This is a genomic window from Nocardioides sp. NPDC127514 (assembly GCF_040302125.1).
Taxonomy (GTDB): domain Bacteria; phylum Actinomycetota; class Actinomycetes; order Propionibacteriales; family Nocardioidaceae; genus Nocardioides.
The window spans coordinates 57309-111773 of sequence record NZ_JBEORF010000014.1 but is presented as its reverse complement, the minus strand read 5'-3'; the positions used below and the strand labels follow the sequence as shown (position 1 = coordinate 111773).

At 70.0% G+C, this 54465-nt stretch carries 59 protein-coding genes (1 of these 59 cut by a window edge); 23 read left to right on the top strand and 36 right to left on the bottom strand.

The genetic code is table 11. From position 1 onward, the window contains the following. Window positions 1-40 precede the first annotated feature (40 nt). Entirely contained in the window at window positions 41-1777 is a 1737-nt protein-coding gene (locus ABTX24_RS13115) for a serine/threonine-protein kinase (RefSeq protein WP_160028282.1), read from the top strand. Between the two features lie 6 nt (window positions 1778-1783). On the opposite strand, the gene pdxR is transcribed toward ABTX24_RS13115, so the two are convergent. Beyond that, window positions 1784-3160 carry a MocR-like pyridoxine biosynthesis transcription factor PdxR gene (pdxR, locus tag ABTX24_RS13110; protein WP_350840128.1) on the bottom strand — a complete coding sequence of 459 codons (1377 nt, stop codon included), beginning with the start codon at window positions 3158-3160 and terminating at the stop codon, window positions 1784-1786. A 67-nt stretch (window positions 3161-3227) separates the two neighbouring features. On the opposite strand from pdxR, the gene ABTX24_RS13105 reads away from it, so the two are divergent. After that, the gene (locus ABTX24_RS13105) at window positions 3228-4205 is read left to right on the top strand and encodes a DMT family transporter (protein WP_350840126.1); all 978 of its coding nucleotides are present in this window, start codon (window positions 3228-3230) and stop codon (window positions 4203-4205) included. Here ABTX24_RS13105 and leuA read toward each other — a convergent pair. Beyond that, window positions 4186-5946 (bottom strand): 2-isopropylmalate synthase, encoded by a 1761-nt coding sequence (leuA, locus tag ABTX24_RS13100; RefSeq protein WP_350840124.1) that lies wholly within the window; start codon window positions 5944-5946, stop codon window positions 4186-4188. The genes ABTX24_RS13105 and leuA overlap by 20 nt on opposite strands. 181 nt (window positions 5947-6127) lie before the next feature. Between leuA and ABTX24_RS13095 the strand changes: the two genes are divergently transcribed. Genes ABTX24_RS13095 through ABTX24_RS13080 form a run of 4 tightly spaced genes read left to right on the top strand, consistent with a single transcriptional unit; the run spans window position 6128 to window position 8755 of the window. Continuing rightward, window positions 6128-6526, top strand: coding sequence for a pyridoxamine 5'-phosphate oxidase family protein (locus tag ABTX24_RS13095; protein WP_160028274.1), 399 nt, complete (start codon window positions 6128-6130; stop codon window positions 6524-6526). Beyond that, the gene (locus tag ABTX24_RS13090; RefSeq protein WP_160028272.1) at window positions 6526-7014 is read left to right on the top strand and encodes a flavodoxin family protein; all 489 of its coding nucleotides are present in this window, start codon (window positions 6526-6528) and stop codon (window positions 7012-7014) included. Before ABTX24_RS13095 ends, ABTX24_RS13090 begins: the two co-directional genes overlap by 1 nt. A gap of 59 nt (window positions 7015-7073) precedes the next feature. Continuing rightward, the gene (locus ABTX24_RS13085; protein WP_160028270.1) at window positions 7074-7907 is read left to right on the top strand and encodes a septum formation family protein; all 834 of its coding nucleotides are present in this window, start codon (window positions 7074-7076) and stop codon (window positions 7905-7907) included. Window positions 7908-7909: 2 nt separating this feature from the next. Beyond that, entirely contained in the window at window positions 7910-8755 is an 846-nt protein-coding gene (locus tag ABTX24_RS13080; protein ID WP_160028268.1) for a septum formation family protein, read from the top strand. A gap of 108 nt (window positions 8756-8863) precedes the next feature. On the opposite strand, the gene era is transcribed toward ABTX24_RS13080, so the two are convergent. Genes era through ABTX24_RS13065 form a run of 3 tightly spaced genes read right to left on the bottom strand, consistent with a single transcriptional unit; the run spans window position 8864 to window position 11438 of the window. After that, window positions 8864-9811, bottom strand: a complete 948-nt coding sequence (gene era, locus ABTX24_RS13075; protein WP_350712884.1) for a GTPase Era — start codon at window positions 9809-9811, stop codon at window positions 8864-8866. After that, window positions 9808-10587, bottom strand: a complete 780-nt coding sequence (locus ABTX24_RS13070) for a siderophore-interacting protein (protein WP_350840122.1) — start codon at window positions 10585-10587, stop codon at window positions 9808-9810. Before ABTX24_RS13070 ends, era begins: the two co-directional genes overlap by 4 nt. Before the next feature lie 50 nt (window positions 10588-10637). Beyond that, window positions 10638-11438, bottom strand: coding sequence for a helix-turn-helix domain-containing protein (locus ABTX24_RS13065; RefSeq protein WP_350840120.1), 801 nt, complete (start codon window positions 11436-11438; stop codon window positions 10638-10640). Between the two features lie 86 nt (window positions 11439-11524). On the opposite strand from ABTX24_RS13065, the gene ABTX24_RS13060 reads away from it, so the two are divergent. Both ABTX24_RS13060 and ABTX24_RS13055 read left to right on the top strand, forming a co-directional pair. Then, the gene (locus ABTX24_RS13060) at window positions 11525-11932 is read left to right on the top strand and encodes an isomerase (RefSeq protein WP_160028260.1); all 408 of its coding nucleotides are present in this window, start codon (window positions 11525-11527) and stop codon (window positions 11930-11932) included. A 1-nt stretch (window position 11933) separates the two neighbouring features. Next, on the top strand, window positions 11934-12554 hold the full coding sequence (locus ABTX24_RS13055) for a hypothetical protein (protein ID WP_350840118.1): 621 nt from the start codon (window positions 11934-11936) through the stop codon (window positions 12552-12554). On the opposite strand, the gene ABTX24_RS13050 is transcribed toward ABTX24_RS13055, so the two are convergent. Continuing rightward, entirely contained in the window at window positions 12555-12893 is a 339-nt protein-coding gene (locus ABTX24_RS13050; RefSeq protein WP_201451268.1) for a VOC family protein, read from the bottom strand. Continuing rightward, complete coding sequence (locus ABTX24_RS13045) at window positions 12893-13429, bottom strand: pyridoxamine 5'-phosphate oxidase family protein (RefSeq protein ID WP_350840116.1); 537 nt, start codon at window positions 13427-13429, stop codon at window positions 12893-12895. The genes ABTX24_RS13050 and ABTX24_RS13045 overlap by 1 nt, the downstream gene beginning before the upstream one ends. A 182-nt stretch (window positions 13430-13611) precedes the next feature. Between ABTX24_RS13045 and ABTX24_RS13040 the strand changes: the two genes are divergently transcribed. Beyond that, the gene (locus tag ABTX24_RS13040; RefSeq protein WP_350840114.1) at window positions 13612-14586 is read left to right on the top strand and encodes a hypothetical protein; all 975 of its coding nucleotides are present in this window, start codon (window positions 13612-13614) and stop codon (window positions 14584-14586) included. Window positions 14587-14620: 34 nt separating this feature from the next. On the opposite strand, the gene ABTX24_RS13035 is transcribed toward ABTX24_RS13040, so the two are convergent. Together ABTX24_RS13035 and ABTX24_RS13030 are read right to left on the bottom strand one after the other, a co-directional pair. Further along, complete coding sequence (locus ABTX24_RS13035) at window positions 14621-15925, bottom strand: class I SAM-dependent methyltransferase (protein ID WP_350840112.1); 1305 nt, start codon at window positions 15923-15925, stop codon at window positions 14621-14623. After that, on the bottom strand, window positions 15922-17298 hold the full coding sequence (locus ABTX24_RS13030; RefSeq protein WP_350840110.1) for an FAD-binding oxidoreductase: 1377 nt from the start codon (window positions 17296-17298) through the stop codon (window positions 15922-15924). Before ABTX24_RS13030 ends, ABTX24_RS13035 begins: the two co-directional genes overlap by 4 nt. 149 nt (window positions 17299-17447) lie before the next feature. Between ABTX24_RS13030 and ABTX24_RS13025 the strand changes: the two genes are divergently transcribed. After that, a complete protein-coding gene (locus tag ABTX24_RS13025; RefSeq protein ID WP_350664563.1) occupies window positions 17448-17723 on the top strand; it encodes a hypothetical protein in 276 nt (91 codons plus the stop codon). Between the two features lie 15 nt (window positions 17724-17738). Here ABTX24_RS13025 and ABTX24_RS13020 read toward each other — a convergent pair whose 3' ends face one another. The 9 genes from ABTX24_RS13020 to hrcA form a co-directional block, all read right to left on the bottom strand. Further along, window positions 17739-18074 carry a cytidine deaminase-like protein gene (locus tag ABTX24_RS13020; RefSeq protein ID WP_160028248.1) on the bottom strand — a complete coding sequence of 112 codons (336 nt, stop codon included), beginning with the start codon at window positions 18072-18074 and terminating at the stop codon, window positions 17739-17741. Continuing rightward, the gene (locus ABTX24_RS13015; RefSeq protein ID WP_160028246.1) at window positions 18058-19401 is read right to left on the bottom strand and encodes a hemolysin family protein; all 1344 of its coding nucleotides are present in this window, start codon (window positions 19399-19401) and stop codon (window positions 18058-18060) included. The genes ABTX24_RS13020 and ABTX24_RS13015 overlap by 17 nt, the downstream gene beginning before the upstream one ends. Window positions 19402-19418: 17 nt before the next feature. Continuing rightward, on the bottom strand, window positions 19419-19883 hold the full coding sequence (ybeY, locus tag ABTX24_RS13010) for an rRNA maturation RNase YbeY (RefSeq protein WP_350840107.1): 465 nt from the start codon (window positions 19881-19883) through the stop codon (window positions 19419-19421). Beyond that, on the bottom strand, window positions 19880-20920 hold the full coding sequence (locus ABTX24_RS13005; RefSeq protein WP_160028237.1) for a PhoH family protein: 1041 nt from the start codon (window positions 20918-20920) through the stop codon (window positions 19880-19882). Before ABTX24_RS13005 ends, ybeY begins: the two co-directional genes overlap by 4 nt. Before the next feature lie 91 nt (window positions 20921-21011). After that, the gene (locus ABTX24_RS13000; protein ID WP_350840105.1) at window positions 21012-22064 is read right to left on the bottom strand and encodes a winged helix DNA-binding domain-containing protein; all 1053 of its coding nucleotides are present in this window, start codon (window positions 22062-22064) and stop codon (window positions 21012-21014) included. A 15-nt stretch (window positions 22065-22079) separates the two neighbouring features. Beyond that, a complete protein-coding gene (locus ABTX24_RS12995; protein ID WP_350840103.1) occupies window positions 22080-22541 on the bottom strand; it encodes a Gmad2 immunoglobulin-like domain-containing protein in 462 nt (153 codons plus the stop codon). Window positions 22542-22612: 71 nt separating this feature from the next. After that, a complete protein-coding gene (locus ABTX24_RS12990) occupies window positions 22613-23356 on the bottom strand; it encodes a 16S rRNA (uracil(1498)-N(3))-methyltransferase (protein WP_350840101.1) in 744 nt (247 codons plus the stop codon). Window positions 23357-23362: 6 nt separating this feature from the next. Then, entirely contained in the window at window positions 23363-24556 is a 1194-nt protein-coding gene (gene dnaJ, locus ABTX24_RS12985; RefSeq protein WP_350840099.1) for a molecular chaperone DnaJ, read from the bottom strand. 37 nt (window positions 24557-24593) lie between these two features. Beyond that, the gene (gene hrcA / locus ABTX24_RS12980; RefSeq protein ID WP_160028227.1) at window positions 24594-25628 is read right to left on the bottom strand and encodes a heat-inducible transcriptional repressor HrcA; all 1035 of its coding nucleotides are present in this window, start codon (window positions 25626-25628) and stop codon (window positions 24594-24596) included. A 197-nt stretch (window positions 25629-25825) separates the two neighbouring features. Between hrcA and ABTX24_RS12975 the strand changes: the two genes are divergently transcribed. Both ABTX24_RS12975 and ABTX24_RS12970 read left to right on the top strand, forming a co-directional pair. Next, window positions 25826-26098: a hypothetical protein gene (locus ABTX24_RS12975; protein WP_350840097.1), complete on the top strand. Its 273-nt coding sequence runs from the start codon at window positions 25826-25828 to the stop codon at window positions 26096-26098. Between the two features lie 19 nt (window positions 26099-26117). Then, on the top strand, window positions 26118-26966 hold the full coding sequence (locus ABTX24_RS12970) for a DUF3097 domain-containing protein (protein WP_160028223.1): 849 nt from the start codon (window positions 26118-26120) through the stop codon (window positions 26964-26966). Window positions 26967-26973: 7 nt separating this feature from the next. On the opposite strand, the gene ABTX24_RS12965 is transcribed toward ABTX24_RS12970, so the two are convergent. Together ABTX24_RS12965 and hemW are read right to left on the bottom strand one after the other, a co-directional pair. After that, entirely contained in the window at window positions 26974-27168 is a 195-nt protein-coding gene (locus ABTX24_RS12965) for a PspC domain-containing protein (protein ID WP_160028221.1), read from the bottom strand. A gap of 89 nt (window positions 27169-27257) precedes the next feature. Further along, the gene (gene hemW / locus ABTX24_RS12960; protein WP_350840095.1) at window positions 27258-28469 is read right to left on the bottom strand and encodes a radical SAM family heme chaperone HemW; all 1212 of its coding nucleotides are present in this window, start codon (window positions 28467-28469) and stop codon (window positions 27258-27260) included. A gap of 69 nt (window positions 28470-28538) precedes the next feature. Between hemW and ABTX24_RS12955 the strand changes: the two genes are divergently transcribed. Then, window positions 28539-29246 carry a GNAT family N-acetyltransferase gene (locus ABTX24_RS12955; protein ID WP_350840094.1) on the top strand — a complete coding sequence of 236 codons (708 nt, stop codon included), beginning with the start codon at window positions 28539-28541 and terminating at the stop codon, window positions 29244-29246. A gap of 112 nt (window positions 29247-29358) precedes the next feature. Here ABTX24_RS12955 and ABTX24_RS12950 read toward each other — a convergent pair whose 3' ends face one another. From ABTX24_RS12950 to ABTX24_RS12925, 6 genes are all read right to left on the bottom strand, one after another. Further along, on the bottom strand, window positions 29359-32778 hold the full coding sequence (locus tag ABTX24_RS12950; protein WP_350840092.1) for an error-prone DNA polymerase: 3420 nt from the start codon (window positions 32776-32778) through the stop codon (window positions 29359-29361). A gap of 12 nt (window positions 32779-32790) precedes the next feature. Continuing rightward, window positions 32791-34308, bottom strand: a complete 1518-nt coding sequence (locus ABTX24_RS12945) for a Y-family DNA polymerase (protein WP_350840091.1) — start codon at window positions 34306-34308, stop codon at window positions 32791-32793. Further along, a complete protein-coding gene (gene imuA', locus ABTX24_RS12940) occupies window positions 34305-34994 on the bottom strand; it encodes a DnaE2-dependent mutagenesis accessory factor ImuA' (protein WP_350840089.1) in 690 nt (229 codons plus the stop codon). The genes ABTX24_RS12945 and imuA' overlap by 4 nt, the downstream gene beginning before the upstream one ends. A 149-nt stretch (window positions 34995-35143) precedes the next feature. Beyond that, window positions 35144-36907: a serine hydrolase domain-containing protein gene (locus ABTX24_RS12935; protein ID WP_350840088.1), complete on the bottom strand. Its 1764-nt coding sequence runs from the start codon at window positions 36905-36907 to the stop codon at window positions 35144-35146. A gap of 76 nt (window positions 36908-36983) precedes the next feature. Continuing rightward, window positions 36984-38228 carry an MFS transporter gene (locus ABTX24_RS12930; RefSeq protein ID WP_350840086.1) on the bottom strand — a complete coding sequence of 415 codons (1245 nt, stop codon included), beginning with the start codon at window positions 38226-38228 and terminating at the stop codon, window positions 36984-36986. Beyond that, window positions 38225-38737 carry an ArsR/SmtB family transcription factor gene (locus ABTX24_RS12925; RefSeq protein WP_350840084.1) on the bottom strand — a complete coding sequence of 171 codons (513 nt, stop codon included), beginning with the start codon at window positions 38735-38737 and terminating at the stop codon, window positions 38225-38227. The genes ABTX24_RS12930 and ABTX24_RS12925 overlap by 4 nt, the downstream gene beginning before the upstream one ends. 111 nt (window positions 38738-38848) lie before the next feature. On the opposite strand from ABTX24_RS12925, the gene ABTX24_RS12920 reads away from it, so the two are divergent. Beyond that, window positions 38849-39340 carry a sigma-70 family RNA polymerase sigma factor gene (locus tag ABTX24_RS12920; protein WP_201451265.1) on the top strand — a complete coding sequence of 164 codons (492 nt, stop codon included), beginning with the start codon at window positions 38849-38851 and terminating at the stop codon, window positions 39338-39340. Then, window positions 39337-40413: a hypothetical protein gene (locus ABTX24_RS12915; RefSeq protein ID WP_350840082.1), complete on the top strand. Its 1077-nt coding sequence runs from the start codon at window positions 39337-39339 to the stop codon at window positions 40411-40413. The genes ABTX24_RS12920 and ABTX24_RS12915 overlap by 4 nt, the downstream gene beginning before the upstream one ends. On the opposite strand, the gene ABTX24_RS12910 is transcribed toward ABTX24_RS12915, so the two are convergent. Then, window positions 40410-41057 carry an MOSC domain-containing protein gene (locus ABTX24_RS12910; protein WP_160028202.1) on the bottom strand — a complete coding sequence of 216 codons (648 nt, stop codon included), beginning with the start codon at window positions 41055-41057 and terminating at the stop codon, window positions 40410-40412. The two genes, ABTX24_RS12915 and ABTX24_RS12910, sit on opposite strands and share 4 nt — an antisense overlap. A gap of 45 nt (window positions 41058-41102) precedes the next feature. After that, complete coding sequence (locus ABTX24_RS12905; protein WP_350840080.1) at window positions 41103-42026, bottom strand: aminoglycoside phosphotransferase family protein; 924 nt, start codon at window positions 42024-42026, stop codon at window positions 41103-41105. Window positions 42027-42080: 54 nt separating this feature from the next. Between ABTX24_RS12905 and ABTX24_RS12900 the strand changes: the two genes are divergently transcribed. Next, window positions 42081-42605, top strand: a complete 525-nt coding sequence (locus ABTX24_RS12900; RefSeq protein WP_350840078.1) for a cupin domain-containing protein — start codon at window positions 42081-42083, stop codon at window positions 42603-42605. On the opposite strand, the gene ABTX24_RS12895 is transcribed toward ABTX24_RS12900, so the two are convergent. From ABTX24_RS12895 to ABTX24_RS12885, 3 genes are read right to left on the bottom strand one after another with little or no spacing between them, the layout of a single operon-like run. Next, window positions 42590-43042 (bottom strand): NUDIX hydrolase, encoded by a 453-nt coding sequence (locus ABTX24_RS12895; RefSeq protein ID WP_201451264.1) that lies wholly within the window; start codon window positions 43040-43042, stop codon window positions 42590-42592. The two genes, ABTX24_RS12900 and ABTX24_RS12895, sit on opposite strands and share 16 nt — an antisense overlap. 31 nt (window positions 43043-43073) lie before the next feature. Further along, a complete protein-coding gene (locus ABTX24_RS12890; protein WP_350840076.1) occupies window positions 43074-43550 on the bottom strand; it encodes a pyridoxamine 5'-phosphate oxidase family protein in 477 nt (158 codons plus the stop codon). Between the two features lie 49 nt (window positions 43551-43599). Next, the gene (locus tag ABTX24_RS12885; protein ID WP_350840074.1) at window positions 43600-44544 is read right to left on the bottom strand and encodes a helix-turn-helix transcriptional regulator; all 945 of its coding nucleotides are present in this window, start codon (window positions 44542-44544) and stop codon (window positions 43600-43602) included. Window positions 44545-44644: 100 nt separating this feature from the next. Here ABTX24_RS12885 and ABTX24_RS12880 point away from each other — a divergent pair, with 100 nt between their 5' ends. Beyond that, window positions 44645-45058, top strand: coding sequence for a VOC family protein (locus ABTX24_RS12880; protein WP_350840073.1), 414 nt, complete (start codon window positions 44645-44647; stop codon window positions 45056-45058). Here ABTX24_RS12880 and ABTX24_RS12875 read toward each other — a convergent pair. The 4 genes from ABTX24_RS12875 to ABTX24_RS12860 all read right to left on the bottom strand — a co-directional run bounded on the left by ABTX24_RS12875 (window position 45031) and on the right by ABTX24_RS12860 (window position 48818). Beyond that, entirely contained in the window at window positions 45031-45387 is a 357-nt protein-coding gene (locus tag ABTX24_RS12875; protein WP_350840071.1) for a hypothetical protein, read from the bottom strand. The two genes, ABTX24_RS12880 and ABTX24_RS12875, sit on opposite strands and share 28 nt — an antisense overlap. A 169-nt stretch (window positions 45388-45556) precedes the next feature. Further along, the gene (gene lepA / locus ABTX24_RS12870; RefSeq protein WP_160028190.1) at window positions 45557-47425 is read right to left on the bottom strand and encodes a translation elongation factor 4; all 1869 of its coding nucleotides are present in this window, start codon (window positions 47423-47425) and stop codon (window positions 45557-45559) included. Window positions 47426-47486: 61 nt separating this feature from the next. After that, complete coding sequence (locus tag ABTX24_RS12865) at window positions 47487-48398, bottom strand: glycoside hydrolase family 25 domain-containing protein (protein ID WP_350840070.1); 912 nt, start codon at window positions 48396-48398, stop codon at window positions 47487-47489. Between the two features lie 51 nt (window positions 48399-48449). Next, entirely contained in the window at window positions 48450-48818 is a 369-nt protein-coding gene (locus tag ABTX24_RS12860; protein WP_350840068.1) for a YciI family protein, read from the bottom strand. 38 nt (window positions 48819-48856) lie between these two features. On the opposite strand from ABTX24_RS12860, the gene ABTX24_RS12855 reads away from it, so the two are divergent. Further along, complete coding sequence (locus ABTX24_RS12855) at window positions 48857-50101, top strand: RNA polymerase sigma factor (protein WP_350840066.1); 1245 nt, start codon at window positions 48857-48859, stop codon at window positions 50099-50101. Here ABTX24_RS12855 and ABTX24_RS12850 read toward each other — a convergent pair. Next, window positions 50074-50517: a hypothetical protein gene (locus ABTX24_RS12850; RefSeq protein ID WP_350840064.1), complete on the bottom strand. Its 444-nt coding sequence runs from the start codon at window positions 50515-50517 to the stop codon at window positions 50074-50076. The two genes, ABTX24_RS12855 and ABTX24_RS12850, sit on opposite strands and share 28 nt — an antisense overlap. 149 nt (window positions 50518-50666) lie before the next feature. Between ABTX24_RS12850 and ABTX24_RS12845 the strand changes: the two genes are divergently transcribed. From ABTX24_RS12845 to ABTX24_RS12825, 5 genes are all read left to right on the top strand, one after another. Continuing rightward, window positions 50667-52259: an alkaline phosphatase D family protein gene (locus ABTX24_RS12845; RefSeq protein ID WP_350840062.1), complete on the top strand. Its 1593-nt coding sequence runs from the start codon at window positions 50667-50669 to the stop codon at window positions 52257-52259. Window positions 52260-52337: 78 nt separating this feature from the next. Further along, complete coding sequence (locus ABTX24_RS12840) at window positions 52338-52640, top strand: hypothetical protein (protein WP_350840060.1); 303 nt, start codon at window positions 52338-52340, stop codon at window positions 52638-52640. Then, on the top strand, window positions 52640-53695 hold the full coding sequence (locus tag ABTX24_RS12835) for a hypothetical protein (protein WP_350840059.1): 1056 nt from the start codon (window positions 52640-52642) through the stop codon (window positions 53693-53695). The genes ABTX24_RS12840 and ABTX24_RS12835 overlap by 1 nt, the downstream gene beginning before the upstream one ends. Next, window positions 53692-54189: a DUF4919 domain-containing protein gene (locus ABTX24_RS12830; protein WP_350840057.1), complete on the top strand. Its 498-nt coding sequence runs from the start codon at window positions 53692-53694 to the stop codon at window positions 54187-54189. The genes ABTX24_RS12835 and ABTX24_RS12830 overlap by 4 nt, the downstream gene beginning before the upstream one ends. Further along, on the top strand, window positions 54189-54465 hold the beginning of the coding sequence (locus ABTX24_RS12825; protein WP_350840056.1) for a hypothetical protein. Its footprint extends 794 nt past the window's final position; only the first 277 of its 1071 coding nucleotides appear in the window; the start codon lies at window positions 54189-54191; the stop codon falls past the right edge of the window. The genes ABTX24_RS12830 and ABTX24_RS12825 overlap by 1 nt, the downstream gene beginning before the upstream one ends.

Below are 54465 nucleotides of genomic sequence, written 5' to 3'. Positions count from 1 at the left end.
ACCGCGGCCCGTCGGGTCGGATTCAGGGCATGATTCGGCCATGAGCGCGACCTTCCCGACACATCTCGGGCGGCTACAACAGGTCCGCCACATCGGTGCCGGCGCATTCGCCTCCGTGTGGCTCTACTACGACCCCGATCTCGACTCCCATGTCGCGGTCAAGGCGCTCTCCCCCGGCTGGGTGTCGAACCCCGAGATCCACAAGCGATTCCTCCAGGAAGCGCGGCTGCTCCGCTCGGTCGACTCGCCCCATGTCGTACGTGTCTACGACATCGGTCAGACGTCCACCGGCATCCCCTTCTTCGTGATGTCGTACGCCGACGGCGGCTCGGTCGCCGACCTGCTCAAGGGCTCGCCGGCCGGCCTGGACGTGCGCGAGGTCGCCGACATCGTCTCGCAGGCCGCCGACGGCCTGATGGCGCTGAAGGCACGCGGGGTGATCCACCGGGACATCAAGCCGGCCAACCTGCTGCTCACCTCCGAGACCTCCGGTGGCACCGCCGGGGCCCGCCGGGTGATGATCGCCGACCTCGGCGTGGCCCGCTCGCTCGACTCGCTCAACGAGGTCACCCGCGACATCGGCACCCCGTCCTACATGGCGCCCGAGCAGCTCGACCCGTCGCTGCCGATCGACCACCGCGCCGACGTACGGGCCCTCGGCGCCGTCGCCTGGGCCCTGCTCGCCGGCCGCTCCCCCGCCCCCGCGCTCGGCCTCACCTCCCGGGTGCCCGAAGCCGGCACCGTGCGTCCCCTTCCCGCCTCGATCAGCCAGGCCATCGGCCGGGCGCTGGAGCCCGGGGCCGAGGACCGCTGGCCCGATGCCCGCTCCTTCGGCGACGCCCTTCGCGCAGCGGTCCAGGGCGCTGGTGCCGCCGGCGCGCCACACACCCCCACCGCGCTTCAGCCTCCGCCGCCCACCTCGACCTCGCCGTGGCAGAAGTCGGCGGCCCCCGTGCCGCCCGTCGGCCCGCCCAGCGGACCACCACCCAGCGGGCCGCCCAGCAGGCCACCCACCGGATCGCCGTTCGACCAGCCGACCACCGTTCCGACGAGCGCCGGGTCCCAGCGGCGGCCGAAGCGGCGCACCGGGCTGCTCGTCGGTGGCGCGATCGCCGCGGTCGTGGTCATCGGCCTGATCGGCGGCCTCATCTATCTGGTGAGCAGCGCCGGAAGCGACATCCCCGAGGCCGGTGAGTGCCGCGACCTCGACTTCGACGCGGGCAACACGTTCGTCGACGAGACGGCCCCGGTCGACTGCGCGGAGCCGCACACGCTCTACACGTTCCACGTGGCCACCGACGTCGAGAACTACAACGACAACGAGGCCGCCGGCGCCGCCTGCTACAGCCGCATCGAGACCGGGCTCGGGCTGCGTCCCGAGATGATGGCCCGCACGGCCTACCTGGTGAACTGGTACTGGCCCAAGGAGTCGACCTGGAACGACGGCGACCGCTATGTCAGGTGCGACATCGTCGTGACGGTCCTGAAGGCCCCGCTGGTCGACCTGCCCGAGGACCCGATCCCGGCCCCGGCGGACCTGCGAGCGTGCATCGACAGCACCGTCGACAAGATCGTTCGCTGCGGGACGACCCATGACTACGTCGTGGTCGACACCTTCGAGATGACCGGTGACGCCTACCCCGACCAGGCCGAGACGAACGCCCAGGGTCTGGCCGGCTGTCCGACGGACGCGACCATGTTCAAGCCTCCGTTCGAGTCTGCCTGGAACTCCGGCAGCCGGATCGGCCTCTGCGCGAAGTACGACGTCGGCTCCTAGGAGACCCTAGGAGATCAGCGGCGCCAGGCGCCTGACCGCCTCCCGGAGGCGGTCAGGGGTCGTCGCCGCGTAGCCGATCACCAGGCCGGGCGGCCCCTCACCCTCTCGGTGCCGGCTCAACGGGTGGACGGCGATGCCCGCCTCGAGCGCCGCCTCGGCGACCGCCGCGTCGTCGACGCCGTCGGGGAGGGTCGCCAGCACGTGCAGCCCGGCCGCGACGCCTCCGACCCGAACCGCCGGGAGATGCTCGCCGAGCGCCTCGAGCAGTGCATCGCGGCGAGCCTTGTGTCGCTGCCGGACCAGCCTCAGGTGCCGTTCGAAGGCACCCGAGGTGAGCATCCGCGCCAAGGTGATCTGGGGTAGGGCCGGGCTGGCCAGGTCGAGCCAGTAGCGCGCCTCGACCAGCTCCTCCTGCATCCCGGACGGGGCGACCAGCCAGCCGATCCGCATCGCGGGCGCGAGCGTCTTGGAGACGCTGCCGAGGTGGACGATCTGGTCGGGTGCGAGCACCTTCACGGCCGCGACCGGCGGCCGGTCGTAGCGGTGCTCGGCGTCGTAGTCGTCCTCGATCACCAGCCGGTGTGGCACCGCCCGGACCCACTCGACCAGCTCCCGGCGCCGCTGCGGGGAGAGCACGACCCCGGTCGGGAACTGGTGCGCGGGCGTGACCACGACGGCGTCGACGCCGCTGGCATCGAGCGCCGCGACGTCCAGACCTTCGCCGTCCACCGGCACCGGGACCGTCGTCATCCCCCACCGCTGCAGGTGCACGCGGCCGCCGTACGATCCCGGCTCCTCGAAGCCGACCCTGGTCCGGCCGCGCTCCTCGAGCCAGCGTGCCAGGAGCACGAGTCCCTGGGCGACGCCGTTGATCACCAGGATCTCGTCGGGAGAGACCGTGAGGCCGCGGGTGCGGCCCAGCCAGACCGCGAGCGCCTCCCGCAGCGCCGGCACGCCGCGCGGGTCGCCGTAGCCGAGGTCGGCGCTGCCGATCTCGGTGAGCACCTCCCGTGACGCCTTCGCCCACGCGGCCCGCGGAAAGGCCGAGAGGTCGGGCACTCCCGGGGAGAGGTCCAGGTCGGGCGTCGGCAGGCGCGTGGCGGCACCGAGGCGGCGTACGGCTCCGGGGACCGCGCTCACCCGCGTGCCGCCGCCGCTGCGGGCGGAGAGCAGTCCCTCGTCGGTGAGCCGCTGGTACGCCTCGACCACCACCCCGCGCGAGACGCCGAGCTGGGTGGCGAGGGTGCGCGATGCCGGCACCCGGGCGCCGACCGCGAGCCGGCCGTCGGCCACCGCGTCGCGAAGCGCACCGGTGAGCCAGGTCGCCAGGCCGCCCGGCTGCACCCCGGCCGGGTCGAGCTGGAGGAAGTCCGCTCCCGTCACTTGGTCCACTCTGTCACACATGGTTTGGATCTGTCTGCCAGACCAAGTGCGAGCGAACCTGGTAGACATGACCACCGAAGCCCTCCCACACCCCGATACCGCCGACGGAACAGCGCTGCACCGCGGCACCCTGATCGGCATCGCCTTCGCCGCGGCCGGGATGGTCTGCGTCGGCAGCAGCGTCGCGGTCTCGGCGGCGATCACGGATGCTCCGCTCTTCACCCTCCAGTGCGTCCGCTACGCCCTCGCCGCCCTGCTCCTGCTCGTGGTCGCGCGCGTCACCGGCTGGCGGGTGCCGCGCCCGCGCGGGCGCGAGTGGCTCTGGCTGGCCGGGGTGGCGACCGTGGGGCTGGTGCTCTTCAACGTCGGCGTCGTCCGAGGCGTCGCCCATGCCGAACCGGCGGTGATCGGGGTGGCCGTGGCCGCGGTCCCGATGCTGCTCGCGGTCGTCCCGGCGATCGCGACCCGCACGCTCCCGGCGCGCCCGGTGATCATCGGCGCCACGGTCGTGACGACGGGAGCGATCCTGGTCCAGGGCTTCGGACGGACCGATGCGGCGGGCATCGGCTACGCGATCCTCGTCCTCGTCTGCGAGGCGGGCTTCACGCTGCTGGCGGTGCCGGTCCTCGCTCGCCTGGGTGCCTTCGGCGTCTCGTTCCACTCGGTGTGGATGGCGGCCGCCGGCATGGCCCTCATCGGCGTCGTGGCCGAGGGACCGGCCGCCGTCACCACGCTCGACGCCGTCGACCTGCTCGCCGCGCTCCATCTGGCCGTGGTCGTCACCACGCTCGCGTTCCTGCTCTGGTTCACCGCGGTCGGGCGGCTCGGCTCCGGGCGCGCCGGCCTGCTCACCGGCGTCGTGCCCGTGGCCGCGGCCGGCCTCGGCGTACCCCTCAACGGGATCGTCCCCGGACCGATGGTGTGGCTGGGCACCGCGGTCGTCGCCGTGGGTCTGGTGATCGGGCTGCCCGGGACGCCGAGTCGGCGCGTTCGAACGCGCCGACTCGGCAGGTCCCGGCAGAACCTCAGCCGCGCGGGATCGTGACCGCCTGGGCGCGGTTGGCCGCGCAGACGACGGCCCGCAGGGAGGCGGTGACGATGTTCTCGTGGATGCCGATGCCCCAGACGATCTCGCCGGCGATCTCGCACTCGACGTACGCGGCCGCGGCTGCGTCGCCACCGGCGGAGAGGGCGTGCTCGGCGTAGTCGAGGACGCGGATCTCGGCGCCGGCCTCCTTCAGCGCGTCGACGAACGCGGCCACGGGGCCGTTGCCGACGCCCTTGTAGGTGCGCTCCTCGCCGCGGACCCGCAGGTCGACGACCTGCTCGTCGCCGCCCTCGGCGTCGGTCACCGAGGACCAGCTCTCCAGGGCGTACGGCTCCTCGCGCTCGAGGTACTCGGCGGAGAAGATCGACCAGATCTCCTCGGGGCTGACCTCGCCACCCTCGGTGTCGGTGTGCTGCTGGACCACGCGGCTGAACTCGATCTGCGCGCGACGCGGCAGGTCCAAGGAGTGCTCGGTCTTGAGCAGGTAGGCAACGCCGCCCTTGCCGGACTGGCTGTTGACCCGGATGACGGCCTCGTAGGTGCGGCCGACGTCCTTGGGGTCGATGGGCAGGTAGGGCGCCTCCCACGGGATCTCGCTGGTCGGCTTGCCGGCCTCGGCGGCGATCCGGTCGAGGTCCTCCAGACCCTTCTTGATGGCGTCCTGGTGGGAGCCGGAGAAGGCGGTGTAGACCAGGTCGCCCGCGTAGGGGTGGCGCGGGTGGACGTTGATGTTGGTGACGTACTCGACCGTACGGCGGATCTCGTCGATGCCGCCGCCGACCCTGAAGTCGATCTGCGGGTCGATGCCCTGGGAGAAGAGGTTCATGCCCAGGGTGACCAGGTCGACGTTGCCGGTGCGCTCGCCGTGGCCGAACAGGCAGCCCTCGACGCGGTCGGCGCCGGCCATCAGGCCCAGCTCGGTGGCCGCGACCGCGGTGCCGCGGTCGTTGTGCGGGTGGAGGCTGATGGCGGAGTGCTCGCGGCGGGTCAGGCCCCGGCCGAAGTACTCGATCTGGTCGGCGTAGGTGTTCGGGGTGGACATCTCCACGGTGGCGGGCAGGTTGAGGATGATCTCCCGGCCGGCCTCCGGCTGCCACACGTCCGAGACCCGCTCGCAGACCTCGAGCGCGTAGTCGGTGTCGGTCTGGGTGAAGATCTCCGGGCTGTACTGGTAGCCGAAGTCCTCGGTGCCGATCAGCTCGGGGACGTGCTCCTCGGCGTACTTCATCACCATCTCGGTGCCGCGGACCGCGATCCCGATGCACTCGGCCGGGGTCACGTTGAACACGACCCGGCGGAACAGCTCGGCGGTGGCGTTGTAGAGGTGGATCGTGGCGCGCGGAGCGCCGGCGATCGACTCGGCGGTGCGCGAGATGAGGTCCTCACGCGCCTGCGTCAGGACCGAGATCTGTACGTCATCGGGGATCCGGTCGTCCTCGATCAGCTTGCGCACGAAGTCGAAGTCGGTCTGCGACGCCGACGGGAAGCCGACCTCGATCTCCTTGTAGCCCATCGCGACCAGGAGCTCGAACATCCGCAGCTTGCGGGCCGGCGTCATCGGGTCGATCAGGGCCTGGTTGCCGTCACGCAGATCGGTGGAGAGCCAGCGCGGAGCCTTGGTGATCTTCTTCGTCGGCCAGGTGCGGTCGGGTACGTCGACGGGCACGAACGCGCGATAGCGCTCGAACGGCATCCCCGACGGCTTCTGCTGGTTGCTGGAGTTGCTCAGGTTGGTCATGGAGTCCTCATCAGGTGGGAGCGAGTGCCGGCGCACGTCGGACCTCCGCAGCGAGGGAGTCCGGCTTTCTCAGACCCCGCTGCGGCAGCTAAGGAGGAGGCTGCGCATCATGACTCGGTAACAATAACAGAACAGAACTGGCAGACTGGCACCGAAGTGACAACCAAGGGGAGGAACAGGCGTGGCCCAACTGGAAGAGCTCACGGTCGAGGAGTCCTGGCGGCTCGCGACGGACACCCAGGTGTCCCGGATCGGCTGGACCGGCCCGCGCGGCCCGGTGGTGCTACCGGTCAACCACGTCGTGCACGAGGAAGCGCTCTGGATCCGCACCTCCGCGCACTCCTCGATGGCCGAGCAGATCGACGAAAGCGCCGTCGCGCTGCTGGTCGACGACCTCGACCCCGACACCCATGTGGGCTGGTCGGCGCTGTTCAAGGGACACGCGGAGATCCTCTACCGCGACGACCAGATCCCCGACCTCGTCAAGAACCTCCACCCCTGGCCGGCCGGGCCGCGTCCGTTGTGGGTACGGCTGCGTCCCAAGGAGGTCACCGGCCGCCGTCTGGGCGCTGACGGCTGATGCCTCGCCTGCTCGTCGTCCACCACTCCCCCACCCGGTCGCTGCGGCGTCTGACCGACGCGGTGGTCTCCGGCGCCAACGATCCCGAGATCGAGGGGGTCGAGGTCGTCGTACGACCCGCGCTGGAGGCGACGGCCGACGACGTCCTGGCCGCCGACGGCTATGTCCTCGGCACGAGCGCCAACTTCGGCTATATGTCGGGCGCCCTGAAGCACTTCTTCGACTCGATCTTCCTGGACGTGGGCGGCGCGCTCGACCCCTCTGGCGGCGCCGGTGAGTCGGCGGGTGCCACCGCCAAGCGGCCCTATGGCTTCTACGTCCACGGCCGCTACGACACCACCGGCGCGATCCGCTCGGTGCAGTCCATCGTCGGTGCGCTCGGGTGGGCCCAGTCCTACGACATCCTCGACGTCCTGGGCGACGTCGAGGACGCGCATGTCGAGGCGGCGTACGAGCTGGGAGCCACGCTCGCGGCCGTCCTCGACTGAGCTGTGCCCCGCTCTGGGCTTTCGGCCCTGCTCAGGATTCGCAAGTAGAGTCGATCCCCGTGATCGGCCATACCCCCAGACGTACGACATCTGTGTCGCTCCTGATCGTGGTGCTCGCCGTCCTCGCGCTCAGCGGGTGCGGTGGTGATCGGGCGGCTGCCAAGGGCGAGGACCCGAAGCAGGTGGACTCGACCGCGCTGCCCGAGGTCGGCAAGTGCCGCAACCTCACCCACGAGGACGTCGCCGAGGCCTACAACTTCGACAAGTACGTCGCCTGCGACGAGCCGCACAACGCCGAGACCTTCGGCGCCGGACCGCTCCCGGACGAGTTCAAGGACGCGGAGTACGGCGACGAGAAGGTCAACGAGTGGGCCTTCAGCCAGTGCCGCAAGCTGCTGGAGAAGTACGTCGGCACCAACCAGAGCGTGCTGATGCGCTCGATGCTCTCCCACGTCTACTTCGGCCCCTCGGAGAAGGCCTGGGACGAGGGCGCGCGCTGGATCCGCTGCGACGTGGTCGGTGGCGGCCAGCAGGGCGCCGAGTACGTCGACCTGCCGACCACCACCCGCAACCTCCTCAAGGTCAAGAACATCGAGGACATCGAGGACCGCTGGATGGTGTGCGCGCAGGGCAAGACGGTCGCCTCCGCGAAGGTGCCCTGCTCCGAGCCGCACCAGATGCGGGCGGTGACGACCATCAAGCTGGGCGAGGACAAGACCAAGTTCCTCGGTGTGGCGGAGTCGAAGAAGAAGGCCTCGCAGTACTGCAAGGGCTCGGTCCAGGCCTGGATGGGTTACCCGGAAAGCTTTGACTACGGGTACACATGGTTCGGAGAGAAGGAGTGGAACGCCGGCAACCGCTGGGCGGTCTGCTGGGCGGTGACCGAGGAGTGAGCATGCGAGACACGCTGAAGCGGAGCCCGAAGCGAGCGGCGCCGTTGTGGGGCGCTCTCGTCGTCGTGGGGGCCATGGCTCTCGCCGGATGCGGCGGGGGCGAGCCGAAGTCGGCTCCGTCACCCTCGTCGGCGCCTCCGTCCGCCTCCGCATCTGCGGCGCCCTCCCCGAAGGAGGGGGCCTGCTACAACCTCACCTACGACGAGGCGCTGGCCCCGACCGCCGGTGGCACCGCGGTCTCCTGCAAGGGCAAGCACACCACCCAGACGTACGCCGTGGGCCGACTGAGGAACGTCGTCGACGGCCACCTCGTCGCCGTCGACTCGGAGCAGGTCGCGGCCCAGGTCGCCGAGGCGTGCCCCAACAAGGTCACCAAGTACCTCGGTGGCGACGCCGACGACCTGCGCCTCTCGATGCTGCGCCCGGTCTGGTTCACGCCGACGATCAAGGAGTCCGAGGCCGGCGCCAACTGGTTCCGCTGCGACGTCATCGGCATCGCCGGTCCCCAGGCCCTGATGACCCTCAAGGGCAACATGAAGGGCGTCCTGGGCGACTCCAAGACCGCCGAGCCGTTCCGGATGTGCGGCACGGCCTCGCCGAAGTCCGAGTCCTTCAAGCGCGTCCCCTGCTCCCTCAAGCACACCTGGCGTGCCCTGTCGGTCATCGACCTCGGCTCCGGGAAGTACCCCGGCGAGTCGAAGGTCAACAGCGCCGGCGCCGAGGACTGCAAGGCCGCGGCCGCCGAGGTCGCCGACGACCCGCTCAAGTACGAGTGGTCCTGGGAGTTCCCCAGCGCCGAGCAGTGGCAGGGCGGGCAGACGTACGGGATTTGCTGGGCGCCGAGCTAGGGCTGTTGGAATACCCGGTTAACCGGGTATTCCTGCACTTCTCGGGCATTGCAACACCTGAGAAGTGCAGGAAACACCCGAGCGCTGTGACCGGTGAGACGTCTGGGACTAGAACCCGAGCTTGCGCAGCTGCCGCGGATCCCGCTGCCAGTCCTTGGCGATCTTGACGTGCAGGTCGAGGTAGACCGGCATGCCGAGCAGCTCCTTGATCTGCAGGCGTGCGCGCTGACCGACGTCCTTGAGCCGTGAGCCCTTGTGGCCGATCACGATGCCCTTCTGGGAGTCGCGCTCGACGTAGAGGAAGGCGTGGATGTCCATCAGCGGCTTGTCCTCCGGGCGGTCCTCACGCAGACGCATCTCCTCGACGACGACGGCGATGGAGTGCGGGAGCTCGTCGCGTACGCCTTCCAGGGCTGCCTCGCGGATGAGCTCGGCGACGATGATCTCCTCGGGAGAGTCGGTGAGCTCGCCGTCGGGATAGAGCGGCGGTCCCTCGGGAAGGAGCTTGATCAGCAGGTCACCGAGGAGGTCGACCTGGTCGCCGCCGACGCTGGAGACCGGGACGATCTCGGCCCACTCGATGCCGAGCTCGACCCCGAGGGTCTGGATCGACATCAGGTGCTCGCCGATCTGCTCGGGGGTGGCGAGGTCGGTCTTGGTGGCGACCGCGACCCGCTTGATGCCCTTCTTGAGCTTGTTGGCGTTCTCCGCGATCCGGCGGTCACCGGGGCCGATCTTCTCGTTGCACGGGAAGCAGATCGCGACCACGTCGACCTCGGTCCAGGTGGCCTCGACCAGGTCGTTGAGGCGCTCGCCGAGCAGCGTACGCGGCCGGTGGATGCCCGGGGTGTCGACCAGGATCAGCTGGCCGTCGGGTCGGTGGACGATGCCCTTGACCACGGTACGAGTCGTCTGCGGCTTGTCGGAGGTGATCGCCACCTTGGTGCCGACCAGCGCATTGGTCAGGGTGGACTTGCCCGCGTTGGGGCGTCCGACGAACGACACGAAGCCGCTCCGAAATTCGTGTGCTGGCGGCGCCGGGCTCGGCTCGGTCACTGTTGCTCCTGTTGCTCGTCGTATCGCTGCCAGATCTGCTCATCGGTGAGCCCCTGGGCCTTGCCCTCACGCCACACCGGTCCGGGATCGACCGAGCGCGGCTGCCGCTTCTGGCCGCCACCGCGCCAGTAGCCCATCACGTCGTAGGCGTGGGAGTCGAGCTTCCGCTCGCGCATCAGATGCTTGCGGATCGCCCGCATCTGGCTGGACTCACCGGCCATCCAGAAGTAGCCGTCGCCCTCGGGCCACTCGATCTTCTCCACGGCTGCCGCCAGGTCGGAGGAGGTCTCCGACGGCGGCGTGGACCAGGTGACGACGGCGGTCCCGGGAAGGTATCCGGGCAGGTCGTCCGGGGTCTCGGCCCAGATCCGCGTCGGCAGCGTGGTGGTCTCGGCGATCCGCGCCATGGCCGGCATCGCGGTCAGGTCGCCGACCAGCAGCAGCCACTGCGCGCCGTCGGGCGCGGCGTACGAGCCCTTGGGCTCGGTGATCGTGACCGTCTGCCCGACAGGGTCGGTGCGCGTGGCCCACTCGGTCACCAGACCGACATCGTGGACGACGACGTCGAGGGTCAGCTCACCACCCTGCCATGACCGGACGGTGTAGTAGCGCGACTGGAACTGCCCCGGGACGACCAGCCCGACCCATTCGTCGGGGATCCCGGTGGACTCGAACCCGGCCAGGCCGGGACCGCCGAGCACCAGACGTACGAGGTGGGGCGTGATCTGCTCGCGCCGCAGCACCTCCGCGGCGTACTGCTGGGCCTTGACACTCATCGCCTCAAGGTTATCCGCGCCGACGCGGCCCGCCCGCATCAGCGCCGCACTCATTCGTGGCTGATGGCGAGCAGAGCCTCCCGAGTCGCGTCGTCTGCCGGGAACATCGCCTCCACCGCTATCTCGTCGACCGTGACATCACGAGGCGCGCCGATCACGGAGAGGACGTAGAGGAAGGACAGATCGCCGAAGCTCGTACGCAGCAGCAGCGGCAGCACCGGCAGGGCGCCGTCCCTCGCCGTGACCGCCGGTGCCTCCACGTCGGCTCCGGGCGGGGCCGGATAGCCCTCCACGTCTTCGAGGAGCTCGACCAGCCCATCGGCCGCGGTGCGGTCGAGCTGCCGGCGGATGCGGCCGACGACGTGTGCCCGCCACTGCGTGTAGTTGCGCACCTGCGCCGCCAGGCCGTCGGGATGCAACGTCGCGCGCAGCATGTTGAGCCGAGGCTGCCGCAACGCGTCCGGCAGCGGAGCCAGGAAGAGCTCCATCGGCCGGTTGGTCGCCACCATGTCCCAGCGGACGTCGACCGCGCAGGCCGGATAGGGCTCGTGGGCGGTGAGCACCGCCTCGACGGCGGACCTGGCGGCGCCGAGGTCGTCGAGCGGCCGCTCCTGGTAGACGGGCGCGAACCCTGCCGCGAGATAGAGCCGGTTGCGCTCACGCAGCGGCACCTCGAGCTCCTCACAGAGCCGCTCGATCATCGTCCGGCTCGGGCCCGACCGGCCGGTCTCGATGAAGCTGAGGTGGCGGGCCGACACGTCGGCCGCGATCGCCACCTCGAGCTGCGAGCGACGGCGCCGCTCGCGCCAGTCCCGAAGCAGCTCTCCGACGCTCAGCTGGGCCGTTGTCATGCACCCAGGCTGCCGGGCGGAGCGCGGCGCGGCAACTACCCCAGAGGTAATCGACAGGGCTCGCCCGGAGGCGGATCGTCATGGCCATGACGACTGAAACCACACCCCGCTCACCTGCCGCCACCGCCGAGGCGTACGTCTCGTTCTGGAACCTCTCCGCCGAGGAGCAGCGCACCCTCGGCGCCACCCTTTTCGCCGACGACGTCGCTCGCTCCACCCCGATCGGCGAGTCCACGGGCCTCGAGGCGCTGATCGACTTCACCCACCAGTTCGCCGAGGGCGTCGGCGACTTCACGTTCGTGGCCCGCACCGAGCCCGACTCACACCACGGGCACGTCCGCGTGCGCTGGGACATCCGCAAGGAGGAGGGCTCGTTCGCCGAGGGTACGGACGTCCTGGATCTGGACGGGTCCGGGCGGATCGCCGCGATCACCGCGTTCATCGATCGCGCTCCCGACGGCTTCGACCCCGAGGCCCACCACGAGGGGGCCTGACGTGTTCCTGATCGAGATCGCCGCTCCGGCCGGCGCACTCACCGACGGCGACCGCGCGACGCTGACCAACGCGGTGATCTCGCTCCTCACCGCGGGCGTCAGCGCGCCGGAGGAGACGATGGCTCGCGGCCGGGCGGTGACCCACATCGCCTTCCGGGAGCTCGTCGGATGGAGCACCGGCGACGGGGCGTGGGCAGCGCCGGCCCCACCGCCCCTGGTCATCACGGCCACCGTTCCCGAGGGGTGGCGGGAGGAGATGTCTCGCCCGTTGTCCGGAGCCGTCCGTGCCGGCGTACGCAGACTCGACCGCGACCACGGCTGGACCAGGCCGGGCGGGCACCTCTGGATCAACCTCGTCGGCATCTTGGACGGCAGCATCGGGCTCAACGGCAGACCGGCGACGGCGGACGACCTGACGAGCTGGATGACCGAGGAGTTCCGTGCGCGACAAAGCGCGGGCGAGGTCGACCTCCCCGAGGGCGTCGTCATCGATCCGGTGTGCGGCATGCAGGTCACCCTCGGCCGCGGAGCGATCACGTTGGAGCACGACGGCGAGACCATCGGCTTCTGCGCCGCATCGTGCCGACGTGCCTACGCCAAGGAGCACGGCATCCCGGCCTGATCAGGCCGGGCCACCGCCCAGCCCGATCTCGTTGCCGTCGGGGTCGCGGAAGATGGTCTTGCGGACCCCGTTGTCGTACGTCTCCTGCGACTCCGGCCGCAGACCACGGTCGGCGATCGCGGCGAGGCGGGTGTCCAGGTCGTCGACGAAGAGGGTGACGAAGCCGCTGCCGGCGAGCTCGGGCTTCACCTCGACGTAGACGTAGCCGTGCTCGATCACCTCGAAGACGGCCTCGACGTCGTTGGGGTAGAAGGCCGGCGGGCCGCCGAGCAGGGCCTCGTACCAGCGGGCCGCTCGGGCCAGGTCCGCGACCGGCAGCCCGGCGAACAGGTCGGTCATCAGAACCTCCAGCGGGTCGCACCGTAGGGCTCGACGGTCGCGACCGCGTGGGCGGAGGTCGCGTCGATGCGGAAGACGTGCCAGGGCGCCGGGCCCGCGCTCTGCGCGTTGAACGGCGCGGTGACGGCCTCGCCCGACTCGTCGACCTCGGCCGGCCAGCCCTCGTCGTCGTGGTAGTGCTTGGCCACTCGCTCGAGCTCGTCGCCGAGGACCCGCGTCACGCGGCCCTCCACGACCAGGTCGAACTCTCGCACCGAGAGCGACAGCGCGCAGCGGGGATCGCGGGCGAGGTTGCGCCCGCGCCGCGTCCCCGGGCCGGTGACCAGGTAGAAGCTGCCGTCGAGCCAGATCGCGCCGATGGCGTTCACGTGCGGACCGCCGTCGGCGTTGATCGTGCTCACCCATGTCGTGTAGCGCCCGGGCTCGCCCTCCTGCGACCCAGGGCCCTGGTTGAACCCCTGGTCGAGGCGAGCGGTGACCTCCTCCCAGGACATGGGCGGGGCGTCGTACATCTCGGCAAGGTTGTGGGTCTTCATGGCGGTCTCCTTCAGTTGGAAAGGATGTTTCACCTACTCCACGAACAGGATGCGTCGATTCCGACACCGCCGCACGACGAAGTGGGCGAAAGCGGCACCCGGATCTCAGGATTCCCTGCCGCTTTCGCCCATTGTTGCTGGTCAGGCCAGGAGTGTCGGTGCTCCCGGGGATGCTGGGGCGTATGACCACGAAAGGGAAGCGGCGACGGCCGCGGCAGCCTCGGCGCCGGGGGCCGACCTGGGAGCGGATCGGCCATGGCGTGTACGTGCCGGCCGGCCTTGACGGAGACGAGCGCTGGCGCGCCGAGCTCGCCGCGTGGGCCGAGGTGCTTCCGGATTCGGCCACGTTCACCGGACTGACCGCGGCCCGGCTCCACGGTCTCTGGCTCCCGCCACTCCCGGACGACGTCCCGACGTTCGTCGCGCTGCTCGAGTCGTCCGTACGCATCCGCCGGCCCGAGCTGCGCATCACTCGGCATCGGCGGGCCCCGGCCGCGACCGAGATCGATGGTCTGTGGGTCGCCCCGGTGGCCGAGGCGATCCTGGCCTGCGCCCGGGACCTCGGCGTGCTCGACCTGGTCGTGCTGATAGACAGCGCTCTCCATCTGGAGAAGTGCACCCTCGCCGACCTCGAGGCCGTCGCCGCGACCGGGCGGCCGGGCTCCCCTCGGCTGCGCGAGGCATCACGCTCGTGCGACCGTCGCGCCGAGTCGGCCTGGGAGTCGGTCCTCCGGATCCTGCACACCGCCTGCGGGATCGAGGTCGAGCCCCAGGTCGACATCCATGACGCTCGTGGAGTCTTCATCGGACGCGCCGACCTCGTGGTGACCGGGACCAGCACGCTGCAGGAGTACGACGGCGCCCAGCACCGCGAGCGTGGCCAATACCGCCGCGACCGCACCCGGGATGCCGACCTCGCCAAGGCGGGATACGTACGCCACGGCTGGATCGCCAGCCAGGTCCGTCACGACGGCTGGCAGATCCTGCGGGCGGCGACGGACGCGCTCGGCCGAGAGCTCACCGTCGACGACGTCCGACCGTGGTGGAGGCTTCTGGAGGCCTCACTCTTCTCGAAGCCAGGCACCGCGGCGTTGCGACGCATCTGGGGACTGCCGGACGAACGAGTGGGCGAAAGTGGCCGTCAGATCGCCGCCTGACCTGCCACTTTCGCCCACCCGAACCTCGTCCTGCTCAGAAGGTGTGCCGCAGCGGGTAGCCCGAGAGCCCTTCGACGGTCTTGGTCGCGAGCACGTGGTGGAGCTGGATGTTGTTGCGCTCGAAGCCGATCCGGGAACCGGCCATGTAGATGCCCCAGACCTTCGCGGTGCCGAGGCCGACCTCGTTGACGCAGGCGTCCCAGTTGTCGCGGAGGTTGTCGTTCCACGCCGTGAGGGTCTTGGCGTAGTGGACCCGGATGTTCTCGTGGTGCTGCACCTCGAGGTCGGCGTTCTCGATCGCGGACACGATGGTGCCCGAGCCGATCAGCTCGCCGTCGGGGAAGACGTAGCGGTCGATGAACGCTCCCGCGTTCGCCTTCGAGACGTTGTCGGGACGCGTGATGCAGTGGTTGAGCAGCCGGCCCCCGTCACGCAGCTTGCTCTTGATGAAGCCGAAGTAGGCCGGGTAGTTGGCCACGCCGATGTGCTCGGTGAGCCCGATGGAGCTGACCGCGTCGAAGTCCCCCTCGACCACGTCGCGGTAGTCGGAGAAGCGCACCTCGGCGACGTCGTCGAGACGATCGGCCTTGATCGCCTTCTGGGCCCAGTTGGCCTGTTCGCGCGAGAGCGTGACACCGAGCGCCTTGACGCCGTAGTGCTTGGCCGCGTGGCGCACCATCCCGCCCCAGCCGCAGCCGATGTCGAGCAGCCGCATCCCGGGCTCGAGCCCGAGCTTGCGGCAGATCAGGTCGTACTTGGCCGCCTGCGCCTCCTCGAGCGTGGCGTCGTCGGTCGGGTAGAGCGCACACGTGTAGGTCATCGACGGGCCGAGGACGTACTCGTAGAAGGTGTTGGAGACGTCATAGTGGTGGTGGATCGCATCGGCGTCGCGCTCGGGCGAGTGCCGCGTCCACGGCAGCGCGCTGATCGCCCGGCCGGAGAGGTGGCGTACGTTCTCGGCCCGCTGCCGCCACGCCGGCAGGTGCTCCTGCGGCGGTGGCTTGGGCGGGACGAAGTTCTTCGCCCCGAGCGCGCGCACCATGTCGACCGTCTCCCGAGGGCTCGGCCGTTTGAAGTCGGTCTTGTCCAGGATCAGGTCCAGGAGCGGGTAGGGGTCGCCCGGATGGATGCCGTGCAGGGCCATGTCACCGCTGACGTAGGCACGTGCCAGGCCGAGGTCGCCCGGCGCGGTCAGCAGGTACGCGAGCCCACGCGGGTTGAGGATCTCCATCCCGAAGGGAGAGTCCTTGTCGCCGGCGACACTGCCGTCGTACGCGGTGAGCTTGATGGGCAGCCCACCGTCGAAGAGTTCGTTGATGGTCTCTGCAATGTGGTTCACAGTCTCTTCACCGCCTTGCTGTACAGATCGGTCAACCGGTTGGCGGGGTCATACCTCGCCTTCACGGCCGCGAGGTTGTCCCCGTCATAGAGAGCGTTGAAGACATCCTTGTCGTAGAACGCCTCGGAGTAGAGCGATTTATGCCCGCCGAGCTCGTGGACCTGATCCTCGATCGCACGGTTCTTGGGGGCGTTGACGGCGCCGGGGCCGACGTGGACCGTGCCCCAGAAACCGACGTTGACGTACGTCCGGCCCGCCTCGAGCGGGTAGGTCGGCCATTTCCCTCCTGTGCTCGTCCCGTGGGACACCAGCGGGCACAGCCACACAGGCCGCATCCCGATCTCGGCGTCGAACCACTCCAGGAACGCCGGAAGGTTCTCGACCGGGACCTCGATGTCCTGGATCACCCGTTCCCGCATGAGCCGTCCGGCACGCGCGTCGAGTTTGTCGGCGATGCCGAACCTCCGGTCCAGGCCGACCAGCTTCATGTAGACGTCCGAGCGCCGCAGTCGGCGCGGCCACACCCTGCGGAGGTACTTGTTCTGCGCGCCGAAGGCGCCCGAGCACCAGAACCAGTCGGTGTCCCAGCGCCACAGGTAGTCGTAGGTCGTCAGCACATCAGTGCCACGCTGCTGGATCGAGCGGTAGTAGATCTGCTGGCCGCCGTAGTCGCTGGGGTTCTGCGTTGCCTGGTCGGTCCAGGTCGCGAGGGTCAGGTAGTACTCCCCCGGCTCGAACGCGACACCGTCGAGCCCGTCGACCCGCTCCCCTTCGTACGTCCTGCTCTCGGTGATCTGCGCGATCGTCTTGGTGAGCAGGCCGAGGTCGTCGAAGCGTACGTGGCGCAGCGCGACGTAGCCCGGCACCTTCTCCAGCTTGATTTTGAGCCGGGTGGCGTAGCCGAGGGAGCCGTAGGAGTTGGGGAAGGTGTCGAAGAGGTCCTCCCCCGGTCGGGTCGTGACGATCTCGCCCGACCCGGTCAGGATGTCCATCTCCAGCACCGACTCGTGCGGCATCCCGTTGCGGAACGAGGTCGACTCGATGCCCATCCCGGTCACCGCACCACCGAGCGTGATCGTGCGCAGCTGCGGTACGACGTACGGGATCATCCCGTGCGCCAAGGTGGCGTCGACGAGGTCCTCGTAGGTGCACATCCCCTGTACGTCGGCAGTGCCCGCCGCGGCATCGACCTCGATCACGCCGCCCAGCCCGGAGACGTCGAGACCGGGGGCGTCGGTCGCCGCCCGGGCCCGGAAGAGGTTGGTGGTGCGTTTGGCCAGCCTGACGGGAGCGCCGTCAGGGATCCGCTTGTAGGAGGCCGTCAGCCGCTCGACGGCCTCGGTGTGTCGTTGCCAACCAGTCTCACCCGTCACTCCACGCACTTTACTCGCGCCCTGGGATCTCGGGTTTCGATTTTCACGTTCGTTCGCTTACAGTCACAAGCGCCGACTGCTCCCGTCGAGCGCCCCCATCTCGTGCACCCTGGAGGGTCCCCATGTCCAGTGCTGCCCATCGTGACGCTGTGTCAACGCTCGCCGAGAAGGCAACCCCCTACTTCACCGAGAACCAGGTCAAGTGGCGCAACAAGTCCGTGTCTCAGGCCCGGCTCGCGCTGGCGATCGATCAGATCGTCGTGCACATGCGTGAGAAGGGCGTCGACATGGCGACCATGAACGGTCTCACCGCCTACCGAGACGAGGACGGGATCCACGTCACGATCGAGCTGGGCACCCTTCCGCTCCTCGCCGAGTCCGGCGGGGCCGGCGGCGGTACCGGCGGCCACCGAGCCGCTCGCTGAGCAGCCCGCAGGAGATCAGCGGAGGTTGCCGCGCGGGTCGCCGACGAGGACCGGGACATCCTCGCCCGCGAACTCCTTGACGATCGAGAGGTCGTTCGCGGAGGCCTCCTCGGCCTCGCCGAGCACGACCACGGCCTCGAGTCCCTTGGAGCCGGAGGCCACCGCCATCGCCACGCAGACGCCGATCGCGGAGACCTGGAGCGAGGGCAGGTCCACGGTGGCAGCGGCGTAGGTGCGGCCGTCGAGGTCGCGTACGGCTGCTCCTTCGGCCGCCCCGGTGCGGGCACGCGTCGCCCGGGCCAGGGTCACCAGCTTGCGGTCCTCCGCGGAGAGCTCACTCTGCTCGGGCATGTGCCTCTTTCTTCCTGTCGGTCTTCTCGCTCTGCTCGTCCTCGCCGTCGGCCTCGGTCTCGGCCGGGACGACGACGCTGATGCGTACGGTACCGATCTTGTTCCGACGGCCGGCAGCCTCCTCGGCCACGAAGCGGAGCCCGTGGGCCTCGACCTCGGTCCCCGGGATCGGCACGAGGCCGAGATGCTTGGCCATCAGACCACGTACGGAGTCGACGTCGTCCTCCTCGACGGGGAGGCCGATGAGCTCTTCGATATCGCTGACCAGGAAGCGCGAGGGCACCCGCCAGGAGCCGTCGCCGAGGTGGAGGGGCTCACGGTCCTCGATGTCGTACTCGTCGGTGATCTCGCCGACGATCTCCTCGAGGATGTCCTCGATGGTGATCAGGCCGGCGGTGCCGCCGTACTCGTCGACGACGACCGCGATGTGCTGGCGGTGCTGCTGCATCTCGGCGAGCAGCTCGTCGACCGGCTTGGAGTCGGGGACCCAGGTCGGCTTGCGCATCAGCGACTCGACCCGCTGAGTGGTCTCGACCTCCGGCGCTTCGAAGTCCCGTGCGACGACGTCCTTGAGGTAGACCATCCCGATGATGTCGTCGAGGCTGTCGTCGATCACCGGCATCCGGGAGTAGCCCGAGCGCAGGAACAGCGACAGCGCCTGGCGCAGGGTCTTGCGGCGCTCCAGGAAGACGATGTCACCGCGGGGCACCATCACCTCGCGGGCACGGGTGTCGCCGAGCTCGAAGACCGAGTGGATCATCCGGCGCTCGTCGGCCTCGATCAGGTCGGAGGCCTCGGCGATGTCGACCAGCTCGCGCAGCTCGGTCTCCGTCGAGAACGGGCCCTTGCGGAAGCCCTTGCCGGGGGTGAGCGCGTTACCGAGCATGATCAGCAGGCTCGGGATCGGGCCGAGGATGGCGGTGATCGCACCGATCGGCCCGGCGACCGCGAGGGCGATGCCCTCGTGGTGCTGGCGCCCCAGCGTGCGGGGGCCGACACCGATGACCACGAAGGAGACCACGGTCATCGTCGCCGTCGTGGTGAGCACGGTCGGCCACCAGCGCCCCTGGTAGAGGTCGTACGCCCACAGCGCGACCAGCACGGTCGCACCGATCTCGCACAGCATCCTGAGCAGCAGCACCGTGTTGACGTAGCGGGCGGGGTCGCCGACCACCGCCACCAGGCGCTTGGCGCCGGCGCGGCCCTCGGAGACCAGCTCCGCGGCCCGGGCGCGGGAGAAGGCGCTGAGCGCCGCGTCGGCGGCTGAGAAGATGCCGGCGATCAGGACCAGAACTGCGGCTGCGATCAGCAGCCTCGCATCGTCCATGGGTGGTGGTGGTGCTCCTACTCGGGTGCGGTGGCCGAGGAGCCCCAGGCCTTGAGCAGCTTGGCCTGCAGCCCGAACATCTCGGCGTGCTCGTCGGGGTCCACGTGGTCGTAGCCGAGCAGGTGGAGGATGCCGTGGGTGGTCAGCAGCTCGATCTCCGCCACGGTGCCGTGGCCGGCTGCCTCTCCCTGCTTGGCCGCGATCGTCGGGGCGATGATGATATCGCCCAGGTCGCCCTCCTCCGGCTCCTCGTCGAGGCGGCCGGGGAGCAGCTCGTCACCCGGGAACGACAGCACGTCGGTCGGGCCCTCGGTGTCGAAGTAGCGCTCGTTGAGCTCGGTGATCGTGGCCTCGTCGCCGAACTTGACCCGGAGGTCGGCCTGCGGGTGCACGCGCAGCTGCTCGAGCAGGAAACGAGCGAGCTTGGCGACGTGCTCGACGTCGATCTCCTGCTCGGACTCGTTGATGATCTCCGTGCTCATCGAACCTCTCCGGAGGCCCGTCCCTGGCTCTGCACGTCGTGCGCCTCGTAGGCGGCGACGATCTTGGCGACCAGTCGGTGGCGTACGACGTCGTGGCTGGTCAGGTTGTTGAAGCTGATGTCCTTGACGTCGTCGAGGATGCCCTCCACGACCCGGAGCCCGGACTTCTGGCCGTTGGGGAGGTCGGTCTGGGTCACGTCGCCGGTGACCACGATCTTCGAGCCGAAGCCGAGCCGGGTCAGGAACATCTTCATCTGCTCGGGCGTGGTGTTCTGCGCCTCGTCGAGGATGATGAAGGAGTCGTTGAGGCTACGCCCACGGAGGAACGCGAGCGGGGCGACCTCGATGGTCCCGGACGCCATCAGCTTGGGGATCAGCTCCGGGTCCATCATGTCGTGCAGCGCGTCGTAGAGCGGGCGCAGGTAGGGGTCGATCTTCTCGGTCAGGGTGCCGGGCAGGAAACCGAGCTTCTCACCGGCCTCGACCGCCGGGCGGCTCAGGATGATCCGGGTGACCTGCTTGGTCTGCAGCGCCTGGACCGCCTTGGCGACCGCCAGGTAGGTCTTGCCGGTGCCGGCCGGGCCGATGCCGAAGGTGATCGTGTGCTTGTCGATCGCGTCGACGTAGCGCTTCTGGTTGAGCGTCTTGGGACGGATGCTCCGGCCGCGGTTGGACAGGATGTTGAGGCTCAGCACGTCGGCCGGCTTCTCGGTCGTGTCGGCCTGGAGCATGCCGATCACGCGCTCAACGGTCTCGCCGCTGACGCCCTGGCCGGTGCGGATGATCTGGACCAGCTCCTCCAGGACCCGCTCGATCATCGCGATCTCGCTGGGGGCGCCGTGGAGAGTGATCCGGTTGCCGCGCACGTGCACGTCTGCGTCGAAGTGGGCCTCGATGATCCCGAGGTGCTCATCGGCCGGACCGAGGACGGTCACCATGTCGACGCTGTTCGGAACGACCACGGTGTGCTTGGTCGTAGCGGAGACCCCCTGGGCGGAGGCGTCGGTCGGAAGCGGACTTGGGTGTCGATCGGTCATGGATGCCCGGAGCGGGCCCTTTCTCGTCATGAGGCTGGTGCGTCCATGGTACGCGGGTGTTCGGCCCCGCTCCTACTGGATAGTTCCGGCGTCAGCTCGCGAGCAGCGATTCGACGCGTACGGTCTCCTCGGCGAGCTCGTCGCGCTCGTCAGGGGTGAGGTCGCGGAGCAGCTTGACGACCTCGACCTTGCCGTCGACCGGCTTCCAGAGACCGATGAGGTGGCCGCCGGCGATGACGACCGCGCCGCCGCCACCGATGCCCCACTCCTTCCGGGTCCCCTTGGCGGTGATCCGCTCCCGGTTGGCGTGCGAGAGCCAGACGTTGTCGAACCGCCCCAGCAGTCGCACCGGGGCGTGCTCGTCGCCGGTGGCGAGCGGAGCGTCCGGGACGTCGTAGAGGGTCTTGCCTGCCTCGTCGCGGTAGGTCACCAGCCCTTCGATCCGCTTGACCACCGGGCCCAGCCGCGTCAGCGACGACCACGTGGTGATGTCGGCGGCGGTCGCCGGCCCGAAGGCGAGCAGGTAGCGGCGTACGATCTCCGGCGCCAGTGTCGGGACGACATCGTCCACCTCCACCGGGGGCACCCCCGTCCAGCGTGGGAGCAGGTCGTAGACGAGCCCGCCCGAGCCCTTCCACAGACCTCGCGGCGGCAGCTGTACCAGCGGCAGCTCGTTGCGCGCCCGCAGACCCAGCGCCTTGGCCGGAACGCCTGGGAAGTGCTCGACCAGACCGGCCTCGAGGGCGGCATTGGGCAGCGCCCCGAGAGCGAGTACGTCCTCGGCCGCCTCCACGAAGCCCTCCAGCTGCGCCGCCGGGCGGACGATCTCGACCCGCTGGGTGTAGAAGTCGTGGACCGGCTGGGTCCAGGCCCTGATCAAGGCCGCATCGGCGGCGGTGTGCATGTGGATCGTCGAGCGCAGCGAGGAGAGCCGGACCAGCGCGCTCGACTCGAGCTGTGCGCTGAGCGCGTAGGGGTCGAACGACTCCAGCCGGGCGGCCAGCGCGAAGAACGGCGGCGAGGTCTCCTGCGCCTGCAGGCCGACCAGATGCTCGATCATCTCGGCCGGGGGGAGCGAGGCCCGCGACAGCAGGTGCTGGCGGAGCAGGAGGGTCCGGTTGAGCTGCCGTTCGGTGACGATCACGGTAGCGATGATCTCCTACTCGACGGTGATCCGGGCGCCAACCTCCTCAGAAGGCTTCCCCTCGCCGTCGGAGGTGTCGTCGGTGCGAGCGATGAAGAGGTACGTCCCGGGCTCGAGCTCGGAGACGTCGACCGTGGTCTTCCACGGGTAGAGCTTGTCCATCCAGCCCTCGGCCGTCGCGTGGCCCTCCAGCACCGTCTCGCCGGTGGTGTCCCGGACCTCCCATGGCACGTTGGCCTCGGTCGAGTTCGCCTTTCCCGACGCCTCGAAGCTGTCCGAGACCGTCGCACCCTCGGCCGGCGCCGCCAGCGTGATCAGTCCGGAGGTTCGTGGCAGCGTCGACGGCTCCTCGGACGGCTCTGCCGACACCTTGGGATCCTCGGCGACGGCATCGTTGCTGCCGCACCCGGCAGCCAGCACGCCGCAGAGAGCAAGAGCGATCATGGCGCCGGCCGGACGCGTACGTGTGCTCCTCATGCCTCCATACTCACCCGGCATCCTCGAAGGACGAACCCACCACGCCGAGCAGTCGGCGGTCAGTCGGCCGGTCAGTCCCAGCGGCGGGTGCGGGCCAACAGGGCGGCGCTCGCCGCCACGCCTGCCGTGGAGGTGCGCAGGACCTCGCCGCCGAGACGGATGGTGGTGGCGCCGGCCTTCTCGAACAAGGAGATCTCCTCCTCCGTCAGGCCGCCCTCGGGGCCGACCACGACCAGGATGGTGCCCTCGTCGATGACGGGGACCGCGCCGAGCGGGAGGGTGCCCTCCTCGTGGAGCACGACGGCGACGTCGGCCGCCTCGATCTTGGACACGACGGCGTCGGTGGTGGCCAGCGGCTCGACCTCGGGGTGCCACAGCCGGCGCGACTGCTTGGCGGCCTCGCGGGCGGTGGCCCGCCAGCGGGCCAGGGACTTGACCGCGCGCTCGCCCTTCCAGACGGCGACCGAGCGGGTCGCCGCCCACGGGACGATGCTGGCGGCACCGATCTCGGTGAGCATCTCGACGGCGAGCTCGCCGCGGTCGCCCTTGGGCAGCGCCTGGACGACCGTCAGCGCGGGCTCGGGCGGCGCGTCGCCGAGGATGATCTCGTCGACACGTACGGTCATCGACTTCTTGGTGGTCTGCGTGATCGTGCCGGTGACGCCCTCGCCGGCACCGTCGGTCAGCACGACCTCCTCGCCGACCCGGAGGCGGCGTACGACGACCGCGTGGTGACCCTCGTCGCCGGTCACCTCGATGTCGTCGCCGACACGGGTGCCGACGAGCGACTCGACGAGGTGAACGGGGAGAGTCATCGAGGATCAGTGCCCGTTGAGGGTGTCCTTGAACCAGGAGAAGACGCCGCCCTTGTGGGCCGCCTTGAGCTGGCCCTGGACGGACTCCTCACCGCGCATCTCGGCGAGCTGGCGCAGCAGCGCCTCCTGCTCGAGGTCGAGCTTGGTGGGGGTCTCCACGTTGATGGTCACGATCAGGTCGCCGCGACCGCCGCGCAGACCGGGCACACCGCGGCCACGCAGGACGTGGTCGGTGCCGGACTGGGTGCCGGGCTTGAGGTCGATCTGGATCGAGGCGTCCTCGGGGTCGATCTGGTCGGCGCCCTCACCGACGAGGTCGGCCTCGAGCGTCGGCAGGTTGAGCGTGGTGCCGAGCGCGGCCGCGGTCATCGGCACCTTCGCGGTGCAGTGCAGGTCGTTGCCCCTGCGGGTGAAGGTGGCGTGCTTGGCGACGTGGATCTCGACGTAGAGGTCACCGGCGGGACCGCCGCCGGGGCCGATCTCGCCCTGCTCGGCGAGCTGCACCCGGGTGCCGTCGTCGACGCCCGGCGGGATCTTGACGGTCAGGGTGCGGTGGGAGCGCACCCGGCCCTCGCCGCTGCAGTCGCGGCACGGGTCGGGGATGACGGTGCCGAAGCCGTTGCAGGCCGAGCACGGGCGCAGCGTGCGGATCTCGCCCAGGAAGGAGCGCTGCACGACCGCGACCTCACCCTGGCCGTGGCAGGTCTCGCACGGGATCGGGTGGGAGCCTTCCGCTGCCCCCTCGCCACCACAGGTGTCACAGACGACGGCGGTGTCGACCTTGAGGTCGCGGGTGACGCCGAAGGCGGCCTCGGCCAGGTCGATGTCGAGACGGATGAGGGCGTCCTGCCCGCGGCGTACGCGCGGACGGGGGCCACGCCCCGCGCCTCCGGTGCCGGCACCGGCGCCGCCGAAGAAGGCGTCCATGATGTCGGTGAACGAGAAGCCCGCGCCCTGCGCACCGAAGCCGCCCGCGAACGGGTCGCCACCGCGGTCGTACGCAGCTCGCTTCTGCGGGTCGCTCAGCACCTCGTAGGCGTGGGAGATCTCCTTGAACTTCTCCTGCGACTCGGCGTCCGGGTTGACGTCAGGGTGGTACTGGCGCGCCAGCTTCCGGTACGCCTTCTTGATCGTTGCGTCGTCGGCGTCCTTGTCGACACCGAGGAGCTCATAGGGGTCCAACGTCGGTCTTCCTGCCATCGAAGTTCGCTGATCTTCCTTGAATCGAGTCTGCTGCTCAAGCCTCGTCGAGGATCCGGGAGAGGTAACGCGCCACCGCGCGCACCGCCGCCATGGATCCGGGGTAGTCCATCCGGGTGGGGCCGACCACGCCGAGCGTGGCCAGCGCCTCGTCGCCAGGCCCGTAGCCGGTCGCGACCACGCTGGTCTGGGAAAGCTCCTGGTAGGGGCCCTCGGCGCCGATCCGCACCGTGACCAGCCCGCCCGCGGTCGCCTCGCCCATCAGCTTGAGCAGGACGACGTGCTCCTCGAGGGCCTCCAGGAGCGGGCGTACGGCGGTGTCGAAGCTGTCGCCGAAGCGGGCCAGGTTGCTGGTGCCGCCGATGGAGATCCGCTCGTCGGAGCGGTGGTCGTTCATCGCCTCGATCAGGGCCTCGGCCACGGCGGAGGCAAGCGGGTCCTGCGGGGCGTCGGCGGGCGCGTCGGCCGGCTGGGCGATCGTACGCAGCGCCTCGCCGGCCTCGGCGATGACGGCGCCGGAGACCGCGGTGTTGATCTTCGTGCGCAGCGCGGCCAGGGTCTCCTCGGAGACCTCCTCGGTCACCTCGAGCAGTCGCTGCTCGACGCGGCCGGTGCTGAGGATGAGCACGAGGAGGAGCCTGGTCGGGGCCAGAGCGACCAGCTCGACGTGGCGGACCGTCGAGCGGCTCAGGGTCGGGTACTGCACCACCGCGACCTGGCGGGTCAGCTGCGAGAGCAGCCGGGTCGAGCGGGTGACGACGTCGTCGAGGTCGACCGCGCCGTCGAGGAAGCCGGCGATCGCCCGCTTCTCGGCCGCGGTCATCGGCTTGACCGTGGTCAGCCGGTCCACGAAGAGCCGGTAGCCCTTGTCAGTGGGCACCCGGCCGGCGCTGGTGTGGGGGGCGGTGATGTAGCCCTCCTCCTCCAGCGCGGCCATGTCGTTGCGCACCGTCGCCGGGGAGACGCCGAGGCCGTGACGCTCCACGAGCGCCTTGGAGCCGACCGGCTCCTCGGTCTTCACATAGTCCTCGACGATCGCCCTGAGGACGGAGAGCCTGCGTTCGTTCTGCATCTGCCCTCCTATCGCCCTGGCTGCTTGGCACTCATTCCGTGCGAGTGCCAATCCTACCGGTTCGTGTCACAGGCACCAGTTCTCGGTGGCCGCTCCGCTCTGTGGAACGGAACACTTCTCTCGCCATCGAGATAGCCTTAGGTTAGGCTGACCTTAGAGTCACCCGCTGCACTGCTTCCGCCCCACTGGAGAGTCCTATGATCGCCGACGATCTGCTGGTCCGCATCACGGCCCACGCCAACGACGAGCACCAGGCGGACCTGTGCCGCTCGCTCTCGGCACGGCTCGGGCTGCGGCCGCGTCACATCGTGGGCGTACGCCTCTCCCACCTCACCGCCGAGAGCGTCGACGTCTCCTGGATCACCGTCGACGGCGGCCACCACGTGACCTTCCGGTTCCCGGAGACCGCGGCCACGCCGGACGACGTTCTCGAGCAGCTCGGGCGCGTGCTCACCGGTTCTCGCTGCTGACTCCACTACCGTTCTCCGGATGAGCGATCGCTACGGCTCCGACGTACTGGCCGGCGACTGGCGCAAGCCCAAGAACGGGCGTGCCGTCGAGACTCCCGCAGAGCTGGGCGCGGTGGTGGAGGAGGTCGAGACCGACTTCGTCGGCGAGATCGTGCGGATCGACCGCGACCTGCACACGCTGACCCTGGAGGACCGGAAGGGCAAGCGGCGTACGTTTCCGCTCGGGCCGGGCTTCTGGCTCGAGGGCAAGCCGGTCATCCTCACTCCCCCGGTGACCCGCACGGCACCCGCGAAGCCCACCCGCACCGCGTCGGGCTCGGTGGCCGTGGACAACGTCAAGGCCCGGGTCGCGCGCGAGTCGCGGATCTTCGTCGAGGGGCGTCACGACGCCGAGCTGGTCGAGAAGATCTGGGGTGACGACCTGCGGATCGAGGGTGTCGTCGTCGAGTATCTGGGCGGTGTCGACGACCTCGCTGACCACCTGGTCTCGTTCAAGCCCGGACCGCAGCGGCGGGTCGGGGTCCTGGTGGACCACCTGGTGAAGGGCTCGAAGGAGGCCAGGATCGCGGAGTCGATCCGGCGCTCCGCGGTCGGCCAGCACGTGCTGATCGTCGGTCACCCGTTCATCGACGTGTGGCAGGCGGTCAAGCCGGCCCGGCTCGGGCTCGAGGCCTGGCCGAACGTGCCGCGGTCGATCGAGTGGAAGAAGGGCATCTGCCAGCACATGGGCTGGCCGCACCGGGATCAGGCCGACATCGCCCGGGCCTGGAAGCACATCCTGGGGCGGGTCAACTCGTTCGGTGACCTGGAGCCCGCCCTGCTCGGGCGGGTCGAGGAGCTGATCGACTTCGTGACCGAGCCCGTCTGAGGCTCCGTCAGTAGGACGACTTCTTCGGCATGATGATCCACAGCACGATGTAGACGATGAACTGCGGTCCGGGAAGCAGGCAGGAGATGACGAAGGCCAGCCGGATCAGGTTCGAGTTGATGCCGAAACGTTGACCGAGACCACCGCAGACGCCGGCGATCCATTTGTCGTTGCTGGGACGGGAAAGAGTTGTGGTTGCCATAGCTCCACTCTCCCCTGTCGGACCCTCTTTACCAATCAGGATCACCCCTGATCCTTCGATCAGGACCAAGGTCCCGAACTCAGGGATGCTCAGGGGAGCAGGTCTCGGACCACTGCGTCGGCGAGGAGTCTGCCGGTCTCGGTGAGGAAGATCGTGTCGTCGGCGACGGTGACCAGGCCGCGGCGTACCTGCTCCGGGAGAGCGGCACGGCCCTCGTCGTCGAGAGCGTCCCCCGGGAGGCCGTCGGCGAGTCTCAGCTCGAGCAGGACGCGCTCGACGCGGCGGTCCTCATCGGCCAGGATCTCGCGCGCGTGGGCGGGGCTCTGGTTGCTGGTGATCCGGTCCGCGTACGCCTTGGGGTGCTTGACGTTCCACCACCGGGTGCCGCCGACGTGGCTGTGGGCGCCGGGGCCGACTCCCCACCAGTCGCCACCCTGCCAGTAGAGCATGTTGTGGCGGCAGCGCTGGGTCTCGTCGGTGGCCCAGTTGGAGACCTCGTACCAGGTCAGGCCGTGGTTTCGGAGGGCCTTGTCAGCCAGCTCGTACTTGTCGGCGAGGTCGTCCTCGTCGGGCATCTCGATCTCGCCTCTTCTGACCTGTCGGGCCAGGGCGGTACCGTCCTCGACGATGAGCGAGTAGGCCGAGATGTGGTCGGGGTCGCTGGCCAGGGCGGCGTCGAGGCTGGTGCGCCAGTCTTCGATCGACTCACCGGGAGTGCCGTAGATGAGGTCGAGGGAGACCTGCTCGAAGCCGGCCTCGCGGGCCCATTCCACGACCAGCGGGACCCGCTCGGGGTCGTGGGTGCGGTCGAGGGTCTTCAGTACGTGCGGGACGGCCGACTGCATGCCGAAGCTGAGCCGGGTGAAGCCACCCTCGCGCAGGGTGCGCAGATAGTCGAGGTCGACCGAGTCGGGGTTGGCCTCGGTCGTCACCTCGACGTCGTCGGCGAGGCCGAACTCGTCCCTGATCGCTCCGAGCATGCCGGTCAGGTCGCTCGCCGGCAGGAGCGTCGGGGTGCCGCCGCCGAAGAAGACGGTGTCCACCAGCTTGTCGCTGTCGGCCAGCACGCGGCGGGCCAGCCTGATCTCCTCGATGGCCTGGTCGGCGTACGTCTGCCGGCTCACGCCGGGACCCAGCTCGATCGCGGTGTAGGTGTTGAAGTCGCAGTAGCCGCACCTGACCGTGCAGAACGGGACGTGGACGTAGAAGCCCAGCCCCTTCTCCCCCAGCGTGCTCAGCGATTCGGCCGGTAGCGACCCGTCGGTGGGGGCGGGGTCGCCGGGGGGCAGAGCGGAAGGCACCCCTCCATTATCGATCCACCTGTCGAAAAGGGTTAACCGTGACTGGGGCGGGGGTGGGAAAATTCCGGCGTGTCCGTCTCGCAGCCTGATCTTCTTCTCGACGATGTTCTCGACAACCCGGTCTGGCACTCGCTGACCGGTGCGCATGCCTCGCTCGCCGAGGGCTCGGGGCTCGCCCGTCGCTACCGCCCCGACGTCTCGCCCTTCGCCGCCGTCTCGGACCCGCGCGAGCCGCAGGCGTGGCGCGACCTGGCCGCGGCCGTCGGACCCGGTGGCACCGCGCTGATCACCGGCGCGGCCGGGGTCTGCGGGGACGGGTGGGAGATGGTCGGCGGCGGCGAAGGGGTCCAGCTCGTCGAGACGTCACGAGTCGCTGCCGCGCCCGATCGCGAGGCGGTCGTGCTCGGGGCCACCGACGTCCCCGAGATGCTCGACCTCGTCGCCCGCACCGAGCCCGGGCCGTTCGAGAAGGCGACCCACACGATGGGTACGTATCTCGGGCTGCGCCACGAAGGGCGCCTCGTCGCGATGGCCGGTCAGCGGATGCACCCGGGCGGCTGGATCGAGATCAGCGCCGTCTGCACCGCCCCCGAGGCACGCGGCCGCGGCCTCGCCGGCCGCCTCGTCCGCGCCGTCACCGCCGACATCCACGCCCGCGGCTCTCGTGCGCTGATGCACGCCTCCGTCGCCAACACCGGCGCCATCTCGGTCTACCTCGGTCTCGGCTTCGAGGAGCGGCGGCGTACGACCTTCGAGCTCTTCCGCGCGCCCGCCTGAGTCCCTGCCGAGACTGTAGTTCTGGCGGCCGAAACTGCAGTTGTGGGCGACGAATCTCTACTTTCGCCGCCCACTTCTGCAGATTCGCCCGCCAGTTCTGCGGACTCGGCTGTCAGTGGAAGTCGCGGGAGCGGTGGCGGGAGGCGATGGCCTTGGCCGCCTCGGGGTGGATCTCCTCGAGCGGGGCGAGGCGGTCGGCGACCAGGTTGGTGACTCCGTCGTTGCGCTCGAGGATGCCGCGGATGAGCATGACGGAGGTGGAGACGGCGATCTTGCGGTGCTTCCTCCACAGGCCGGCGGAGCAGACGACGTTGAGCATGCCGGTCTCGTCCTCCAGGTTGATGAAGGTGACGCCGCCCGCGGTTCCTGGGCGCTGGCGGTGGGTAACCAGACCGGCGACGGTGATGCGTCGGCCGGGCTCCGAGGTGGGGAGGTCGCTGATCTTCGGGAGCCCCGCCGCGGTCAGGCCGGCCCGGAGATGGGCGAAGGGATGGCTGCCTGGGGTCACGCCGGTCGCCCACAGGTCGGCGAGGGTCTCCTCGACCGGGTCGAGGCCGGGCAGCGCAGGGGTCTCGGCGGTGAACCGCACCCCTTCGAGCTGATCCTCGGTCTCGGTCCAGCCCGCCTGCCACAGCGCCTGCCGACGGCTCGATGTGAACACCTCCAAACATCCAGCGGTCGCCAGCGCCTCGAGCTGAGCGCGTTCCAGCCCGGCGCGACGGGAGAGGTCGAGGGAGTCCTTGAACGGTGCCTCCTCGCGAGCCTTCACGATCCGCTTCGCGACGTCCTTGCCGATGCCGCGTACGGAATCCAGGCCCAGCCGCACCGCGAAGTTGCCGTCACGCCGGTGCTCCGGGGTCGGGTCGGGGGTGCCGGGTACCCACGGGGTCTTCTCGCCGTCCAGTCGGCAGTCCTCCTTCCCGGTCGGCGACACGACGTCGACATCGAGCGGCTCCAGGTCTGCCGCGGCCTGGCTGAGGACGAGGTCGGGGCGGCGTACCTCCACTCCGTGGCGGCGGGCATCCTGGGTCAGCGACTGCGGTGAGTAGAAGCCCATCGGCTGGGCGCGGAGCAGGCCGGCCAGGAAGGCGGCCGGGTAGTGGAGCTTGAACCATGACGAGGCATAGACGAGCTTGGCGAAGCTCAGTGCATGGGACTCGGCGAAGCCGAAGTTCGCGAAGGAGAGGATCTGGGTGTAGACCGCCTCCGCCGTCTCCTCGGTCATGCCCTTGGCCCGCATGCCCTCGTAGAGCTGCTCCTTGAGCGAGTCGATCCGCTCGAGACCACGCTTCGAGCCCATCGCCCGGCGCAGCAGATCGGCGTCGTCATGGTTGAAGTCACCCAGGACGCGGCCCATCTCCATGAGCTGCTCCTGGAACAACGGCACCCCGAGGGTCCGCTCCAGCACCGGCTCCAGCAGCTCGTGGGCGTAGCTGACCTCCTCGCGCCCGGTGGCCCGGCGTACGTAGGGATGGACCGCTCCGCCCTGCACCGGCCCGGGCCGGATGAGCGCGATCTCGATGGCCAGGTCGTAGAAGCAGCGCGGCTGCAGGCGCGGCAGGGTGCCGATCTGCGCGCGCGACTCGACCTGGAAGACCCCGATCGAGTCGGCCCGGCAGAGCATGTCGTAGACCGCCGGCTCCTCCTTGGGGATGGTCGCCAGGGTCCAGCCCTCCCCCAGGTGCTCGAGTGCCAGGTGCATCATGTGGTCGAGCGCCGCCAGCATCCCGAGCCCGAGCAGGTCGAACTTCACCAGCCCCATGTATTCGGCGGCGTCCTTGTCCCACTGGATCACGGTGCGCTTCTCCATGCGGGCACGCTCGATGGGTACGACCTCGCCGATCGGCTCCTCGGTCAGCACCATGCCGCCGGAGTGGATGCCGAGATGGCGCGGGGCTCCGTGGATCTCCTCGGCCAGCGCGAGGACCGGAGCGGGGATACCGACATCGTCCGGCGCCTCGACACGGGAGTAACCGAGATGCTTGGACCAGGCGTCCTGCTGGCCGGGGCTGTGGCCGAGCGCCTTGGCCGCGTCCCTGACCGCCATCTTCGGCCGGTAGCCGACGATGTTCGCGACCTGCGCGGCGTTGCGCCGGCCGTAGGTGTCGTAGACCCACTGGATCACCGTCTCGCGCTTGTCGGAGTCGAAGTCGACGTCGATGTCCGGCTCCTCCTCCCGATGCTCGGAGATGAACCGCTCGAAGGGCAGCTTGTAGAAGACCGGGTCGATCGCGGTGATCCCGAGCGCGTAGCAGACCGCGGACGCGGCCGCCGACCCTCGCCCCTGACAGAGGATCTCCCTGGTCCGCGCGAACTCGACGATGTCGTGCACGATCACGAAGTAGCCCGGGAAGTCCTTGCGCTCGATGACGTCGAGCTCGTGCTCCACCCGCTTGCGGGCTTTCTCGACGAACTCCGGGTCGCCGGCGTACGCCTTCGCATAGCGCTCCGCGAAACCCTCCTCGGTCAGGTGGCGCAGCCGGCTCGCGGCGGTCTCGCCCTCGGGGATCCCGCGCTTGGGCAGCTTCGGGGTGGCCTTGCGCAGGTCGAAGGCGCACTCCTCGGCGATCTCGACGCTGCGCGCCACCGCGCCCGGGTAGCGCCGGAAGAGCTGGTCCATCTCCTCCCCCGTCCTGACGTACGCCACCGGGCCCGCCGGGAGCCAGCCGGCGATGTCGCTCAGGGTGCGGCGCGCGCGGACCGCCGCGAGCGCATCGGCCACCCGGTGCCGGTCGGGGGTGGCGTAGTGGACGTTGTTGGTGGCGACCGTGGGCAGGCCGGCCTCGCGAGCGATGCCGGCGAGCAGGTCGTTGTCGTAGGAGTCGGTCGGATGACCGCGGTCGGTCAGCTCGACGACGACGTTCTCGTGTCCGAAACGATCAGTGAGGTCGCGCAGCGCCCGGGCCGCGGCGATCGGGCCGGTGCCGGTGAGCGCTTGGCGTACGGTGCCCTTGCGGCACCCGGTCAGGATCAGCCAGTTGCCGGCGCGAGCCCGGTCGGCGAGCTCGTCGAGGTCGTAGGCCGGCCGCCCCTTCTCGTCGCCGCGCAGCTGCGCCTCGGTGATCGCGCCGGCCAGCTGCCGGTAGCCCTCGACGCCCCGGGCGAGCACGAGGAGGTGGCTGCCCTCGGGGTCGGCGATCCCGTTCTGCGGCTTGGTCAGGCCCAGGGACAGCTCGGCACCGTAGACGGTCAGCAGCCGTGCCGGCCCCGTCAGCTTCTGTGCCGCCTCCGCGAAGGCCGGTGCCCCGTAGAACCCGTCGTGGTCGGTGATCGCGATCCCGTGCAGCCCCTGCCGGATCGCCTCGCTGACCAGCGCCGACGGGGAGCTCGCTCCGTCGAGGAAGGAGAAGTCGGAGTGGGCATGGAGCTCGGCGTACGGCACCACCGGGCCCTCCGGCCCGTGCACCTCCTCATCGGGCAGCCGCTTCCTGCGCCGGGAGATCGGCGCGTCGCCGTAGGGGTCCTTCGGCGGACGACCCGACAGTCGCCGCTCCAGCTCCTTCCACGGGATCTCGGGGTTGTTCCAGCCCATCAGCCGAGCCCATCAGTCGTAGCTGGCTTCGGTGAGCCAGTGGTCGGTGTCGAAGGTGGCCAGCCAGGCGCGGCCGTCGACCCCGACGAGCTGGAAGCGGGCGACCCGTCGCCCGCCGCCCGGCTCCCACCACGCCTCGGTGACCGGCCACGGACCGGCCCAGGAGGCGACCCGCTGCCAGGGCTGGCCGGCCGAGGGGCGATAGCGGGCGGGGTCGGCGGAGACGCCTCCGCGCGGGAGCACCAGCACCTGCCGCCCGGCCTGGTCGCAGACCTCCGCCGGCCACGGTTCGGCCAGGACCCGGGCAGGCGCCGGCGGCGGGATCGAGCCCGGCCAGGGCAGCGCGCGGTCGCGGAGGGTGCTGGGGCGGTCGCCCCAGGGGACGTACGCCTGGCGGTCGCGTGGGGTCCGGCCACCCTGAAGCACCGGGGCGACGACGGCCTCGTGGCCGAGCAGGCCCTGCACCCGGGCGATGCCGCGATCGACGCGCTCGTTCGTACCGCCCCAGAGACCGTCGGCGTGGACCGCCTCGGAGACGGCGACCTCGGGGACGAAGCGGACCTCGATCACCGCCCCACCTGCGACGACCCCGGCCAGCTGCCAGTGCAGCCGGTCGATGAGATCGACGGAGGAGAACCACCGCGGGTGCGCCCAGGTGCGTACCGAGTCCGGGACGTCCTCCATGACGACCTCGATCCGCACCTCGGTGCAGACCCCCTGGCGCGTCGCGAGGCCCTTGACGAACCCCTCTGCCGCCTGCCGGGCCGAGAAGCAGACCGCCTCGGCGGAGTCGAGCGGCGGCTCGAAGGCCACCTCGGTGGTGAGCTCGGGCGGTGGCGTACGCCCCGTCACAGGCCGCGCTCCCTCGCCGTGGATCACCCGGCGGACCCAGGCGGCCTGCGCGCCGAAGCGCGCCTTGACGTCGGCGCCGGGCAGGTCGGCGAGGCCGCCGAGCGTGGTCAGACCGAGCCGCTGCAGCAGGCTGACCGCGTTCGCGTCCTCGAGCACGTGGACCGGCAGGGCGCGCAGGAACGCGGTGGAGCCTCCGTCTGCCGGGACGGCGTACGTCTCCTGCGGCCCGGCGCTCCGCGCGGCCTGCTCGGCGGTGAAGAGCTCATCGGCGATGCCGATCCGTACGTCCCAGATCCCGAGCTCGACCACGCACTCGGCGATCGCCGCGCCGGCCTCGGCCTCGCCGCCGTAGAAGCGTGCCGGCGAGCGCAGCGCGACCAGCCCGGGACGCAGCGGCATGACGCCGGGGCGCAGCTCCTCCAGGCGCACCAGCACCTCCTCGAAGACCCGCGCGTCACGGGCTTCGTCGGCGGCGAGCACCTGGATCTCCGGGCAGCGCGACTGGGCGTCGCGGCGCCGCATCCCGCGCTTGATCCCGAACTCCCGCGCCGCCTGGTTGTAGGCCTGGACCCGGTTCTGCGCGAAGACCGCGGCAGGCAGGTGCCGCGGCAGGCCGGCCTCGCTCAGCGCCGCGGCGACCGGCCAGTCGGCACACCAGACCACCAGCGTACGACTCATGCCGACTCCTGTTTCCGCAGGTCAGCAAGGCCAGCGACCGGTTCGAGGACGCGGCGCAGACCGCCGTCCTCGGCCGGGAACCAGAGTGCCGTACGGCGCGGCGGAGCCGTCCCGCGCACCGCCTCGACCACCATCCTGCGGGCCCGGAGATGGCCGTCGCCGTTGCCCAGCCCGACCCAGCGCGGCTCGGTCGCCCGGAGGCGTACGTCTGCTCTCGGCCACTCCCCCAGCGCGACCAGCGCGGCGCCGCGGGTGCGCAGCCGGGCACCGATCTTCTCGGCGACGCTCGGCGTCACCCGCCCCACCGGCCGGACCAGCACCAGCGTGGTCACGTCGACGAGCGCCGCGGTCGCCTCCAGCCAGGAGTCCTTCGGCCGTGGCACCAGGATGGTCCGCTCCAGGTCGACCCCGGCCTCGGCCGCCGCCTCGACGCCGAAGTCCTCCACCCCGACGACGGCGGTCCACTCCCCCGCCGCCGACGGCCCCGCGAGCAGCAGCATCGCCAGCGACAGCGAGTCGGCCGCGTACGTCCCTCCGGCCCGGAGCTGCACCACCCCACCGAGCGCCTCGTGCGTCGCCAGCTCCGCGCCCATGCCCGGCTTCTGCTCCAGCCGTCGCACCTTCGACCGGAGCTGCTCGATCTGAGCCAGCTTCTGGTGTCGCTCAATCCCCGCTACCACTCCCACTCAATGAGTATCGAACATTTGTTCGAACACATCAAGGTCGAGTCCTCACTTCTGGCGCGCCGAATCGGTAGTTGTGACGAACGAAACTGTCGACTCGTCACCCACAACTACCGACTCGGCCGCCACAACTACCGATTCGGCGGGTGGGGTCAGCCGCGGAGCGCGGAGGCGAGGTAGGTGAGGCGGGGATAGTCGGAGGTGGGGAGGGCGGTGACGGTGGTCGTCTTGGCCACCGCGATCTTCCAGTACGTGGTGCCGGCGACGACCAGGAAGTCGGCCTTCGACGAACCGTCGCCCGACAGCGGCGTCGTGATCAGCTCGGGCACGCCGAAGGCCCGGAGGGCGGCGATGACCGGGGAGCTCTCCTCGAGTGCGGCGCGGGCGGCGGCGACGAGGCCGCCGTGGGCGTCGGGGACGGCGTTGACGCGCAGGGTCTGGATGCGCGGCTCGGCCTCCGGGGAGAGCATGACCTCGATGTCGTAGCGGCCCTTCTCGGCCGGCACCACGGCCAGCGCGACGCCCATCGCACGGGAGAAGTAGCCGTAGGGCGCGCCGCCCAGCGGCAGCCCGACCTTCGCGCGCGCCTGGGTGATCTGGACGCGCCGCCCGGCGTCGGGGGCGTCGAGCTCGACGTTGTCGGCAAAGAGCGACGGCAGCGCGAACACCTCAGCACCCGCGGGATCGAAGGTACGCAGCCGCTCGACCGCGGCCTCCAGCGCCGAGTCGAGCCGCGGCCGCAGACCCTTGACCACCGTCGAGAACCGGTGCGAGCCACCACCGGCGAGCTCGTCGGACACCAGCGAGCGCAGCGCGGTCATCGCGGTCGGGTAGCCCCCGGCGTACGTGCTGTTGGACAGCGTGATCACACCCAGTCCGGTCTCGGGGTGCCACACCATCCGGGAGCCGTAGCCGGGGTAGCCGCCGGAGTGGTGGACGAACTGCCCGAGCCTGCTGTCGTGGTCGACCATCAGGCCGTAGCCGTAGCCGGCGGCGACGGCACCGATCCCGGCCTCGGGGCCGTCGAAGCCGAGCGAGGCCGACACCGATCCGAACCGGTGCAGCTGCTGCATCTCCCGCCGCGACGCCTTCGACAGCGGATGCCCGTCGGCGGCAGAGGAGAAGGCGCCGAGGAAGCCGCCGACCCAGCGCGCCAGATCGGCGACCGAGGAGTGCAGACCACCCATCGCCGCGAACGACCCGGACGGCACCGGCGCCGTCGCGGCCCACGTCGGCGGGCCCTCGAGCCGGTCGCCGGCCCAGGCCGGGTGCAGCGGCGGCACATGACCCGGCACCCGGTTCGGCACCGCATCGGGCGAGTAGGCCGAGGAGGTCATCCCCAGCGGCGCCAGCAGCTCGTGCTCGACGAAGTCCCGGTTCGCACCCTCGGGCGCGTCACCACCGACGACGTTCTCGATCGCGCGCCCGAGCAGCGCATAGCCGAGGTTGGAGTACTCGAACCCGACCCCCGGCTCCCGTCCGGTCGAGAAGCCTCCGTCGAGGAACGTGCCGAAGTCGTCGTAGGACAGCGACTCCTGCCGGTCGCCCCACGGGTCGTCGGTCGGCAACCCGGCCGACATCGACAGCAGCAGCCGCAGCGTCACCGCCGGGGAGTCGGCGGAGTAGGGCGCCTGGTCGACGAGCTCGGGCACGTACTGCGCGATCGCCTCGTCCAGGTCGACCAGCCCGCGGTCGCGCAGCAACAGCACCGCCGCCGCCGTGAACGACTTCGACATCGACGCGATCCGGAAGACGCTCTCGGCCGTCGGCGCCGGACCACCCTCGGTCGTCGCCCCGAACGCGCCGGAGTGGAGCAGCTCGGAGCCGCGTACGACCCCATAGGCCAGGCCCGGAGTCAGGTTCTCCTCGAAGCGCTGCTGGAAGAGCTCGTCGACGACGGAGGTGTTCAGGCTCATGCCGCCACCTCCGTAGAGGAGAGGCAAGAATACGGAAATGGCGGCCTGAGACCGATTGTCGTTCGCTGGCGCTCACTCATACAGGCGTTCCTTCGGTGGCAGGTTGCTCGACGCGTTGCAGCCTAACCACCGAGGGCACCGAGAGTGCGGCAAGGCAGACCGCGGCGTAGAGCACGCCGCTGGCCAGGAAGACCGGCCGCTCCCCGAACCAGCCCGCCAGCGGCCCGTAGAGCAGCTGCCCGACCGGCATCGCGAGGAACGAGCCGAGGGCGTCGTAGGAGTAGGCGCGGGAGAGCATCTCGCCCGGGACGTTCTCCTGCATCGCCAGGCTCCAGCCGAGGCTGAAGATCTCGATCCCGGCGCCGGCGACGGCCATCGCCACGATGAGCGGCACCGTCTCGGGCCACAGCGCGAGCGCGAAGAAGGGCAGCGAGAACGCCATGATTCCGAACATCCCCGCCCGCAGCGGCCGCCGGATCGTGGCCCGCATCAGCAGGATCGTCATGATGAGCATCCCGGCCGCGAGCGCGGAGTTGGCCAGGCCCCAGCCCTCGACGCCGAGCGAGGAGGACTTCGCGTACGCAGGACCCAGCACGTGCAGCCCGCCGGACTGGATCGCGTTGAGGATCATGAAGGCGACCACCACGACCCACAGCCAGGTGGTGCTCCGGAAGTACGTCCACCCCGCCCGCAGATCCTCGATGGCCGAGGTCTTCTCCGCGTCCGCCGGGCGCGGCGGGATCCGCACCGGGAGCAGGAAGAGCGCCGCGAGCAGCCAGGTCAGCGCATCGACCGCCAGCGCCCAGCCGGCACCGACGCCGACCACGAGAGCGGCAGCGACGGACGGGCCCAGGACCGTCAGCGTGCCGCGTGACATCGAGAGCAGCAGGTTGGCCGGCTGCAGGTCCTTCTTGGCCACCAGCTGCGGCACCATCCCCTGCATCGCCGGGAACGCCATCGCCATCGTGGTGCCGTTCAGCGCCTGCAGGACGACCAGATGCCAGATCTCGGCATGCCCGGTGATGACCAGCGCCGCCGCGGCCGCCTGGGTCAAGGCCGAGGCCACGTTGCTCAGCTGCAGCACCAGGCGACGCGGGAACCGGTCGGCGATCACCCCTCCGACCAGCAGGAACACGACCATCGGGATGGTGTGCGCGGCGACCACATAGCCCAGCGCGGAGGCCGAGTCGGTCACCTCGAGCACCGCGAACGCGAGCGCCACGTGCGACATCGACGACCCGGCGAGATTCACGAACCGCGAGGCGAAGAACCACCCGAAGTCGCGCTCCTTGAGGACTAAGAGGCTGTCCCGGACGCTCACTGAGCGTCACCCATCACGAACGCGGATGCGGTCAGGTTCACATGGATCGTGCCCTCCGTACGCGGCGGGCGAGCGTTGTCGTGGAGCAGACCGCTCGCCTCCCGGACGAGGTCGTGGACCCGCTGCCAGACATCGGGGTCGACCCACATCTCCGCGTCCGAGATGATGGCCGGCCCGTCGGCGCGCAAGCGGCGGCGGCGTACGAGCTCCTCGGCGATCGCACGGGTGTGGACCTCGTCGTCCTCCCTGGACGGCGGCCCCTGCGGGGCGTCGCGGCGCCAGGCGTACCGGTATCGCTTCGCGACCCCACCTCGGATCCGCTCCTCGCCCGCGACCTCGAGCAGCCCGGCGCTCTCGAGCAGCCGGAGGTGGTAGGAGGCGTTGGCATGCGTCAGGTCGAGCTCGCGCGCCACCTCCGCCGCCGACAGCTCCGCACCCGTCAGCAGTGACAGCATCCGGAGGCGCAGCGGGTGCCCGGCCGCCCGCAGCCGCGAGATCTCCTCGTCCACCGAACCTCCCAAGAGTTGTTTGGGAGTGAGTCTGGTGAGGCCGGGCACAACCGTCAAACAGTTATTAGGGTCGCGCCTAAACCGATAATGGCTGCTGTGCGTCATCCAGGCGTGAGCCGAGAAGAATTCACCGACTTCTACGTCGGTGCCAAGGACCGCTGCCTGCGTGCGGCGATCGCGACCGGCATGGATCCCGGGCGGGCGGAGGAAGCGACTGCCGAGGCCTTCGCACGCGCATGGTCGCGCTGGCCGACGGTCAGAATCGCCAACTCCCCGGCGGCATGGGTGGTGCGCACCGCGATCAACGTCGACATCTCCTGGTGGCGCAAGCGCCGCCGTGAGCTGACCGTTCCCGACACCCCCGACCACCTCCCCCGCCCCGGCTCCGGCGAGGACACCGACCACGACCTGTTGATGGAGGCCGTACGCCGACTGCCACCGCGGCAACGCCAGGTCGTCGCGCTGCGCTACTTCCTCGACCTCGACGCCGAGACGACCGCCCACGAGCTCGGGATCGCTCGCGGCACCGTCTCCGCCACGCTCCACCACGCTCTCAAGACTCTGCGGCTGCAGCTGACCAACCCCGAAGGGATGCTGTCATGAACGACATCGAGACCTTGCTGCGCAACAGCAGTCGCCAGACACTGGACGTCCCTGCCGCCGAGATCCTGCGCCGGGGCGACCGGATGCGTCGCCTCCGTCGCGGCACGAAGGCGGTCGCCGCCGTCGCCGCCTTCTCGGTCGCCGGAGTCCTGGCGTACGTCGCGGTCCCCGACCGGCTGATCGACTCGGAGATCGCGACCCCCGAGCCGCCCACCCAGAAGACTCCGGTCGACTGGTCCGGCAACCCGACCAACCTCACTCCCGAGGAGCTCGACGTGCTGAGCGATCGGTGTCTGATGACGGCCTGGGCCGACGTGAAGTCCATGTACGCGGACCCACCCCGGGCGGCCAACGCCATCAACCCCGACGAGGTCGAGCAGATCCCGGATGGCACCTGGCCGTTCCTCGCCGAGAAGCGTGGATCGACGGCGATGGCGGTCTTCGACGGCCGCGACTACGAGGTGACCTGCTCGACGGTGCACGACGCCAGCCGGAGCGCTGACCGCGGCCCCGACCTCGCAGGGGCCTTCGGCCTGCCCCAGGTCTGGGGCGCCTTCGCCGAGACCGGGCCGTGGGAGGACTTCTACCGTGGAGGCACCAGCGCGGGTACGGAGTTCATGCTTCCCCTGCCGGAGACGATGGACGTCGCCAAGGTGGTCTTCACCTCGAGCGGGGAGGAGATCCCGGCCACCATCGTCAACGGCGTGGCGGTCGCGTGGACCGACCACGACGTCGACGTCGAGTCAGCGGACTTCCGTGCCTATGACGCCGACGGCAATCTGGTCCATCCCGATCCGGGTGAGGCGAGAATGGCACCGCCGACCACCGAGTGGACCGAGACCGCCGAAGGGGTCCGCGTCACCCGATCCCTGGGCAACGAGACGATCGAGTCCGCCTGGTTCTGGGTCGGCAAGCAGCGGTTCGACGCGACCATCACCGAGGACAACGTGGCGGTCGCAGTGATCCCGACCGGAACGCTCACCACGGACCAGCTGAACAGCCTTCAGATCCAGGGCGTCTCGCCCGACGGTCTCTACCTGCGCGGATGCACCGGAAAGCCCTGCGGCCCTTAGCGCTGGGCTGCGACGTACCTCTCCGCCGCCGCCCGCGGCTTGTCCCCGAGCCCCTCGATCCCGATCAGGCTCGGGAGCAGGCTGCGGTCGGTGGTGAGCGCCTTGAAGAGCGTCGAGACGGTGATGCCGTGGTCAGGACGGTGGACGAGGACGATCTCGTCGCCGGCCTGCAGCTGCCCCTCCTCGAGCACACGCAGATAGGGGCCCGGCCGGGCCTCCTGGGTGAACTTCTTGACCCACCGGGCGTTGTCGTAGCCCGAGACGCCCATCCAGTTCTTGAAGTCGTTGCAGGGAGTACGCACGCTGCAGACCTGCAGCAGCACCGTCCCGATCCGCCACTGCTCCCCCACCAGAGCCTCGTTGATGTCGATCCCCTCGGTGGTGAGGTTCTCGGCGAACTGCCCGTCACGGAGCGTCACGCCCAACCGTGAGCCCCACACGTCGAGGTCCTCGCGGGCGAAGGCGTAGACCGCCTGCTCCTCGCCGCCGTGGTGGCGGCGGTCGGTCTGGGTGTCGGTGACGATGCCCTCCGCACCGACCGTCACCGGCTCGGGCGTGGCGAGCTTCTCCATCGAGGTGGCGCCCACCTCCGCCCACTCGGCTGGCTTGGACTGACCGACGTTGACGCTTCGCACGATGGGCATGGCGCAGATTCTCCTGGCTGCGCCGGATCGAGGCACGCGAGTTTCTCAGTCCTGGACGGCCTTCGCGACCGAGATCATCGCGGTGATCCACTCTTTATCAGGTCCAGCCTTGTCGGGGGTCCGGTTGTCCTCCAGCTCGCCCTTGACGTTGACGACCAGCCGCAGCACCGCCCAGGCCCGGGCCCGGTCCTCGTCGAGCTCGGCGGCGTCGACGAGTGCGAAGAATCGGTCGCGTATGCCATCCCGGATCCGCCCCGCATACTCGTCGAAGCGGTTCCAGAGCATCGGCGCGAGCTCGTAGTGCGGGTCGCCGGAGAGGGGCTTCGGGTCGATGACCAGCCACTCCTCGCGATCGCCCTGGAGGACGCTGTGTCGAAGTACGTTGGCGTAGTGCAGATCGGTGTGGATCAGCGTCCCGTCGGTGGCCTCGTCGACGGCGAAGTCGCGGGCGATCGCGCGGGCCTGCTCGACCATCCGCGGCGGCACCGGCAGCCGTCGCTCCTTCTCTCCCAGCTCGCTCGCCCAGCGTGCGGCCTGCGCCGACAACGTACGCAGCTGCGGCGGAGCCGGGACGTGCAGCCGCCGGTAGAAGCCGCCCACGATCTCGCACGCCTGCACGTCCCAGAGCTCCGAGAGGTCCTCGGTGTGCAGCCGTTCCAGCAGCAGCGCGAAGCGCTTCGGGTCGGCCCGGAGAAGGCGTACGGCACCCCGGCCGCCCCAGGTCTGCAGCGCCAGCGCCTCGTGCTCGGCCTCCCAGTGCGGCCAGCCGATCTTCAGCACCGCGGCCTCGTCATCGGCGGTCCGGACGGGAACCACGACCGCGGTGTTGCCGTGCGTCGCCTCGCCATCAGGTGTCAGCGACCACTCCTCGAGCAGATCGCGCATCAGCCCGGGCAGCCGGTCGAGCCACGCCGCCCAGTCGGGACCGTTCGCCGCGAGTGCCACGAAGGAGTCCGGCAGCGGCGTCACGCGAGCCACCTTAATCCGCTTCCCAACCCCGGACGGATCGGGCAGGTTGTGCCCATGTCACTTCCAGAGTCGATGGGGACCAAAGGTGTTCCCTACCCGCCCGAGCGCTACGACGGCGAGGCCGGTGAGGTCTCGGCGTTCTACCGTCCCGACAGCACCCCGCCCGATCTGTCCTACCCCAACGGCGTGAAGGTCGACTATCTCGCCACCGGAGCGACGACCGCAGGTGACTACGGGCTCTACCGCTGGCACTTCGGGCCCAACGAGACCGGCCCCGGGCCCCACTTCCACCGGGCCGTGGCCGAGTCGTTCTACGTGCTGACCGGGACCGTGCGGATCTACAACGGCGAGGAGTGGATCCCGGCCGGTGCCGGCGACTTCGTGCACGTGCCGGTCGGCGGCCTGCACGGGTTCCGCAACACCACCGACGAGCCCGCCTCGATGCTGCTCCACTTCACCCCGGGTGCGCCGCGGGAGGGCTACTTCGAGGGGCTGCGCGAGCTGGCCGAGGGCACCGAGCTCGGTCCGGACGAGATGGCCGAGTTCTACAAGCTCCACGACAACTACTGGGTCGACTGAGCGACCTTCAGGGCCTCGATCCCCATCCGGACGATGGGGCTGGTCGTGTCGGCTTGGATCGCCGGGTCGTCCAGCCCGATCCACGCGGCGTAGTCGGTGGTTCCGTCGACCTCCAGCGTGCCCAGCTCGCCCCCGACGATCCGTGCCTCGAAGACCACCCGGGTGGACTGGTAGGGCCGGCGACCGGGGTCGAACGGCACCACGTAGACATCGGTCGTCAGCGGAGCCCCGACCTCGACGTCGTAGCCGGTCTCCTCCTTCACCTCGCGCACGACGGCGGCGGGCATCTGCTCGCCGTAGTCGACGCCGCCACCCGGCAGCGTCCACCCCGGGTCGTTGCGGTGGTTGCCGTTGAACCAGCTCAGCAGGATCCGCCCCGCGTCATCGACGATGACGGCGTACGCCGCCACCCGGGTGTCGTAGTCGGTGAAATGCATCACCGCGAGACTAGCGCGGACCAGCCGGAAGTCAGTCGAAGACGAAGGCGGTCGCGTCCTTCGGGAACGAGGTCCAGGCCCGGATCCGCCGCGGATGCACCGCGGGCGTCCCCTCGATGTAGTGCTTCGCCTCGAAGACGTTCTCGCCGTACTCGGGATACTTCGCGTTGAGCAACCCGGCGATCTCCTCAGCGACTTCGGGTGCGAAGGACGTCGTCCGCACCTCGCCCTCGATGACGACCAGCTTCCACGGGTCCGGCAGGTTCACCGTCACCTTCGGATGCTCGGCCGCCAGCCGCCGGTGCAGCGTCTCCGGGCTGCCGCCGTAGACCAGCTTGTCCTCGAACCAGATCCCGTCCAGCGGCGTCACGTGCGGACTCCGCCCCGGCCTCTCGAACGCGAACCAGAACTGCTTCGCCTCGACGAGCTGCTGACGTACGTCCTCCCAGGCCAGCAGCTCGCTCGGCGTGCCGTATCCCTCCGGAAACCGAATCTGTTCTCTACGCATGTGCCTCACTCAACCACCGCCCGCGCTCGGCCGACCCGACCGAAATTGCTCAGCCGTACGCGGCAGCCAGCTCGGTCCCGATGCGAGCCAGCTCGCGGCGTACGTCCTCAGGGCCGGTGACCTCGATCATCGATCCCCATCCGGCCAGCTGCTCGGCGATGGACCGAGCGGTGTGGGCGGCGAGGGTCACCTCGATCCGCTCCTCGTCGCCGACCGCAGGCGCATCGCCGATCACATCGAGGTAGGTGCCGAAGTGGTCGCGCAGGACCCAGAGGTGCCGACGCCGCACAAGCACCGTGGCCCGCACCCGAGCCCGCCGCTCCTCGACGTACGACACCACCCGCTGCCACTCCCGGGCGAGGTCGAAGCCTTCGGGCCGATTCGCCGGCTGTGCGGTCACCTCGACCGAGGCGACCCGGTCCATCCGGTAGGTGCGTACGTCCGGGCCGTCCTCGCGGGTGGCCAGCAGATACCAGAGGTCGTCCTTGGCGACCAGGCCCAGCGGATCGAGCAGGACGGTTCTGACCTGACCGGTGCGGTTGGTGTAGTCCACACGCACCTGCCGCCGGTCGATCACCGCCTGCTGCACGACGTCGACGACCTCGGGCCGCGAGCGACGCTGCTCACCCCAGGAACCGGCATCGAGCCGCACCGCCTCCGCGGCAGCGGCCGCATCTGCCCGGAACGGGCTCGGCAGCGCCCGGAGCAGCTTGCGCACGGCCTGCTGCGCCTCGGGCGACGTGCTCGCCCCTGGCCCGACGAGGGTGAACAGGGCCTGTGACTCGGGACCGGTCAACCCGCTCAGGTCGGTGCGTGCGCCCCCGACGAGAGACCATCCCCCGCCCCTGCCCGGCTGCGGGTAGACCGGCACGCCGGCCGACGACAGCGCCTCGAGATCGCGGCGGGCGGTCGCGACCGATATCTCCAGCTCGGCGGCGAGCTCTGCCGCCGTCACCCGGCCACGCGCCTGCAGCAGCAGGAGCGTGGCGATCATCCGCTCGGCTCGCACAGATCTGAGATTGCCACACAAAGTGCTCATGAGGTGAGCACTTTGAGCGGAAGCATGGGTGTCACCACTACGAAAGGAAGCGCACATGTTCCGCGGATTCACCACGATCAACTACCTCGTCGACGACGTGAAGGCGGCCGCCGCCTGGTACCAGGAGCTCCTCGGCGTCGAGCCCTACTTCGCACGGCCAACCGCCGACGACCCGGCCTACGTCGAGTTCCGCATCGGCGACAGCCAGGACGAGCTCGGCCTCCTCGACCGCCGCTACGCACCTCAGGGCTACTCGTCAGCCAACCCCGCCGGCGCGATCATGCACTGGCACGTCGACGACGTGCAGAAGACATACGACCACCTGCTCACCCTCGGCGCGACCGGCCTCGCCGCCCCGCGCCCCCTCGGCGAACCCGGCTGGGAGATCGCCACCGTCGCCGACCCGTTCGGCAACGTGATCGGACTGATGCACAGCCCGCACTACCTGGCGATGCGGGCCGACCGCTGACCCAAGGCGCGGCTGCCGCTCACGACGATCAGCACCACGAGCATCACGGGCACGATCAAGGTCCACATGGTCGGGAGCAGCCCCGCGACACATCCGATCGCCGTGAGCGTGAACCCCGTCCGAGGCCTGCGCGGCAGCAGCAGCGTGCCGATCAGGACGAGCACGCCCGCACCGACGAGCGTGCCGAACCAGAATGCAAGACCACCGTCCCCGCTGCGTACGACCCGGACGGTCTCTGCCGCTCCCGCCGCGAGCAGCAGACAGCCTAGGAACAGCCCGTACCACCACACCCAGCCACGCGCGCCCGAGCGCTCCTCATCGGATCGCATCGCGTCCCCTCCCGTCTTGTCGCCCCCGGGAAAGGCTCTCCACCATCGAGCGTAAGGCGTGGCCGCTCAGGCAGCGAGCGTATGAGTGAGGAGTACGTCGCGCAGCCTGAGCTCCCTAGCGGCTCCGGCGGCTCGACCAGCGGAGCAAGGCGGCTCGACCAGCGAAGATCTACTTCTTCCCGGCAGACTTGTCGGTGGAAGGCTGAGTGGTGGAGAGCGCGGCGACGAAGGCCTCCTGGGGGACCTCGACGCGGCCGACCATCTTCATCCGCTTCTTGCCCTCCTTCTGCTTCTCCAGCAGCTTGCGCTTACGCGAGATGTCGCCGCCGTAGCACTTGGCGAGGACGTCCTTGCGGATGGCGCGGATGGTCTCGCGGGCGATGACGCGGGCGCCGATGGCGGCCTGGATGGGCACCTCGAACTGCTGCCGCGGGATGAGCTCCTTGAGCTTGCCGGCCATCATCACGCCGTAGCCGTAGGCGGCCTCGCGGTGGACGATCGCGGAGAACGCGTCGACGGGCTCGCCCTGGAGCAGGATGTCGACCTTGACCAGGTCGGCGGCCTGGTCGCCGCTGAACTCGTAGTTCAGCGAGGCGTACCCCTTGGTCGAGGACTTGAGCTGGTCGAAGAAGTCGAAGGCGATCTCGCCCATGGGGAGGACGTAGCGCATCTCGACGCGGTCCTCGGAGAGGTAGTCCATGCCGCCGAGGGTGCCGCGCTTCTTCTGGCACAGCTCCATGATCGTGCCGATGTAGTCGGACGGCGAGAGGATCGTGGCATTGACGACCGGCTCGCGGACCTCGCGGATCTTGCCCTCGGGGAACTCCGAGGGGTTGGTGACGATGTGCTCGGAGCCGTCCTCCATGATCACGTCGTAGACCACGTTGGGAGCCGTCGAGATGAGGTCGAGGTTGAACTCGCGCTCGAGACGGTCGCGGGTGATCTCCATGTGCAGCAGGCCGAGGAACCCGACGCGGAAGCCGAAGCCGAGCGCGCCCGACGTCTCCGGCTCGTACGTCAGCGCCGCGTCGTTGAGCTGCAGCTTGTCGAGCGCCTCGCGCAGCACCGGGTACTGGTCGCCGTCGATCGGGTAGAGCCCCGCGAAGACCATCGGGTTGGGGTGGGAGTAGCCGCCGAGCATCTCCTTGGCCGGGCGGTTGTTGCCGGTGACGGTGTCACCCACGCGCGACTGGCGTACGTCCTTCACGCCGGTGATCAGGTAGCCGGTCTCACCGACGCCGATGTGGTCGGCCTTGACCGGCTCCGGGCTGATCACGCCGAGCTCGAGCATCTCGTGGACCGCGCCGGTCGACATCATCTTGATCTTGTCGCGGTGGGTCAGCTTGCCGTCGAAGACCCGGACGTAGGTGACCACGCCGCGGTAGGTGTCGTAGACGGAGTCGAAGATCAGCGCCCGTGCCGGGGCGTCCGGGTCGCCGACGGGAGCCGGGGTCTGGGCCACGATCTCGTTGAGCAGCCCCTCGACACCCAGTCCGGTCTTGGCCGAGACCTGGAGTACGTCCTCGGGCTCGCAGCCGACGAGGTTGGCCAGCTCCAGGGCGTACTTCTCCGGGTTGGCCGACGGCAGGTCGATCTTGTTGAGCACCGGGATGATGTGCAGGTCGGCACCCATCGCCAGGTAGAGGTTGGCCAGCGTCTGCGCCTCGATGCCCTGCGCCGCGTCGACGAGCAGGATCGCCGCCTCGCACGCCTGCAGCGACCGGGAGACCTCGTAGGTGAAGTCGACGTGGCCGGGGGTGTCGATCATGTTCAGCACGAACGTCTTGTCGGCGTCCTCGCCCTCGGTGACCGTCCACGGCATCCGCACGGCCTGGGACTTGATCGTGATCCCGCGCTCGCGCTCGATGTCCATCCGGTCGAGGTACTGTGCCCGCGCGGCACGCTCGTCGACCACACCGGTCAGCTGCAGCATCCGGTCGGCCAGCGTCGACTTGCCGTGGTCGATGTGGGCGATGATGCAGAAGTTGCGGATGATCGCCGGATCAGTGGAGCCGGGCTGTGGCGCGGAGTGAGTCACAGGCTGCTTTCGTAGATGCTCAAGAACGGGGGCGGGTACGTCACCGCCTAGTGTCCCACGCTCAGTACTGATGGAACCAAAGCGGCAGCTGCACCGACTCGCCCGGGCAGGTCACGTTGCGGTCGCGGCCGTCCTCGAGCCACTGCACCATCACCGCGGCACCGCCCTGGAACATCCACTCGCCACCGCACCGCTCCAGGGCCGCGGCCCGCGATGCCTCGCCGGCCGGGCGCCACTCGGGCAGCTGCAGCTGCAGGTCGCCGACGATCGGCGTCCACAGGCCCTCGATCGAGTAGACCCCGACCCGCTTCCCGGCGTCCTGATAGCCGGCCACGGCGCCCAGGACCACCGCCTGGTTGGCCTCGATGTCGCCGGACCACTCCCAGACCGCGACCGGCTCGACGTCGAGCCAGACCGAGGGCGACTCCAGGCCGGCGCGTTCCATCTGCTCGAGGTTCCACACCGCCTGCTGGTAGCCGACGTTGGTCAGCCGGCCGATCTTCGTGTCCGGGTCGCCCGGACCCTCCTCGCCCCGCTCGCGGAGGGTGGCGGCGGTGGGATAGGAGGTGACCGCATAGGCCGAGGTCATCACCTTGTTCTGCTTGGCCCACTCGACCTGCGAGGCCAGACACGGGTTGGGGGTGAACCCCGGGCCGTTGGTGAGCCCGATGACCACGTACTCCGCCGAGGCGAGCGGCATCGGCAGCCCCAGCGTCCGGCGCTCCTTGATGCCCATCCCCTCGGGACACTGCGGCCAGCTCACATCACCGCCCTCGACGATGCCGCGATCATCGGCAGGTGGGACGGACGGGATCTCCAGCGACTCGGGCGCACGTGGTGGCACGCTCGCCGACGTCTCGGGCGCCGGGCTCGCGGGCATCGACGGCGAGCCGGACTCCGCCTCGGCCGGGGGCTCGGCGGCGCAGCCGAACAGCACCGGCGCCGCCAGGACCAGCAGCACAGCGGCGAACACGCTCTTTCTTGCCCACATCACCGCAGATACTGCCACCCGCATCCCAGCGGGTCACACCTGCGCGAAGTCGTCCCCCATCACCGGCCGGATCTCGATCGGCTCGCCGAGGACCGAGACGATCCGCGACACGATGTCGATGGCTCGCTCCTGGCTGGCCACGTCGATGACCGCGAAGCTGGCCATGACCTCCTTCAGCTCGGCGAACGGTCCGTCGGTCGCGACCGGACCGTTCTCGCCCGGCCGGACGGTGACCGACACGGCCGGGTGCCCCAGGCCCTCGGTGCTGACCAGCTCGCCGTTGGCGACCAGCTCCTCCTCGAACTTCTGGTACTCCGCGAACGCCGCGAGCGCCTCCTCGGAGGCCGTGTCGGAGGCGTCCCACGCGTCGGCGGGCGTGTATCCCAGCAGCAGGTATTTCATGCCTCGAAACTAGACCCTCGAAACTAGGCTCTGTCGGCATGACCGGACCGGCGGCGCTCGAGGACCTGCTGCGGACCGAGGCGCCGTACGTCCTGAGCGCCCTGGTCCGCCGCTTCGGCCGGTTCGAGGCCGCCGAGGACGCGGTCCAGGAGGCGCTGCTGGACGCCAGCATCCAGTGGGCGCGCGACGGCGTTCCGGAGAACCCGCGTTCCTGGCTGACCAGGGTCGGCTACCGGCGGATGGTGGACCTGCTCCGCTCCGAGCAGGCGGCCCACCGCCGCGAGCTCCAGATCGGGATCGCCGAGGTGGTCACGCCGGCCGGCCCGGCGGCGGAGACCGACGACAGCCTGACGCTGTTGCTGCTCTGCTGTCATCCGGCGCTGTCGCGGGCCGGCCAGGTGGCGCTCACGCTGCGCGCCGTGGGCGGCCTGACGACGACCGAGATCGCCCATGCGTACGGCGTCGCCGAGAACACCATGGGCACCCGGATCAGCCGGGCGAAGCAGACGCTGCGCAAGGCCGGCGCCCGGTTCACGCCGCCCGGGGAGGCCGAGCGCGCTGATCGGATCGGCGCCGTGCTCGAGGTGCTCTACCTCGTCTTCAACGAGGGCTACACCGCCACCGCCGGCGCCGAGCTGGGCCGGGTCGACCTGGCGCACGAGTCGATCCGGCTGACCCGGATGCTCGCCCGGATCGCTCCGGGCGAGCCCGAGGTCGCCGGCCTGCTGGCGCTGATGCTGCTCACCGAGGCCCGGCGGCCGGCCCGCACCGACCCCGACCTCGGCCTGGTGCCGCTGGCCGAGCAGGACCGCTCCCGGTGGGATCGGGCGCTGATCGAGGAGGGGCTGGCCGTGCTGGGGGAGGTGTGGGACGCCGCTGATCCGGGCCCGTTCCGGCTCCAGGCGGCGATCGCCGCGGTGCATGCCCACGCGACGTCGGCCGCGGACACCGACTGGCACGAGATCCTCGGCCTCTACCTGCTGCTGGAACGTACGCTGCCGACCGCGCCGGTCCGCCTGGGCCGAGTCGTCGCGGCGGCGCACGCGTTCGGCCCGGCGGTGGGCCTGCAGCTGCTGGACGAGCTCGACGCCGAGCACGGCCTCGCCGGCGATCCGCTGACCGCGCAGCGGGTCCTGGCGATGCGGGCGCACCTGCTGGACCAGCGGCGCGACCCGTCCGCCGCCGCCCAGTTCCGGGCGGCGGCGGAGCTGACCGCCAACGAGGCCGAGCGCGACTACCTGCTCCGGCGCGCGGATCAGGCCCGGGTCATCGTCGACTCGTAGCCGCCCTGGCCGGCGTAGTCCCACTCGCCGGTCATCACGTCGCCGGTCTCGTCGAAGGTGCCGACGAACTTCACCGGCGAGCCCTTCTCGCCTCCCCAGATGGTGAGAGTGTCGCCGTCGAGCTCGTAGACGTAGTCGAGGGTGGCGCCGGTGTTGTCGTAGTAGCGCGAGTGCACGTCGGCGCTCGGCTCCTCACCGAAGGGGCGCAGGTTGCCGATCACCTCGATCCCGGTCGTGACCTGGCCGTACTGCTCCAGGCGTACGTCCTGCATCAGGAAGTAGCCGCCTTCCATCCAGCGGTAGGTCACCTCGCCCTCCGCCCCACCGGTCACCTTCCAGGTGCCGATCAGCCGGTCCAGGGCGCGGACGCCGGCGCTCGGTGCGGGCAGTGCGGGCATGGCGTACTCGTCGTTCATGATGTCGCTCCTCGTGTGCGGCCGGCTTCTCCGGCCTTCACCCCTCTCTCGGAGCCCGCCCGAGGATCTCGACATCCATCGCGTACGTGTTCACCGACACGACCCGCGGAACTCACCGGTCGTTCCGCCGGAATCGGCAGGTTTGGCCCATGACCCCACTCAACCGCCGCTCCGTCCTCGGTCTCGGTGCCGCCGCCGGTGCCGGACTCGTCATCCCCACGACCGCAGCAACCGCCCACGCCGTCCACGCCGCCCCCGCCTCCGCCCCCGCCTCCGCCCCCGCCTTCGTCCGCGGCAACCGACCGACCCTCACCCACGGCGTCCAGTCCGGCGACGTCGGCGCCCGCGGCGGCGTCCTGTGGAGCCGGGCGGACAAGACCTCCCGGCTGGTCGCGGAGATCTCGGCCGACGAGTCGTTCCGTCGGGCCCGGCCGGTCAGCGGCCCGGTGGTGACCGCGCGCAGCGACTTCACCGGGGAGCTGAAGGTCGACGGCCTCGAGGCGGGGCGCGACTACTTCTACCGGGTCCGTGCCGTCGACCCCGACGACCCGCGACGCGGCAGCGCCTGGGAGCTGGGCCGGCTGCGTACCGCTCCCGCACGCCGCCAGGACATCCGGTTCCTGTGGTCCGGCGACATCGCCGGCCAGGGCTGGGGCGCCAACCCCGACTTCGGTGGCTTCCGGATCGCGCCCGCGATGGCGGCGCGCGAGGCCGACTTCTTCCTGAGCTCCGGCGACAACGTCTACGCCGACGGCCCGCTCACCTCGACCGTGACCCTCCCCGACGGACGGGTATGGAACAACATCGTCACCGAGGAGAAGCACAAGGTCGCCGAGACGCTGGCCGAGTTCCGCGGGCAGTACGCCTACAACCTGCTCGCCGACAACTGGCGCGCGTTCCTCGCCCAGACGCCGATCGTGGCGCAGTGGGACGACCACGAGGTCACCAACAACTGGTACCCGGGCGAGATCCTCCCCGACGACGGCCGCTACACCGAGCGCCGTGTGGATGTCCTCGCGGCGCGCGCGAAGCAGGCCTTCCACGAGTACATCCCGGTCGGCGACGCCTCCCCCGACCCCGACGGCCGGATCTACCGCAAGCTCTCCTACGGACCGCTGATGGACCTGTTCGTCCTCGACATGCGCACCCACAAGGACGCCAACACCACCAACGCCGAGACGAGCGCCGACGGCGGCGTGCTCGGTGAGCGTCAGACGAAGTGGCTGCTGCGCGAGCTGGCTGCCTCCCGGGCCACCTGGAAGGTCATCGCCGCGGACCTGCCGATCGGCCTGGTCGTCCCGGACGGTCCGCTGCAGGAGGGCATCTCCCAGGGCGACGCCGGCGCCCCGCTCGGCCGCGAACTCGACATCGCGACCGTGCTCACCGGGCTCAAGCGCCTCGGCATCCGCAACCACGTCTGGCTGACCGCCGACGTCCACTACACGGCAGCGCACTCCTACTCGCCGGACCGGGCGTCCTACCAGGACTTCGACCCGTTCTGGGAGTTCGTCTCCGGCCCGCTCAACGCCGGCGCCTTCGGCCCCAACAAGCTGGACCCGACCTTCGGTCCGGCGGCCGAGTTCGTGGCCGCTCCCCCGGCCGCCAACACCTCACCCGCCGACGGCTTCCAGTTCTTCGGCGAGGTCGAGATCGACGGACGTACGCAGCAGCTCACCGTCACGCTCCGTGACGTCGACGGCGGTGCGCTATTTACGAAGACGCTGGACCCGAGTTTCCGTTAGGGTCTGCCGGCTAGGGCGTGTCTCTGCGAAGACACGCCCTAGCCGTCTCCCGTTCGGGCCCAGGAGGACCAGCAGACCATGAGCGAAATTCATGTCGTCCCCAAGGACATGAAGACATCCATCGGCATCGCCACGGACGCCGAGAGCGCCGTACGCAAAGCCGACTCCGCCGGCTATCTGAGCAAGGCGGGCGCTGCGGTCCCGGGGGCGGAGTCGGTCACCTACATGTCCGATCTCGGCACCCGCTGGACCGATGAGACGAAGGCCGGGGCCGACAGCGCTCAGAAGCTCGCGGCGGAGATGCAGAAGGCTCTCGACGAGTTCGAGGCCGCTGACCAGGCCGCCGGCGACAAGGGCGGAAAGGTCATGGGCCCGAACTGATGGCGATCACGTTCGGCCAGGTCAAGACCTGGAAGGCGGCACCACTGGGTGACGCGGGCGACGGGCTCAAGGCCGACCTCCGCAAGCTGGAGACCAGCCGCGACGAGCTCGAGGCCAACGGCGTGGCCAAGTCCTGGACCGGTGCGGCCGCCGACGCCGCCCGCGGCCACCGCGACACACTGGTCAAGCAGCTGAGCGGCCACATCACCGGCAAGCAGCAGATGCAGAAGGCGCTCTACGCCGCCGAGCCCGAGGTCGAGGCGATCGAGCGCCTCGTCGCCGGGATCCTCGACCGGGCCAAGACCAACGAGTTCACCGTCGGTGACGACGGCTCGGTGACCAGCACCGCCACGCCGCCGACGTTCAAGAGCCGTTTCGAGGCCGAGGAATGGAGCAGCAGCCGCCAGTTCGTCGCCCAGGAGATCGCCGACGACATCACCGACGCCCTCGCCAAGGCGGCCGGGGTGGACCAGATCCTCACCGACGGCATCCCGACCGGCACCGACAAGGATCTCGATCACACCCGTGACGAGCGCGGCTTGGCCTCCCCCGAGGTGACCGAGCGCTGGGCCCAGCTCACCGATGCCGAGCGCAAGGCGATCATCGACCAGAAGATCGAGGAGCTCGCCGAGGAGTACGGCGTCGATGTCGAGGACATCGTCTGGGACGCCCAGGGCAGCACCAACGGCTACTGGAGCGAGGACGACCACACCGTGCACCTCAATCCGGGCAATGTCGACAATCCCGACATCCTGCACACCGTGGCTCACGAGATGCGCCATGGCCGGCAGTACGAGGCGATCGAGGACAACAACGACTTCCAGTTCTGGTGGGAGGACGACCCCTTCGACGAGCACAAGGAAGACGGGATCACCGAGGAGCAGGCCGAGGACTGGGAGGAGAACTTCGACGACTACAAGAGCACCGACAACGGCGACACGTACGAGGAGTACTACAACCAGCCCGTCGAGGCCGACGCCCGCAAGTCCGGTCGCGAATATCTCGACAATCTGACCGCCGCTGAGCTCGACCGTCTCCTGAAGGAGTCGAAATGACGACGTACGCCGATCTGGTCACCGCCTACCTCGACGCCCCCGGCTCCGAGACGCTGGCGCCGCTGCGCCGCGCGGTCCGCAGCTCCGCCAACTTCACCGTCGACCTCGACCTCAGCGCGGTCGACAAGCTGCTCGACGAGGGCGCCTACGCCGAGGCCGCGACCGCGCTGCGGGCACTCATGCCCGGGGCGATCTTCAGCCCGTCCGCCCACCTGCGCCTGGCGACCGCCCTGGAGCGCTCCGGTGAGGAGCGCTCGGCCGCTCGCGAGCGTCAGGTCGCCAGCGCTGCCCTGCGGAGCATCCGGGCGACCGGCGACGGCACCCTGGAGCATCCCTGGACGGTGCTGCGGATCAATGACGAGTACGACCTGCTCCGCGCCCTGAAGAAGGTCCCCGGCCGCCAGGATCTCCTGGAGGCCGACGGGCGGCGTATCGACCGCCACACCTGCACCGACGGGACCCTCGTCCACTTCGACGCGACCGCGCTCGTCTGATGGCGATCACGTTCGGCCAGGTCAAGACCTGGAAGGCCGCACCGCTGGGTGATGCCGGCGACGGGCTCAAGGCCGACCTCCGCAAGCTGGAGACCAGCCGCGACGAGCTCGAGGCCAACGGCGTGGCCAAGTCCTGGACCGGGGTGGCCGCCGACGCCGCCCGAGGGCATCGCGACGGCCTGGTCAAGAGCCTCAGCAGCCACATCACCGCCAAGCAGGAGATGCAGAAGGCGCTCTACACCGCCGAGCCCGAGGTCGAGGCGATCGAGCGCCTCG

Excerpts from the sequence above, each read along its gene's own strand:
- ABTX24_RS13115 (WP_160028282.1), top strand. The coding sequence starts at position 41 with ATGAGCGCGACCTTCCCGACACATCTCGGGCGGCTACAACAGGTCCGC.
- ABTX24_RS13105 (WP_350840126.1), top strand. The coding sequence starts at position 3,228 with ATGACCACCGAAGCCCTCCCACACCCCGATACCGCCGACGGAACAGCG.
- leuA (WP_350840124.1), bottom strand. The coding sequence starts at position 5,946 with ATGACCAACCTGAGCAACTCCAGCAACCAGCAGAAGCCGTCGGGGATG.
- ABTX24_RS13090 (WP_160028272.1), top strand. The coding sequence starts at position 6,526 with ATGCCTCGCCTGCTCGTCGTCCACCACTCCCCCACCCGGTCGCTGCGG.
- ABTX24_RS13080 (WP_160028268.1), top strand. The coding sequence starts at position 7,910 with ATGCGAGACACGCTGAAGCGGAGCCCGAAGCGAGCGGCGCCGTTGTGG.
- ABTX24_RS13070 (WP_350840122.1), bottom strand. The coding sequence starts at position 10,587 with ATGAGTGTCAAGGCCCAGCAGTACGCCGCGGAGGTGCTGCGGCGCGAG.
- ABTX24_RS13065 (WP_350840120.1), bottom strand. The coding sequence starts at position 11,438 with ATGACAACGGCCCAGCTGAGCGTCGGAGAGCTGCTTCGGGACTGGCGC.
- ABTX24_RS13060 (WP_160028260.1), top strand. The coding sequence starts at position 11,525 with ATGACGACTGAAACCACACCCCGCTCACCTGCCGCCACCGCCGAGGCG.
- ABTX24_RS13050 (WP_201451268.1), bottom strand. The coding sequence starts at position 12,893 with ATGACCGACCTGTTCGCCGGGCTGCCGGTCGCGGACCTGGCCCGAGCG.
- ABTX24_RS13045 (WP_350840116.1), bottom strand. The coding sequence starts at position 13,429 with ATGAAGACCCACAACCTTGCCGAGATGTACGACGCCCCGCCCATGTCC.
- ABTX24_RS13040 (WP_350840114.1), top strand. The coding sequence starts at position 13,612 with ATGACCACGAAAGGGAAGCGGCGACGGCCGCGGCAGCCTCGGCGCCGG.
- ABTX24_RS13020 (WP_160028248.1), bottom strand. The coding sequence starts at position 18,074 with ATGCCCGAGCAGAGTGAGCTCTCCGCGGAGGACCGCAAGCTGGTGACC.
- ABTX24_RS13015 (WP_160028246.1), bottom strand. The coding sequence starts at position 19,401 with ATGGACGATGCGAGGCTGCTGATCGCAGCCGCAGTTCTGGTCCTGATC.
- ybeY (WP_350840107.1), bottom strand. The coding sequence starts at position 19,883 with ATGAGCACGGAGATCATCAACGAGTCCGAGCAGGAGATCGACGTCGAG.
- ABTX24_RS13005 (WP_160028237.1), bottom strand. The coding sequence starts at position 20,920 with ATGACCGATCGACACCCAAGTCCGCTTCCGACCGACGCCTCCGCCCAG.
- ABTX24_RS12995 (WP_350840103.1), bottom strand. The coding sequence starts at position 22,541 with ATGAGGAGCACACGTACGCGTCCGGCCGGCGCCATGATCGCTCTTGCT.
- ABTX24_RS12990 (WP_350840101.1), bottom strand. The coding sequence starts at position 23,356 with ATGACTCTCCCCGTTCACCTCGTCGAGTCGCTCGTCGGCACCCGTGTC.
- dnaJ (WP_350840099.1), bottom strand. The coding sequence starts at position 24,556 with ATGGCAGGAAGACCGACGTTGGACCCCTATGAGCTCCTCGGTGTCGAC.
- hrcA (WP_160028227.1), bottom strand. The coding sequence starts at position 25,628 with ATGCAGAACGAACGCAGGCTCTCCGTCCTCAGGGCGATCGTCGAGGAC.
- ABTX24_RS12975 (WP_350840097.1), top strand. The coding sequence starts at position 25,826 with ATGATCGCCGACGATCTGCTGGTCCGCATCACGGCCCACGCCAACGAC.
- ABTX24_RS12970 (WP_160028223.1), top strand. The coding sequence starts at position 26,118 with ATGAGCGATCGCTACGGCTCCGACGTACTGGCCGGCGACTGGCGCAAG.
- ABTX24_RS12965 (WP_160028221.1), bottom strand. The coding sequence starts at position 27,168 with ATGGCAACCACAACTCTTTCCCGTCCCAGCAACGACAAATGGATCGCC.
- ABTX24_RS12950 (WP_350840092.1), bottom strand. The coding sequence starts at position 32,778 with ATGGGCTGGAACAACCCCGAGATCCCGTGGAAGGAGCTGGAGCGGCGA.
- ABTX24_RS12945 (WP_350840091.1), bottom strand. The coding sequence starts at position 34,308 with ATGAGTCGTACGCTGGTGGTCTGGTGTGCCGACTGGCCGGTCGCCGCG.
- ABTX24_RS12935 (WP_350840088.1), bottom strand. The coding sequence starts at position 36,907 with ATGAGCCTGAACACCTCCGTCGTCGACGAGCTCTTCCAGCAGCGCTTC.
- ABTX24_RS12915 (WP_350840082.1), top strand. The coding sequence starts at position 39,337 with ATGAACGACATCGAGACCTTGCTGCGCAACAGCAGTCGCCAGACACTG.
- ABTX24_RS12910 (WP_160028202.1), bottom strand. The coding sequence starts at position 41,057 with ATGCCCATCGTGCGAAGCGTCAACGTCGGTCAGTCCAAGCCAGCCGAG.
- ABTX24_RS12900 (WP_350840078.1), top strand. The coding sequence starts at position 42,081 with ATGTCACTTCCAGAGTCGATGGGGACCAAAGGTGTTCCCTACCCGCCC.
- ABTX24_RS12895 (WP_201451264.1), bottom strand. The coding sequence starts at position 43,042 with ATGCATTTCACCGACTACGACACCCGGGTGGCGGCGTACGCCGTCATC.
- ABTX24_RS12890 (WP_350840076.1), bottom strand. The coding sequence starts at position 43,550 with ATGCGTAGAGAACAGATTCGGTTTCCGGAGGGATACGGCACGCCGAGC.
- ABTX24_RS12885 (WP_350840074.1), bottom strand. The coding sequence starts at position 44,544 with ATGATCGCCACGCTCCTGCTGCTGCAGGCGCGTGGCCGGGTGACGGCG.
- ABTX24_RS12880 (WP_350840073.1), top strand. The coding sequence starts at position 44,645 with ATGTTCCGCGGATTCACCACGATCAACTACCTCGTCGACGACGTGAAG.
- ABTX24_RS12875 (WP_350840071.1), bottom strand. The coding sequence starts at position 45,387 with ATGCGATCCGATGAGGAGCGCTCGGGCGCGCGTGGCTGGGTGTGGTGG.
- ABTX24_RS12860 (WP_350840068.1), bottom strand. The coding sequence starts at position 48,818 with ATGAAATACCTGCTGCTGGGATACACGCCCGCCGACGCGTGGGACGCC.
- ABTX24_RS12855 (WP_350840066.1), top strand. The coding sequence starts at position 48,857 with ATGACCGGACCGGCGGCGCTCGAGGACCTGCTGCGGACCGAGGCGCCG.
- ABTX24_RS12850 (WP_350840064.1), bottom strand. The coding sequence starts at position 50,517 with ATGAACGACGAGTACGCCATGCCCGCACTGCCCGCACCGAGCGCCGGC.
- ABTX24_RS12845 (WP_350840062.1), top strand. The coding sequence starts at position 50,667 with ATGACCCCACTCAACCGCCGCTCCGTCCTCGGTCTCGGTGCCGCCGCC.
- ABTX24_RS12840 (WP_350840060.1), top strand. The coding sequence starts at position 52,338 with ATGAGCGAAATTCATGTCGTCCCCAAGGACATGAAGACATCCATCGGC.
- ABTX24_RS12835 (WP_350840059.1), top strand. The coding sequence starts at position 52,640 with ATGGCGATCACGTTCGGCCAGGTCAAGACCTGGAAGGCGGCACCACTG.
- ABTX24_RS12830 (WP_350840057.1), top strand. The coding sequence starts at position 53,692 with ATGACGACGTACGCCGATCTGGTCACCGCCTACCTCGACGCCCCCGGC.